Annotated in this window: 45 protein-coding genes (2 of these 45 only partly in view); 34 read left to right on the plus strand and 11 right to left on the minus strand. The window is 72.1% G+C overall.

Translation table 11 applies throughout. The features are described 5' to 3' along the window. A protein-coding gene (locus tag QMG39_RS09875) for a hypothetical protein (protein WP_281884513.1) crosses the window boundary here: on the plus strand, nt 1-535 show its 3' end. 3,401 nt of this gene lie to the left of the window's left edge; only the last 535 of its 3,936 coding nucleotides appear in the window; its start codon lies off the left edge, out of view; its stop codon occupies nt 533-535. A 9-nt stretch (nt 536-544) separates the two neighbouring features. Then, nucleotides 545-4,909, plus strand: coding sequence for a hypothetical protein (locus QMG39_RS09880; protein ID WP_281884515.1), 4,365 nt, complete (start codon nt 545-547; stop codon nt 4,907-4,909). A gap of 314 nt (nt 4,910-5,223) precedes the next feature. Here QMG39_RS09880 and QMG39_RS09885 read toward each other — a convergent pair whose 3' ends face one another. Beyond that, the gene (locus QMG39_RS09885) at nt 5,224-8,361 is read right to left on the minus strand and encodes a M14 family metallopeptidase (RefSeq protein WP_281884516.1); all 3,138 of its coding nucleotides are present in this window, start codon (nt 8,359-8,361) and stop codon (nt 5,224-5,226) included. Between the two features lie 307 nt (nt 8,362-8,668). On the opposite strand from QMG39_RS09885, the gene QMG39_RS09890 reads away from it, so the two are divergent. From QMG39_RS09890 to QMG39_RS09920, 7 genes are all read left to right on the plus strand, one after another. After that, entirely contained in the window at nt 8,669-9,901 is a 1,233-nt protein-coding gene (locus tag QMG39_RS09890; protein WP_281884519.1) for an ROK family transcriptional regulator, read from the plus strand. Between the two features lie 52 nt (nt 9,902-9,953). Continuing rightward, nucleotides 9,954-10,859: an ABC transporter permease gene (locus QMG39_RS09895; protein WP_281884521.1), complete on the plus strand. Its 906-nt coding sequence runs from the start codon at nt 9,954-9,956 to the stop codon at nt 10,857-10,859. Further along, the gene (locus tag QMG39_RS09900) at nt 10,856-11,683 is read left to right on the plus strand and encodes an ABC transporter ATP-binding protein (protein ID WP_281884523.1); all 828 of its coding nucleotides are present in this window, start codon (nt 10,856-10,858) and stop codon (nt 11,681-11,683) included. The genes QMG39_RS09895 and QMG39_RS09900 overlap by 4 nt, the downstream gene beginning before the upstream one ends. A 25-nt stretch (nt 11,684-11,708) precedes the next feature. Next, the gene (locus QMG39_RS09905) at nt 11,709-12,719 is read left to right on the plus strand and encodes an aliphatic sulfonate ABC transporter substrate-binding protein (protein ID WP_281884524.1); all 1,011 of its coding nucleotides are present in this window, start codon (nt 11,709-11,711) and stop codon (nt 12,717-12,719) included. A 6-nt stretch (nt 12,720-12,725) separates the two neighbouring features. Continuing rightward, nucleotides 12,726-14,285, plus strand: a complete 1,560-nt coding sequence (locus tag QMG39_RS09910; RefSeq protein WP_281884526.1) for a sulfatase family protein — start codon at nt 12,726-12,728, stop codon at nt 14,283-14,285. Next, complete coding sequence (locus QMG39_RS09915; RefSeq protein WP_281884528.1) at nt 14,282-15,736, plus strand: sulfatase family protein; 1,455 nt, start codon at nt 14,282-14,284, stop codon at nt 15,734-15,736. Before QMG39_RS09910 ends, QMG39_RS09915 begins: the two co-directional genes overlap by 4 nt. A gap of 163 nt (nt 15,737-15,899) precedes the next feature. Further along, nucleotides 15,900-17,186, plus strand: a complete 1,287-nt coding sequence (locus tag QMG39_RS09920; protein WP_281884530.1) for a hypothetical protein — start codon at nt 15,900-15,902, stop codon at nt 17,184-17,186. A 15-nt stretch (nt 17,187-17,201) separates the two neighbouring features. Here QMG39_RS09920 and QMG39_RS09925 read toward each other — a convergent pair whose 3' ends face one another. Beyond that, entirely contained in the window at nt 17,202-17,516 is a 315-nt protein-coding gene (locus QMG39_RS09925) for a hypothetical protein (protein ID WP_281884532.1), read from the minus strand. 144 nt (nt 17,517-17,660) lie between these two features. Here QMG39_RS09925 and QMG39_RS09930 point away from each other — a divergent pair, with 144 nt between their 5' ends. Beyond that, nucleotides 17,661-18,008 carry a DUF2834 domain-containing protein gene (locus tag QMG39_RS09930; RefSeq protein WP_281884534.1) on the plus strand — a complete coding sequence of 116 codons (348 nt, stop codon included), beginning with the start codon at nt 17,661-17,663 and terminating at the stop codon, nt 18,006-18,008. Beyond that, a complete protein-coding gene (locus QMG39_RS09935; protein ID WP_281884536.1) occupies nt 18,005-19,414 on the plus strand; it encodes an amidase in 1,410 nt (469 codons plus the stop codon). The genes QMG39_RS09930 and QMG39_RS09935 overlap by 4 nt, the downstream gene beginning before the upstream one ends. A gap of 161 nt (nt 19,415-19,575) precedes the next feature. Here QMG39_RS09935 and QMG39_RS09940 read toward each other — a convergent pair whose 3' ends face one another. From QMG39_RS09940 to QMG39_RS09955, 4 genes are read right to left on the minus strand one after another with little or no spacing between them, the layout of a single operon-like run. Further along, on the minus strand, nt 19,576-20,601 hold the full coding sequence (locus QMG39_RS09940) for a sugar kinase (RefSeq protein WP_281884538.1): 1,026 nt from the start codon (nt 20,599-20,601) through the stop codon (nt 19,576-19,578). Then, nucleotides 20,601-21,221, minus strand: coding sequence for a bifunctional 4-hydroxy-2-oxoglutarate aldolase/2-dehydro-3-deoxy-phosphogluconate aldolase (locus tag QMG39_RS09945; protein ID WP_309298778.1), 621 nt, complete (start codon nt 21,219-21,221; stop codon nt 20,601-20,603). The genes QMG39_RS09940 and QMG39_RS09945 overlap by 1 nt, the downstream gene beginning before the upstream one ends. Continuing rightward, nucleotides 21,218-21,973 (minus strand): SDR family oxidoreductase, encoded by a 756-nt coding sequence (locus QMG39_RS09950; protein WP_281884539.1) that lies wholly within the window; start codon nt 21,971-21,973, stop codon nt 21,218-21,220. The genes QMG39_RS09945 and QMG39_RS09950 overlap by 4 nt, the downstream gene beginning before the upstream one ends. Beyond that, nucleotides 21,970-23,034: a zinc-dependent alcohol dehydrogenase gene (locus tag QMG39_RS09955; protein ID WP_281884541.1), complete on the minus strand. Its 1,065-nt coding sequence runs from the start codon at nt 23,032-23,034 to the stop codon at nt 21,970-21,972. Before QMG39_RS09955 ends, QMG39_RS09950 begins: the two co-directional genes overlap by 4 nt. A gap of 182 nt (nt 23,035-23,216) precedes the next feature. On the opposite strand from QMG39_RS09955, the gene QMG39_RS09960 reads away from it, so the two are divergent. Then, a complete protein-coding gene (locus tag QMG39_RS09960; RefSeq protein ID WP_281884543.1) occupies nt 23,217-24,251 on the plus strand; it encodes an aldo/keto reductase in 1,035 nt (344 codons plus the stop codon). Further along, nucleotides 24,248-25,558: an L-fuconate dehydratase gene (locus tag QMG39_RS09965; RefSeq protein ID WP_281884545.1), complete on the plus strand. Its 1,311-nt coding sequence runs from the start codon at nt 24,248-24,250 to the stop codon at nt 25,556-25,558. Before QMG39_RS09960 ends, QMG39_RS09965 begins: the two co-directional genes overlap by 4 nt. 13 nt (nt 25,559-25,571) lie before the next feature. Here the strand turns inward: QMG39_RS09965 and QMG39_RS09970 are convergent, their stop codons facing one another. After that, complete coding sequence (locus QMG39_RS09970; RefSeq protein ID WP_281884547.1) at nt 25,572-26,348, minus strand: FadR/GntR family transcriptional regulator; 777 nt, start codon at nt 26,346-26,348, stop codon at nt 25,572-25,574. Nucleotides 26,349-26,395: 47 nt separating this feature from the next. Here QMG39_RS09970 and QMG39_RS09975 point away from each other — a divergent pair, with 47 nt between their 5' ends. From QMG39_RS09975 to QMG39_RS10000, 6 genes are all read left to right on the plus strand, one after another. After that, a complete protein-coding gene (locus QMG39_RS09975; protein ID WP_281887239.1) occupies nt 26,396-27,247 on the plus strand; it encodes a fumarylacetoacetate hydrolase family protein in 852 nt (283 codons plus the stop codon). After that, nucleotides 27,244-28,002 carry an SDR family NAD(P)-dependent oxidoreductase gene (locus QMG39_RS09980; RefSeq protein WP_281884549.1) on the plus strand — a complete coding sequence of 253 codons (759 nt, stop codon included), beginning with the start codon at nt 27,244-27,246 and terminating at the stop codon, nt 28,000-28,002. The genes QMG39_RS09975 and QMG39_RS09980 overlap by 4 nt, the downstream gene beginning before the upstream one ends. A 191-nt stretch (nt 28,003-28,193) precedes the next feature. Continuing rightward, nucleotides 28,194-29,453, plus strand: a complete 1,260-nt coding sequence (locus QMG39_RS09985) for an ABC transporter substrate-binding protein (protein WP_281884551.1) — start codon at nt 28,194-28,196, stop codon at nt 29,451-29,453. 2 nt (nt 29,454-29,455) lie between these two features. After that, a complete protein-coding gene (locus QMG39_RS09990; protein ID WP_281884553.1) occupies nt 29,456-30,409 on the plus strand; it encodes a carbohydrate ABC transporter permease in 954 nt (317 codons plus the stop codon). Next, nucleotides 30,409-31,236, plus strand: coding sequence for a carbohydrate ABC transporter permease (locus QMG39_RS09995; protein ID WP_281884555.1), 828 nt, complete (start codon nt 30,409-30,411; stop codon nt 31,234-31,236). The genes QMG39_RS09990 and QMG39_RS09995 overlap by 1 nt, the downstream gene beginning before the upstream one ends. Before the next feature lie 3 nt (nt 31,237-31,239). Further along, complete coding sequence (locus QMG39_RS10000; RefSeq protein ID WP_281884557.1) at nt 31,240-33,411, plus strand: right-handed parallel beta-helix repeat-containing protein; 2,172 nt, start codon at nt 31,240-31,242, stop codon at nt 33,409-33,411. 220 nt (nt 33,412-33,631) lie between these two features. Here the strand turns inward: QMG39_RS10000 and QMG39_RS10005 are convergent, their stop codons facing one another. Then, nucleotides 33,632-34,396, minus strand: coding sequence for a FadR/GntR family transcriptional regulator (locus QMG39_RS10005; protein ID WP_281884559.1), 765 nt, complete (start codon nt 34,394-34,396; stop codon nt 33,632-33,634). Nucleotides 34,397-34,569: 173 nt separating this feature from the next. On the opposite strand from QMG39_RS10005, the gene QMG39_RS10010 reads away from it, so the two are divergent. Genes QMG39_RS10010 through QMG39_RS10045 form a run of 8 tightly spaced genes read left to right on the plus strand, consistent with a single transcriptional unit; the run spans nt 34,570 to nt 43,863 of the window. After that, nucleotides 34,570-35,721, plus strand: a complete 1,152-nt coding sequence (locus QMG39_RS10010; RefSeq protein ID WP_281884561.1) for a mandelate racemase/muconate lactonizing enzyme family protein — start codon at nt 34,570-34,572, stop codon at nt 35,719-35,721. A gap of 50 nt (nt 35,722-35,771) precedes the next feature. Continuing rightward, the gene (locus QMG39_RS10015; RefSeq protein ID WP_281884563.1) at nt 35,772-36,743 is read left to right on the plus strand and encodes an MBL fold metallo-hydrolase; all 972 of its coding nucleotides are present in this window, start codon (nt 35,772-35,774) and stop codon (nt 36,741-36,743) included. Continuing rightward, nucleotides 36,740-37,831, plus strand: coding sequence for a Gfo/Idh/MocA family protein (locus QMG39_RS10020; protein WP_281884565.1), 1,092 nt, complete (start codon nt 36,740-36,742; stop codon nt 37,829-37,831). The genes QMG39_RS10015 and QMG39_RS10020 overlap by 4 nt, the downstream gene beginning before the upstream one ends. After that, entirely contained in the window at nt 37,828-39,126 is a 1,299-nt protein-coding gene (locus tag QMG39_RS10025; RefSeq protein ID WP_281884567.1) for a CaiB/BaiF CoA transferase family protein, read from the plus strand. Before QMG39_RS10020 ends, QMG39_RS10025 begins: the two co-directional genes overlap by 4 nt. Further along, entirely contained in the window at nt 39,126-40,265 is a 1,140-nt protein-coding gene (locus tag QMG39_RS10030) for a type 2 periplasmic-binding domain-containing protein (protein ID WP_281884569.1), read from the plus strand. Before QMG39_RS10025 ends, QMG39_RS10030 begins: the two co-directional genes overlap by 1 nt. Next, nucleotides 40,262-41,044, plus strand: coding sequence for an enoyl-CoA hydratase/isomerase family protein (locus tag QMG39_RS10035; RefSeq protein ID WP_281884572.1), 783 nt, complete (start codon nt 40,262-40,264; stop codon nt 41,042-41,044). Before QMG39_RS10030 ends, QMG39_RS10035 begins: the two co-directional genes overlap by 4 nt. 34 nt (nt 41,045-41,078) lie before the next feature. Continuing rightward, complete coding sequence (locus tag QMG39_RS10040) at nt 41,079-42,290, plus strand: fumarylacetoacetate hydrolase family protein (RefSeq protein WP_281884574.1); 1,212 nt, start codon at nt 41,079-41,081, stop codon at nt 42,288-42,290. 22 nt (nt 42,291-42,312) lie between these two features. Next, a complete protein-coding gene (locus QMG39_RS10045; RefSeq protein WP_281884576.1) occupies nt 42,313-43,863 on the plus strand; it encodes an aldehyde dehydrogenase (NADP(+)) in 1,551 nt (516 codons plus the stop codon). Nucleotides 43,864-43,925: 62 nt separating this feature from the next. Here the strand turns inward: QMG39_RS10045 and QMG39_RS10050 are convergent, their stop codons facing one another. From QMG39_RS10050 to QMG39_RS10060, 3 genes are all read right to left on the minus strand, one after another. After that, nucleotides 43,926-44,789 (minus strand): amidohydrolase family protein, encoded by an 864-nt coding sequence (locus QMG39_RS10050; RefSeq protein ID WP_281884578.1) that lies wholly within the window; start codon nt 44,787-44,789, stop codon nt 43,926-43,928. Then, nucleotides 44,786-45,121 (minus strand): L-rhamnose mutarotase, encoded by a 336-nt coding sequence (locus tag QMG39_RS10055; RefSeq protein WP_281884580.1) that lies wholly within the window; start codon nt 45,119-45,121, stop codon nt 44,786-44,788. Before QMG39_RS10055 ends, QMG39_RS10050 begins: the two co-directional genes overlap by 4 nt. 93 nt (nt 45,122-45,214) lie before the next feature. Beyond that, nucleotides 45,215-46,219, minus strand: coding sequence for a LacI family DNA-binding transcriptional regulator (locus tag QMG39_RS10060; protein ID WP_281884582.1), 1,005 nt, complete (start codon nt 46,217-46,219; stop codon nt 45,215-45,217). A 270-nt stretch (nt 46,220-46,489) separates the two neighbouring features. Between QMG39_RS10060 and QMG39_RS10065 the strand changes: the two genes are divergently transcribed. The 7 genes from QMG39_RS10065 to QMG39_RS10095 all read left to right on the plus strand — a co-directional run. Then, a complete protein-coding gene (locus QMG39_RS10065) occupies nt 46,490-47,743 on the plus strand; it encodes an ABC transporter substrate-binding protein (RefSeq protein WP_281884584.1) in 1,254 nt (417 codons plus the stop codon). Further along, a complete protein-coding gene (locus tag QMG39_RS10070; RefSeq protein ID WP_281884586.1) occupies nt 47,740-48,672 on the plus strand; it encodes a carbohydrate ABC transporter permease in 933 nt (310 codons plus the stop codon). The genes QMG39_RS10065 and QMG39_RS10070 overlap by 4 nt, the downstream gene beginning before the upstream one ends. Next, complete coding sequence (locus tag QMG39_RS10075; RefSeq protein WP_281884588.1) at nt 48,665-49,591, plus strand: carbohydrate ABC transporter permease; 927 nt, start codon at nt 48,665-48,667, stop codon at nt 49,589-49,591. Before QMG39_RS10070 ends, QMG39_RS10075 begins: the two co-directional genes overlap by 8 nt. A gap of 26 nt (nt 49,592-49,617) precedes the next feature. Next, the gene (locus QMG39_RS10080; protein WP_281884590.1) at nt 49,618-50,928 is read left to right on the plus strand and encodes an alpha-L-fucosidase; all 1,311 of its coding nucleotides are present in this window, start codon (nt 49,618-49,620) and stop codon (nt 50,926-50,928) included. Nucleotides 50,929-51,129: 201 nt separating this feature from the next. After that, on the plus strand, nt 51,130-53,358 hold the full coding sequence (locus QMG39_RS10085) for a PAS domain S-box protein (RefSeq protein ID WP_281884592.1): 2,229 nt from the start codon (nt 51,130-51,132) through the stop codon (nt 53,356-53,358). 2 nt (nt 53,359-53,360) lie between these two features. After that, complete coding sequence (locus QMG39_RS10090; RefSeq protein WP_281884594.1) at nt 53,361-55,022, plus strand: FAD-dependent oxidoreductase; 1,662 nt, start codon at nt 53,361-53,363, stop codon at nt 55,020-55,022. A gap of 35 nt (nt 55,023-55,057) precedes the next feature. Continuing rightward, on the plus strand, nt 55,058-57,671 hold the 5' portion of the coding sequence (locus tag QMG39_RS10095) for a DEAD/DEAH box helicase (protein ID WP_281884596.1). It continues 428 nt past the right edge of the window; only the first 2,614 of its 3,042 coding nucleotides appear in the window; it begins with the start codon at nt 55,058-55,060; the stop codon falls past the right edge of the window.

The raw sequence follows: 57,671 nt of genomic DNA on the forward strand, positions 1-57,671 counted from the left end.
CTTCGCCACCCGCGACGACCCGTTCCGGCTGCAGGTGTCGCTGTTCGCGGGCGGCGGGTTCTTCGCGCTCACGGTCGCGCCCGACGGCATGCGCGTGGTCGAGGCGGCGCTCGAGTTCGGCGCCGCGGTGTCGATGAACTTCGGCGTCGCGTCGGGGAGCATCTCGGTGATGGCGGGCATCTACTTCCGCCTCGAGCAGCAGGGCGACGACCAGCTCGTGCAGCTCTCCGGGTACTTCCGGGCCCGCGGCGAGGTCGACGTGCTCGGCCTCATCTCGGCGTGCATCGAGCTCTACCTCGAACTCAGCTACCGCAACCAGAACGGCAACGAGAAGGCCGTCGGCAAGGCGTCGATCAGCATCGAGGTGTCGGTCTGCTTCGTGTCGTTCTCGGTGTCGGTGAGCTGCGAGAAGCAGTTCGCCGGGTCGAAGGGCGACCCGACGTTCGTCGACATGATGGGCCCGTTCCAGGCGCTCGGCGTGCCGAAGGATCCATGGGCCGACTACTGCGCGGCGTTCGCGCCCGAGGCCCCGTAGGAGGACGTGATGAACGAGAACGCGATCTTCACCGCGATCCCCGCGGGGCGCATCGACGGGGAGCGGCTCCTCGTGACGATCTTCGTCACGCCCAAGCTCTCGACCGGCGCGGGCCCGGGCGTGCTGCTGCCGCTCACCGACTTCCCGGCGTTCGCCGACTGGCCGAGCACGGTACGCGAGGCCGTCTGGCAGCTCGAGGTCTCCGGGGTCGGCACGGTCGAGGGGTTCCCGCTCGACACCCCCGTCGAGCCCGACTCGAACGCGTGGGCGGAGGTGCTCGGCGGGACCAGCGTGGGCGAGGCGGAGTTCCAGCACTTCGAGCAGGCGACGGTGCACTCGTACCCGGTCGGGCAGGTGGCATCCGGCATCACGACGCTCTTCACGGACGTCGTCACGATGCACTCCGCCGAGCACCCGACCATCGCCGGCCTGCGCGGCATCCTGCACGAGTTCGACCCGCAGGAGCGCCTCGGCGGGCTCGAACGCGAGCTCGGCCGTCGCGGCGCGATCAAGCAGATGCTCTCCGATCTGCGCGGCCAGCAGGGCGGACCGGGCGCACCGGCGCGTGCCGTCGACTTCGAGGCGCTGAAGGGCGCAGCGGATGCCCCTGCCGTGGCGCTCGCCGCAGCCACCGCGTTCTACGACCGCACCGACGACCCGTGGAGCGAGCAGGCCATCACCGCCGACATGCCGAAGCCCGTGCCGCCCGAGTTCCACTCGTTCGTGTCGCGCTGCGCCGACTATCCGGAACTCCTGCGGCACCTCGGGCTGGCGCTCGACGTGTGGATCAAGGACGACCAGGCGATCACCGCGCACGGCGACATCCAGGTGGTCGACGCGGGCGGCGTCTCGCCGCTCGACCAGCTCGTGCACCCGCCGGCAGCACGGCCGAAGACCTTCTTCCACCGCACCGACGACGTCTGGGCGCCCGCGTCGCGCACCGAGAACCAGGACATCATCGACGGCAGCCTCGCGATCGACCTCGACGACCGCTTCGACCTCGAGCAGGTCGACCCCGACGGCGCCGCGATGAAGGTGTCCGAACTGCTGCGCACCCTGCAGCGGCAGGACGAGGCGCGGAAGGCGCCCGCCGAGCGCTCGATGACGCCCGACGACGCGACCCTGCCGGCGCTGCGGTCGACCGGCGTGGTGTTCGCGCGTCGCAACCGCGCTGCCGAGCTGGTCGGGCAGTTCGATCGGTCGGCCGCGCACGAGCAGGCGCGCACCTCGGGCGACCCGGCGGACCTCGACGTCGCCGACGTCACCCGCGGCTGGCGCATCGACGTGCAGGACCTCGACGGCGGTGCGAAGGAGTGGTTCTCGCTGCACGAGCGGCGCGGCGAGTACCGGCTCGTGCAGCCGGCCCCGGGGGAGAACCAGCCCGTGCCGCCGCCCGTCGCGCTGTCGGTGCAGCCCGAGCCCGACGAGGGCTACCTGAAGGGCGCGACGACCTCGAGCGACGACCCCGACCCGGCCGCCGACCAGTACCTGCACGAGACGCTCGCCGGGTGGGACGGCTGGTCGCTCGCGGTGAAGCGGCCCGGGCGGCCGCAGCGTGAGGTCGACTCCGTCCCCGAGGACGCGGACCGCGAGGTGAAGGACTCGGGCTTCCCGCTCGCCGCCGAGTTCGGGGTCGTCCAGGGCTCGCTGCCGCGCCTCCGGTTCGGCCGGCACTACCGCTTCCGCATCCGCGCGGTCGACCTCGCGGGCGGGTCGATCCCCGACGAGCAGCTCGACCAGGCGCACGAGCGCGAGCTGCCCGGCACGTACCAGCGCTGGGAGCCCGTGCCCTCGCCCGCGGTGGTGCCGCTCACGCAGTTCACCGAAGGCGAGTCGCTCATGCGGATGGTGATCCGCTCGACGCGTGACGTGCCCGTCGCGACGTACGTCGGGCTGCCGCGCGTGGAGGGCCTGGCCGGGCACGAGCCGAGTGGCCGCGAGGGCATTGTCTACCGCATCGAGAACGAACGGCACCTCGCGCCGCCGCTCGGCAGCATGCAGCTCGCCGAGACGCACGGCGAGTTCGACGCCGCGCTCGACGGCGGGGCGGCCGACGTCGCGGCGCAGTTCGCCATCGCAGCCAAGGAGTCGGGCAACTACCTGACGCTCGCGGGTGCCGCGGTCGTGAACCACCTCGGTGCGCCGCCCACGGTGCTCACCGGCGAGCGAGGCCAGGTGCTCGCCGAGGGCGAGTACGTCGTGCACGACACGCCCGCGCTCGACCTGCCGTACCTGCCCGACCCGCTCTCGCGCGGGCTCTCGCTCACCACGCTGCCGGGCGAGCCGGGCGGCAGCACGAGGACCGAGCCCTGGCCGACCGGCGGCCCCGGCTGGCACGAGCGCCTGCCCATCCGCATCCGCATCGAGGAGGGCACCGGCGCCGCGCAGTTCGACGCCGCGAAGCGCCTGCTCACGGTGCGCCTGCCGAAGGCCACCCTCGCGGTCGTGCGCCTCGCCTCGGTGCTCGAGAAGGAGGACCTGCGACTGCTGCGCGTCTGGAACCTGCTCGACGAGTCGCTGGCGCCGGCGCCCGACTCGCGCGTGATCGAGGCGGTCGAGGGTCGCAACTGGATGCTCACGCCCTGGTCGGAGCTCACCGTCGTGCACGCGGTCGAGAAGCCGCTCGAGGACCCGTCGATCGTGCTCGACGGCCGGCCGCTGCGGGCGCTCGCCGAGACCTTCTCGCGGCTGCCGGGCGCCGTGCACAACCACGCGGCCAGCACCGGGCGCATCGACATCGACGCGACCTGGGTCGACCCCGTCGACGACGTGATGCAGGACAAGTGGGTCGAGCACGACAAGGGCGCGCACGTGGGCGACTTCGAGCTCGAGGCATCCGAGCAGCAGGCCCGCATCGATCGGGATGCCGCCCCGGCGACCACGACCGTCGGTCCGACCCACCTCGTGCGGCACGAGTTCGGCGACACGAAGCACCGCTGGGTCGACTACCGCGCGACCGCGACCACGCGGTTCCGCGAGTACTTCCCGCCCGAGATCACGGGCGACCCGGCACTGGTGACCGCGACCGGGCCGGTGCTCGCGCAGGTCGACGTGCCGTCGAGCGCGCGGCCCGACGCGCCGCTCGTGAAGTACATCGTGCCGACGTGGGAGTGGCACGAGGAGCACCTCGGCGTGCGCGGGGCGTCCATGGCGGTGCGGCGTGTGCGCACGGGCGGCGGGCTGCGCGTCTACCTCGGGCGGCCGTGGTTCTCGAGCGGGCCCGACGAGCTGCTCGGCGTCGTGCTGCGCACGCAGCCGTGGGTCACCTGGCGCGACGACCTGGTGCGAGAGATCGTCGGCAGTGAGCTGCTGCACACCGTCGCCGACGAGTGGGCGGGTCGTGCGCTGCGCGCCGAGGGGGAGCGACCGGTGGGGCCGCAGTCGGCGTCGGCGTCGCTCGTCGCGCACGCCGCCGCGCGGGGCCGCCGGGAGTTCGTCGACCCGGTGGCCGGGCTTCGGATCCGCACGCGCGAGGAGCGGTTCCTCGCCGACGCGGCGCGCGAGGTGGCGTCGCGACGGGCGGCCGACCCGCGGTTCGTCGCCACCGGCGTCGCCGACGCGACCGCTGCGCTGATCGAGGACCACTTCGGGCTCTTCGCCGGCACCGGCCCCGAGGGGCGGCGCTTCACCACCGCCTGGGGCGCCGACCCGGTCTTCACGGGCGGCCCGATGGGCTCGGGTCCGTTCATCCACCAGTTCGCGCTGCGCACCGCGGTCGGCAGCGTGCGGCTCGCCGAGGTGAACGACCACGTCACGGTCGTCGGCCACCAGCCCGAGTACGACGAGGGCCGCGGCCTCTGGTACTGCGACCTGCAGGTCGATGCGGGCGACGCCTACACGCCGTTCGTCCAGCTCGCGCTCGCGCGGTACCAGCAGCATTCGGTGCCGAGCGTCGAGCTCTCGACCGTCGTGAAGGCCGACTTCGTGCAGCTCGTGCCGCGCCGCGAGTCGACCTACGTCGTCACCGCGAAGCGCGACGCGGTCGCGGTGACCCTCGCGGGGCCGCTCGGCATCCCGCAGCACGCGGCGACGCTGCCGAACCCGGAGACGCGTGTCGCGGCCTCCCGCCGCGTCGAGGCGTGGATCGAGCGCCTCCCAGCGGGCGCGACCGGAGACCTCGACTGGGAGCTCGTCGGCGACACCTTCGGACTCGACGTGGTGCTCACGCTCGCACAGGCGCGCGGCGCGTCGCTCGGCAACGTGCAGTGGGCGGGCGTGGTGCCGCTGCCCGACACGCAGCCCGGCGATCGACTGCGCGTGCGCCTGGCCGAGTACGAGGTGCACCGTGGCGACCCGCTCGGCCTCCCGCTGTTCGCGTCGGGCAAGGTGCGCGACCTCCGCCTCGTCTACGCCGACGAGCTTCCGCTGACGTAGGGCGGATGCCCGGGGGCATCCGCTCGCCCTGCCCGCGGCCGCCCGCCCTCGCGCCGCCCGCCTTCGCGCCGCGCGCCTCGCCCGCCCTCACGCTGGCCTGCGCGTCCGCCCGCCCGTCCTCCCTCCCGAGAACATGCAGCTCTGACCGATCCGCCGCGAAAGCATGCAGACACGCCGCGTTCTCGGCGCGATTGCATGTTCTCGCGCGCGGGAGCGGGAGCGGGAGCGGGAGCGGGAGGCGGGAGGGACCCGACCCGACGGAGGGCGGCGGATGCCGCGAGGCATCCGCCGCCCTCAGCCGCAGGTGCGACGGGTCAGAGGCCGAAGTACGACAGGATGTCGCCGACCACCTCGTTGCGGGCCTCGTCGGTCGCGAGCTGCTCGAGGCCGAAGCCGAAGAGCAGCGAGTGGTCGGTCGCGACCACCGCGCCGATCGGCGCGAAGCCCATGCTGCGCTCCCAGTCGCCGAAGTTGCCCGGGCTGCCGGCCGGTGCGCCGGGCACCGACCACGCGCCGAGGCCGGTCTCGAAGCCCTCGGCCTCGGTGACCGTGTCGACGCCCGTGACGAGCTTCGTGTCGTCGAGCACGACACCGAGCCCGCCGAACGCCGGGTCGGTCACGTAGCTCACGACCAGCTCGATCTCGGAGCCGGCGTAGGCCGACAGGTCGAACGACACGTCCACGAACCCGTCGGTCACGCCGGTCATCGCGTTCCAGTCGCCCGTGTCGCCGTTCGGCAGGCACGGGATCCCGAGCGTCACGTAGTGCTCGAGGAACGGATGCTCGTCGAGCAGGAACCCGGCGAAGCACTCGGCCGGCGTCGCGGTCGACGTGTTGCCGTTCGCGTCGGGCAGCGTCGTCCAGTCGTCGGCGCCGACGGTGTGCACCTCGACGATGACGTTGTCGTAGCTGTTCTCGACGTTGAACCCGATCTGCGCCTCGAACCGCGGCGCGTCGCCCGGCGCGAGCGCGGTCAGGTCGAACGTGCGGGCCAGTCGCTGGTAGCCGTCGTCGACGTGCGCCGCGAGCGCCAGGTAGTCGCCCTCGACCGGTGCGTACGGGTCGGCGTAGGTCGCGACCGCCTCGCTGGCGAAGTCGGGGAAGTCGCTCACCGGCAGCACGTCGCTCGTCGCGACGAACTGGCCGGCCTCGTCGATCGGGTTGTCGGCCACGGCCGGTCCGCCGAACGCCACGTCGAGTCCCTCGAACGGCGGGGCGATGCCCGTCGCGCCCTCCTGCGCCCCGGCGTCGAACCGGGCGTACCCGCCCAGCCAGTACTGCGCGAAGTCGTCGGCGAGGATGAGGCAGTCGCCGAAGAAGTCGCTCTCGACGACGCAGTCCGCGGAGGGATCCCCGTTCAGGCCGTAGTAGATGCCGCCGAGGCCGATGTCGTTGATGAAGCCGTACCACTGCGCGGTCTCACCGGCCGTGGCGAGCTTCCCGCCCTCGTTCAGCCAGTCGCGCACGGCGAGCGTCAGGTACTGCTGGCGCTCGGCGACCGAGGAGTCGGGCAGCGGCCCGAACGGCGTGGAGGTGATGAAGTCCTCCAGGTCCTGCGTGAGCCGGTTGTCGCCGGTGTACCAGATCGCCGCGTCGAAGTGCGAGAGCACGCCGAGCGGGTGCGGCACGCCCTGCGCGTCGACATCCCAGGTGGCGGATGCCACGCCGTTGGCGGCGAGCGCGTCCGCGTGCGCATCGGCGTACTTCGGTGCGGTGACGCCGGTGTACGTCGGGTTCACGCCGGTGTAGTCCTCGTTGGCGAGCACGAGCACCGGGGCATCCGAGTCCTCCTCGAGCACATAGGTGAAGTGCTCGGATTCGACCGGTCCGGCGTTGCCGGCACCGACGTCCGCGGCGGTCGCGGTGCCGGTGAACCACACCTCGACCTCGTCGCCCGGGCTCGCGCCCGACACGACGCCGCGGTACTCGGCGTAGTAGTCGGCGTTCTCGAAGCCGTAGCGCTCGCCGCCGGTCCACTCGGCGACCTTCTGGTCGACCGGCTCACCGCCGTTGATCGAGAACCACATCTTCTTCGCCTTCAGCGCCCGCTTCGCGGTCACCGCGACGGTCTGCGGGTCGCCGTACGAGACGTCGAAGGAGTCGACCACGAAGTCGGCCGCGTCGAGGCCGACGACCGACACCGGGTCGTCCGGGTCGAGGGCCGACTCGGCCACCGCGAGCGCGAACGGGAGGTTCTTCTCGAACTCCTCCTGGATGAGCTCCTCGTCGTCGGGGAAGTTGAACCCGCTCTGGCAGGCGCTCGCCTCCCACTCGTCGTCGGGGTAGGCGTCGGACACCGTCTGGCAGGTCGACAGCTCGGGCGTGAAGCCGAGCGTGCCGAACGCCGCCTGCAGGTGGGTGTCGGTGTCGCCGTTGGTCGTGTACAGCTCCGCGGAGATGTCGGGGTCGTAGCCCTCGACCGCGGGGTTCGCGTCGTCCCCGACCATCGCCTCGTAGATCACGTCGTCGGGCGACGGCGTCGAGACCTGCCAGCCGATGCCGTAGAGCAGCAGTTCGGCGGCCGAGTGGTAGTTGATGAAGAACTCGGGCGTGAGCTCCTCGAAGAGCCCGATGAGCGCCTGGGTCTCGGGTTCGGAGGCCGGCTCGGGCCCACGGTACGTCTCGCTCGACGGGTTGGGCGAGGAGCCCTCGTTGTCGTAGCCCCAGCGCGTCGGGTAGTTGCGGTTGAGGTCCACACCGTCGCCGCCCTGAATGCCGTCCACGCCGTTGATCTCGCGCAGGTTCTTGCGCCAGAGCCGGTTCGCCGGGTCCTCGTGGGTGAAGTCGTAGCCGTCGGGGTTCGCGACCGGGATGAACCACATCTCGGTCGTGTCGACCAGCTCGGTGATGCGGGCATCCGTGCCGTACCCGCTCACGACCTCGTCGAGCAGGCGCCGCACCATCTCGGGCGTGATCCACTCGCGTGCGTGCTGGGCGGCGGCGAACACGGTGGTCGGCCGGTCGCCGGGCTTCGCCTTGGCCGGGTTCTTCGTGACCCGCACGGCGGCGATGTCGGTGCCGTTCACCGTCTGCCCGAACACGACGTACTCGGCGATGCCGGGGTGGTCGGATGCCTGCTGCTGCAGCTCCTCCTGGATGCCGCCCGCGCCGCCGTAGGTGCGGAAGACGCCGGTCGGCTCCGAGAAGAGGCGGAGCCGCTGCTGCGGCGCCGCCACCTCCTTGGCCTCGAGCTCGATGCCCTTCGCCGCGAGCTCCTCGGCCTGGCTCGTGCCGAGGATCACCTCGACGTCGACGCCGTCCTCGGTGGGCGTCGCGGCCACGTCGTGCCGGTCGACGCCGAGCGCGATGATCGCGGCGAGCCCCTTCTCGTCGACCGTGCCCTCGTAGACGGCGGGCAGGTCGTCGCCCGGCGGGGCCGCGACGCTCGGTGCCGCGCTCACCCCCGTGATGACCAGTGCGGTTGCGATCACGACGGCGATGCGGCGGAACATGGAACCCCCCTCGGTTCTGGCATGAACGATCGCCATGTTTCCGGCTGTGATGAGGAAACGTCAAGGGTTCGCCGACTCGCGCACGATTGTGTGCGCGCCGCCCACGCGCGCGGGCGGATCCGTGCGCGGCATGGCAAGAATGTGCGCGGCCGACCATGCTGAGCGCCATGCCGGGCGAGCCGCCGCCCCGCCGCATCCGTCGCCGCTCCGGAGGCTCGGATCCGGTTCTGCACGCGTTCCAGCGAATCTCCGAAGTTTTTCTGTCGGTGTGTTGACGGAAAAATTCGGCCCTGAGAATCTTGCACGCATGTCGACGACGACCGGAGTCCACGCCCTGGTGAGGCGGACCCACGAGGAGCGGGTGCTCGCCGCCCTCCGCACCCACGGAGCCCTGAGCCGGGGCGAGCTCGCCCGGCGCGTCGGGCTCAGCCGCACGACCCTCTCCGAGATCACCGCCCAGCTCCTGCAGCGCGGCGCCATCATCGTGGCGGACACCGACGCCGCCACCCGCGCCGGCAGCGGCCGCCCCGCCGAGCGCCTCGCGCTCGACCCGGGCTCCGGCCAGTTCCTCGGCGTCGACTTCGGGCACCGGCGCGTGCACGTGGCCGTCGCGGACGCCTCCCACGAGGTCGTCGCGCAGGGCGTCGAGCGCTACCCCGACGACACCCCGTGGGCCGACCGGCTGGCGATCGCCTTCGCGCTGATCGACCGCATCAGCCGCGAGACCGGGGTGCACTACGGGGCGCTCCAGTCGGTCGGCATCGGCGTGCCCGGTCCGTACACGGGCGCCGGCGCCGGCGGCCCGGCGGTGAACTGGAAGGCACGGCTCGCCCCCGAGGGCGTCGACACCGCATTCACCGAGCGCTTCGACGCGCCCGTGATCGTCGACAACAACACCCGGCTCGCGGCGCTCGCCGAGGCGATCAACCGTCCCGACGCCGTCGACAACCTCATCTACCTGCGCCTCTCCGACGGCGTCGGCGGCGGCCTCGTCGTCTCGGGCCGCCTCGTCACCGGGTCCCGCGGGTTCGCAGGCGAGCTCGGCCACGTCACCGCGAACCCGTCGGGCGCCCCGTGCCGATGCGGCAAGCGCGGATGCCTCGAGACCATCGCCTCGGTGCCCGCCATCCTCCGCGCCTGCGCCGCGACCGGCGCCGACATCGAGACCCTCGACGACCTGGCCGAGGCCGTCGCCAAGGGCGACCCCGCCGTCGACGCGGTGCTCCGCGAGATCGGCTCCGCCGTCGGGCGCGTGCTCGGGGCGGCGGCGATGACCCTGAACCCGCGGGAGGTCGTGCTCGGCGGCGAGATCGTGCGCATCGCGCCCGTGCTCCTCGAGCAGGCCGCCGCCACGCTGCGCTACGAGCTCTACTCGATCCCCTCCGACCAGCCGCACATCGTGCGCGCCGCGCAGCTGACCGACAGCGACGGCGCGCTCGGCGCGATCGCGGCCATCTTCCACCAGTCCCCACTGCTCGCGGGATACCCCGACCCCGCGGCATCCGCTGAGACCGCACCGCAGCGAAGGAGTGCACAGTGAACCAGACACCGACCAGAGCGAGCGAGGTCGCGCCATGGCGCGGGTGAGCAGCGTGGACGAGACGCCGAAGACCGAGACGGATGCCGCGGGGCAGCGGCCCTCCACCGGCACCGAGGACACCGCGGTCGTCGTCGAGGGCCTGCGCACGAGCGCGATCACCTCGGCGGGCGACGAGGGCGCCCCCGCGCGCGCCCCGCGACGCGGCGGCCTCTCCAAGCGGGCCCGGCTGCTGCTCCTGAACGCCGTCTCCATCGTCGGCGGCATCGGCATCTGGTGGGTGCTCGCGCTCAACGGGTTCCAGCTGCCGACCCCGCCGGAGGTCGTGGAGAAGGCGATCCAGCTCTGGAACGCCGGCATCCTCCAGGAGGACATCGTCGCGAGCCTCAGCCGCGTGCTCGCGGGCTTCCTGCTCGGCTCTGCGGCGGCGATCCCGGTCGGCTTCCTCATGGGCTGGTACACCACCGCGCGGGGCCTGTTCGAGCCGTGGATCCAGTTCTTCCGCACCATCCCGCCGCTCGCGCTGCTGCCGCTCGTGCTCGTGCTGCTCGGCATCGGCGAGATCCCGAAGATCGTGGTCATCTTCCTGGCCGCGTTCCTCGCCTGCGTGATCTCGACGTACCAGGGCGTCGTGAGCGTGGACAAGACGCTCATCAACGCGGCGCGCGTGCTCGGCGCGAAGGACGGCACGATCTTCGTCCGCGTCGTCGTGCCGGCCTCGACCCCGTTCATCCTGGTCGGCATGCGCGTGGGCCTCGGGTCCGCGTGGGCCACCCTCGTCGCTGCCGAGCTGCTCGCCGCGCAGGCGGGCCTCGGGCGACGGATGCAGGAGGCGCAGATCTACTACGACCTGGCGACCATCTTCGTGGGCATCGCCCTGATCGGGATCCTCGGACTCGTGATGGACCGCCTGCTGCTGTTCGCCGAGACCAAGCTGACCGGATGGCAGGAACGCCGATGACCACCACGACCCCGACCACCACCGCGAAGATCTCGGTCCGCGAGGTCTCGAAGACCTTCCCGCTGAAGGGCGAGGAGTTCGTCGCCCTCGACCGCGTCTCGATCGACATCGCCGACAACGAGTTCGTCACCGTCGTCGGGCCCTCCGGCTGCGGCAAGTCCACGCTCATGAACGTGCTCGCCGGGCTCGAGACGCCGACCGGCGGCGAGGCGCTCGTCGACGGGAAGTCGGTCTCGGGCCCCGGCCCCGAGCGCGGCGTCATCTTCCAGCAGTACGCGCTGTTCCCGTGGCTGACGGTGCGCAAGAACGTCGAGTTCGGCCTGAAGGTCGCGGGCGTCCCGAAGGCGCAGCGGCGCGAACGCGCCGAGCACTTCATCGAGATGGTCGGTCTGCAGCAGTTCGCCGATGCCCTGCCGAAGATGCTCTCCGGCGGCATGAAGCAGCGCTGCGCGATCGCCCGCGCCTACGCGGTGAACCCCTCGATCCTGCTCATGGACGAGCCGTTCGGCGCGCTCGACGCGCTCACCCGCGTGCGGCTGCAGGAGCAGCTGCTCGAGACGTGGAGCCAGGAGAAGCGCACCGTGATGTTCATCACCCACGACGTCGACGAGGCCGTGTTCCTCGCCAACCGCGTGATCGTGATGGCCGCCCGCCCGGGCCGGATCTTCGACGTGATCGACGTCGACCTGCCGTACCCGCGCACCGAGGACATGCGCCTCAGCCCCGAGTTCGCCGACCTGCGCAACCGCGTCTGGCACTCCGTCTACCACCAGAACCCCGGCAGCGATGCCGGAACCGCGTCGTCCGCACCGCGGACGGCCTGACCCCCAAGAGGAGCACACCACCACCATGAAGAACCGCAGCACGCTCGCCGGCATCGTCGCCGCAGGCGCCGCCGTCGCACTCGCCCTGACCGGGTGCGCGTCGAACGCCTCCGGCGGCTCGGACGCCGCCGGCGACGACACCATCCAGGTCAACTTCGGCTACATCCCCGACTTCAACGGCACGAGCCTCCTGGCCATCGCCGAGGACCAGGGCTACTGGGAGAAGTACGGCCTCGAGGTCGAGACCCCGTCGTTCACCAACGGCCCGCTCCAGATCCAGGCGCTCGGCACGGGCGACCTCGACTTCGGCTACATCGGGCCGGGCGCGTTCTGGCTGCCCGCCTCGGGTGAGGCGAAGATCATCGCGATGAACACGCTCGGCCAGTCCGACCGTGTCGTCGCCCAGCCCGGCATCGACTCGATCGAGGACCTGCGCGGCAAGACCGTCGCCGTGCCCGAGGGCACGTCGGGCGACATGATCCTCACGCTCGCGCTCGACGAGGCGGGCATGACCAAGGACGACGTGGAGCTCGTGCCGATGGAGCCGTCGGCGATCGTCGCGGCGCTGGCCTCGGGCCAGGTCGACGGCGCCGGCCTCTGGTACCCCGCGCTCGCCACCGTGAAGCAGCAGGTGCCCGACCTCGTGGAGCTCGCCCAGAACTCGGACTTCGAGGACACCGTGGCGTTCCCGACCGCGTTCGTGGCCGGCAACGACGTCGTCGAGAACGAGCCCGAGAAGGTCGAGCGCGTGCTCAAGGCGCTGCGCGACGCGATCACCTACCGCTACGACAACCTCGACGACGCGATCGCCCTGACCGCCGCGTACAACGCGCTCGACGAGGAGGACGTGGCGGCCGACGCCTCGAACAACAAGGTGCTCTCGCTCGACGAGCTCGACACCCTGACCGAGGACGGCACCGTCGACTCGTGGCTGAACGGCATGGTCGACTACTTCCTCGGCTCCGGCAAGCTCGAGGACCCGGTGGACCCGGCGGACTTCTACACCGGCGACCTCTTCCTGCAGGCGGGCGAGTAGTCCACTATGCCGAGCAACATCCTCTTCCTCATGACCGACCAGCACCGGGCGGACACGCTCGGGGCGTACGGGAACGCGCTGGCCGCGACCCCGGTGCTCGACGAGCTGGCCCGCACGGGCACGCGCTTCGACCGCTGGTACACGCCCACCGCGATCTGCACGCCGGCTCGCGCGAGCCTGCTGACCGGCCAGGCCCCCTTCCGGCACCGCGTGCTCGCCAACCACGAGCGCAACGTCGGCTACCTGGAGGATCTCGACGAGGGCACCTTCACCTTCGTCGAGGCCCTCCGGGCCGAGGGGTACAACACGGGACTCGTCGGCAAGTGGCACGCCGGCACCGAGAAGCAGGCCGCCGACTTCGGCTTCGACGGCCCCGACCTTCCCGGATGGCACAATCCCGTGGAGAACGAGGACTATCTCGGCTACCTGCGCGAGCGCGACCTCCCGCCGTATGCGATCAGCGACCGCATCCGCGGCACCCTGCCGAACGGTGGGCCGGGCAACCTGCTGGCTGCCCGGCTCCACCAGCCGGTGGAGGCCACGTTCGAGCACTACCTCGCCACGCGCACCATCGAACTGCTCGAGCGCTACGCCGCCGACGGCGAGCGCGACGGCACGCCCTTCTTCCTCGAGCTGAACTTCTTCGGGCCGCACCTGCCGTACATCGTGCCCGACGAGTACTTCGACATGTTCGATCCGGCCGACATCGAGCTGCCGAAGTCGATCTCGGAGACGTTCGAGGGCAAGCCGCCGGTGCAGCGCAACTACAGCGCGCACTGGACCTTCGACACCATGCCGATCGAGGTGACGCGCAAGCTCATCGCGGTGTACTGGGGCTACGTGGCCCTCATCGACATGGAGATCGGCCGGGTCATGGAGGCGCTCGAGCGCCTCGGGCTGGTCGATGACACCGCCGTGTTCTTCACCTGCGACCACGGCGAGTTCACCGGCGCCCACCGGCTGCACGACAAGGGGCCGGCGATGTACGAGGACATCTACCGCACCCCGGGCATCCTCCGGATCCCGGGTGGGCCGGCCGGGCAGGTCAGGACCGAGTTCGTGAGCCTGCTCGACTGCACCGCCACCATCCTCGACCTCGCCGGCCTCGACCCCTCGCCCGCGGTCGACTCGCGCAGCCTCGTGCCGCTCGCGGCGGGGGAGCAGGTCGAGTGGGACGCCGACATCGTGTGCGAGTTCCACGGGCACCACTTCCCGTACCCGCAGCGGATGCTCCGCGAGGACCGCTACAAGCTGGTCGTGAACCCCGACTCGGTCAACGAGCTCTACGACCTCGAGCGCGACCCCGACGAGCTGCAGAACGTGTACGAGCACCCCGAGCTGGCGGGCGTGCGCGGGCGGATGATGCAGCGGCTCTACACCGTGCTGCGCGACCGCGGCGACAAGTTCTACCACTGGATGACCACGATGTACGACGTGGGCGAGGTCGACTACGACCCGACGCAGAGCGGGCTGGACGAGACCACGTACCAGGCGGACGAACGCGCCGCCGCGGCATCCGTCGAGCTCGTGGCATCCGACCCCGAGCCGGAACGGCGCACCGCATGAGCGCCGCCCGTCGCCCGAACATCGTCATGATCCTCACCGACGACCACGGCTCGCAGGCGATCGGCGCCTACGGGTCGCAGGTGAACGCGACCCCGCGCATCGACGAGATCGCGCGCGAGGGCTGGCGGTTCGACAGCTGCTTCGCCACCAACGCGCTGTGCTCGCCGAGCCGTGCGTCGATCCTCACCGGCACCTACAGCCACGTGAACGGCGTCTCGACGCTCGTGACCCCGATCGACGCGAGCCAGCCGACGTTCGTGTCGCAGCTGAAGGCCGCGGGCTACCGCACCGCGATGGTCGGCAAGTGGCACATGGGCGAGGGCGAGGGGAACACCCCCGAGGCGTTCGACTACTGGGACATCCTCATCGGCCACGACGGGCAGGGCGAGTACTGGGACCCGCTGTTCCTGTCGGCCGAGGGCGAGCGCATCGCCGAGGGGTATGCGACGGATGTCATCACCGACCTCGCCCTCGACTGGGTCGAGCGACTGCCCGGCGACGACCCCTGGTGCGTGCTGATCTACCACAAGGCACCGCACCGGCCGTGGGAGCCGAAGCCCGAGGACGCCGAGCGGTTCCGCGACACGCTGCCCGTGCCCGAGACGTTCTGGGACGACTTCGACACCCGGTCGTCGTCGGCCAGGCGGGCGCTCATGCGCCTCGCCGAGAACCTGAACGAGGAGGACCTCAAGGTCGCGCCGCCCGAGGGGCTGTCGTACGAGGAGACCGCGCTGTGGAAGTACCAGCGCTTCATGGAGGACTACCTGGCCTGCGTGGCATCCGTCGACGACAACGTGGGCCGCGTGATCGACTGGCTGCGCGAGCGTGGCGAGTTCGACGACACGCTGCTCATGTACGCGAGCGATCAGGGGTTCTTCCTCGGCGAGCACGGCTGGTTCGACAAGCGCTTCATGTACGAGGAGTCGCTGCGCATGCCGCTCGTCGTGAGCTACCCGCGGCGCCTGCCGGCCGGTCGCGTCCACGAGGGCATCGTCACCAACGTCGACTTCGCGCAGACCGTGCTCGATGCGGCGGATGCCCCGCATCACGAGCGCATGCAGGGCCGCAGCTTCTGGGGCGACCTCGTGGGCGAGCCGACCTCGCCGCCCGCCTCCGGCATGTACTACCGGTACTGGGAGCACGACGACGCGTTCCACCACGCGCCCGCGCACTACGGCTACCGCACCGACCGGTACAAGCTCATCTACTACTACAACGACGGGCTCGGCATTCCGGGCACCGGTCCGTTCACCTACCCGCCGGAGTGGGAGCTGTACGACCTCGAGGCCGACCCGACCGAGGTGCGGAACGTGGCGCACGACCCCGCGTACCGCGCGGTGCGCGAGGAGCTCGCGGCGGCCATGTGGCGCGAGCAGGAGCGGCTCGGGGACGCACCGCACCCGAGCCAGCCCCGGCCCGCGGGCGTCGAGGCGGGCGCGATCGCGGGCTGAGGCGGGCGCGCCGGGGACAAGTTCTGCATCGGTGCGGATGACGCCCTACCATCGGACGTACGCGGGTTCCCGCCCGCGGCAGCATCCGCACCGTTACCCGAGATCACGCACCCAGCCCGAACCTCGTACGACGCACGCAGCGCACCCTGGAGCCCGGTTGACCATGCCCGCCGAAGAGGAGCCCATCGCGCTCTTCCGCACGCCCAACGGGAGGGGCGGCCAGGTCGCGCGCAACGGCAGCGGCGACCGCAACGGGCAGGGCGACGCGCGGGTCGTGGGCCTGCACGGCCGACGCGTCGAGGCCGTCGAGCGGGCCGACGACGGCCCCACCTACTACCTCTGCTCGGCCGAGCCCGGCGGCGACTTCGCGTCGATCGTCGTGGTGACGGGCAGCGGTGACCGGCGCCGCTACTTCACGACCCGCGACGGGTCGCGGATGACCGAGATCGACGGCGCCGCGTTCGCGTTCCTGCGTGACGGCGAGACGACCTCGATGCTCGAGATCGACGAGCGGGAGCTCGGCCTGATCGAGGCGGAGCTGCGGTTCGGACGGCCCGTGCACGGGCGCGACCTGATCGCCGAGGCATCCGAGCGGGCCGCCGGCGCATCCGAGCAGCGAGCGGATGCCTCCGCGCCGTCGCCCGCCGACGTGCCGACCGTTCCCATCGCGACGGTGTCGCGCTCGCGCCCGGGGTCGGACATCGCGCCGCCGGTGTCGGTTCCGCCTCCGCCGCCCGCTCCGGTCGCGCCGGTCGCCGCCCCGGTCGCGCCGCAACCCGAGCCCGAGCCCGAGCCCGCCGCATCCGAGCCGCCCGTATCCGAGCCGCCGCAGCGCGAGCGCGCGCACGCGGCACCGGAGCACGTGGCGGCACCCGCGCCGGCACGCACGGCGGAGCCCCCGGTCGCGGCCGAGCCCGTGGCATCCGCCCCGCCCTCGCCCGAGACCGAGACCCCCGCGCCGACGGAGCACCATCACCACGCCGCGCCGACCACGTCGCTGACGCCCGTGGAGGCGATCGCGCAGGTGCAGCTCGCCAAGGGCATCGCGTTCGTCGCGCACCGCGAGCGGCTCGATCGCAGCGGCACGCCGTTCATCGACCACCCGGGTCGCGTCGCCGAGCGCTTCGACCCGATCCTCGAGCCGATCGAGTCGGCGGCGGCCTGGATGCACGACGTGCTCGAGGACACCCCGATCACCGCGCGCGAGCTGTTCGAGGCCGGCGTGCTGCCCGAGATCATCGAGGTCGTGCAGCTGCTCACCCGCTCGCCCGACGTGCCGCCCGACGACTACTACGCGAAGATCCGCAGGCACCCGGTCGCGCGCCGCGTGAAGCTCGCCGACATCGACGACAACACCGCCGCGTGGCGCACCCGGCGCCTCGACTTCGACATGCAGACGCGCATGGCGCGCAAGTACCACCACGCGCGCGAGGCGCTCGGCGCCGAGTAGGGCGCGGCCGGGCCGCTAGACCGCGAAGCCGGGCGTGCGGCGGATGCCCGGGATGCCGAGCCAGCGCTCGACGGTGCGGCGCGCGGTCGTGCCAGCGGGCAGCACCGGGGTGCGCGCGGGGCGCTCGGGCGCTGCGCGGTGGCGGCCGCGCTCGGTGTAGGTGCGCCCGCCGCGGGAGGCGGCGACGTGGTCGCGCGCGGAGACCGGCACGGTCTCGGGGTGGTGCCCGGTCGGGAGGTCCGTAGCGAGTCCGCGCTCGGGGCCCGCGTCGATGCTGCGGCTGGGGCGGCGGTCGCCGGTGATCGGGTGAACGGATGCTGCTGCGGACATCGTGGTGCTCCCTCGTGGTGTGCCTCGGCACCAGTCTTCGCGCATCGCGCGGACGGCGCGTCGGGAGCAGCCCGGGACGGCGGTGGGCGCCAGCACTGAGTCGGCCGGGTGGCATCCGCTCGGCTGCTCGCGCAAGACTGTCCCATGGCCAGGAACTGGACCCCGCTCGCCCTCGTCTACCTCGCGCTCTCGGTCGTCGGCCTCGTCGGCACGTGGACGTTCAACGCGCTCGCGATCGTGCAGCTGCGCGACTTCTTCGGAGACTGGTTCGGCTCGGGCCCGGCGGTCTCCTCGCTGACGGTCGACCTGCTCGTGGTGGCCGTCGCGGGCAGCGTGCTGATCTTCGTCGAGGCGCGCCGCCTCGGCATGCGGTTCGCCTGGCTCTACGTCGTGGGGTCGGCGCTCACGGCGTTCGCGTTCACGTTCCCGCTGTTCCTCGCGATGCGCGAGCGGCGGCTCGCGGAGCGGCGCATCGCGGAGGCGGACGCGTGAGCGACGACCTCGCGCTGCGCACCGCCACCGAGCTCGTCGCGGCCTACCGCGCGCACGAGTTCGACCCGGTCGACGTGCTCGACGCCGTGCTCGCCCGCGTCGAGCGGCTGGAGCCGCGCCTCAACGCGTTCTACCGGCTCGAGCCAGAGCACGCCCGCGCGGCGGCGATCGCGAGCGCGGGGCGCTGGGCGGCGGATGCCCCGTTCGGTCCGCTCGACGGCGTGCCGGTGACGATCAAGGAGAACGTCGCGACGGTCGGCACGGGGCTGCCGTCGGGCACCGCCGCCGGCGCCGACGCGCCGCCCGCGGTCGTCGACGGCCCGATCGCGCGCCTGCTCGGCGACGGCGGCGCGGTGCGCGTCGGCAAGACGGTCATGCCCGACTTCGGCATGCTGTCGTCGGGCGTCTCGAGCCTGCACGGCATCACGCGGAGCCCGTGGAACCCGGCCTGGACGGTCGGCGGCTCGAGCGGGGGTGCGGGCGCCGCGGCGGCGGCATCCCTCGGCCCCATCCACTCGGGCAGCGACATCGGCGGCTCGGTTCGGCTGCCCGCCGGGTGGCTCGGGCTCGTCGGGCACAAGCCGACGCACGGGCTCGTGCCGGTCGACCCGCCCTACCTGTGGCGCTGCATCGGGCCGCTCGCGCGCACGGTCGACGACGCGTCGCTGTTCCTCGAGGTCGCCACGGGCCGGGACGCGCGCGACCACACGCAGGTGCCCGTGCGGCTCGACTGGGCGCGCGTGCGTGCCGAGCCGCGCGACGACGTGCGCGGGCTGCGCGTCGCGTGGCACCTCGACGCCGGGTGGGGCGCCGAGGTCGACCCGGAGGTCGCCGACGTCGTGCGCGGGGTCGCCGGGCACTTCGCCGCCGCGGGCGCCGAGGTGACCGAGATCGCACCGTTCGCGACCCCGGAGATGCTCGACGGACTCGACCTGTTCCTGCGCGCACGCTCGCTGCTCGACCTCGAGCGGATGCCCCCCGAGCGGCGCGCGACCGTGCTGCCGTTCATCACCGAGTGGACCGAGGGTGCACGTGGGGCGGACGGCCTCGCGGTGCTCGACGCGTTCGGGCAGGTGCAGGCGCTGCGGGCCGCGACGGTCGCCGCGACGCTGCCGTTCGACGTGGTCGTCTCGCCGGTCTCACCGGGTGCGGCGTTCCCGGCCGAGTGGCCCATGCCCTCGAACGACCCTGCGACGTCGCTGCACCACATCGGCTTCACGGCGCCGTACAACGTCTCCGACCAGCCCGCGGTCTCGATCAATGCGGGCTTCACCGCCGACGGGCGTCCGGTCGGCGTGCAACTCGCCGGCCGCCGCTTCGACGACGTCGAGCTGCTGCGCGTCGCGCGCTGGTTCGAGGCCGCCCGCGGGGCCGCGGCGACCCCCGACTGGGCATCGATCGCCTGAGCCCCACGGCGGCCCCGCGGCATCCCGTCCGCTCCGCTTCGGCCCGTCGAACTCGCATCGGCACGTCGTCTACGGCGTGCCGGCGGGATTTCGACGTGCCGGTGTGGTCGGCACGTGCCGGTGCGCTCCGAGGTGGTGTCGGCAGGAGCGGATGCAGCGGGTCAGCGGCGAACGGGGTCCGCACCCGCGTCGCGGACCAGGTCGGCCCGCGTCGCCGCGCCCTCCCAGTCGCCCGGGTGCGTGCACGCCGCGGCACCCGTGCGCACCGCGGTCTGGAGCCGCCGCGCGAGGGGAAGTCCCGCGACCCGCTCGGCCAGGTACCCGGCGACGAACGCGTCCCCGGCGCCCACGGTGTCGACCACCTCGACCTGCACCGCCGCGCGCTGCACCACTTCGGGAGCGCGCTCCGGCGCGGTGGCGCGCGCGAGTGCCCCCTCGGCACCGAGCTTGATCACGACCTCGGCAGGGCCGAGCGCCGATACCCGCTCGGCGAGCTCCTCGGGCGAGCCCGGCCCGACCAGCAGTGCCGCCTCGTCGTCGCCCGCGAACACCACGGAGGCCTGCGCGGCGAGTGCGCGGTACCGCTCGGCGGCGGCATCCGCGTCGGTCCACAGGCTCGACCGGTGGTTCACGTCGAACGAGACCGGCACGCCCGCGGCGACGGCCCGGGCGACCAGCGCGTCCACGGCGTCAGACGCGCTCGCGGAGAGCGCGGGCGTGATGCCCGTGACGTGCACCAGCGCGTACTCCGAGACGTCGACGGCGTCGAGGTCGGATGCCTCGAGGCGGCTGCCCGCACTGCCCGCGCGGTAGTACGCGACATCGGTGCGCCCGGCGGCGGGCGTCGACTTGACCAGCAGTCCTGTCGGCGCACCGGCGTCGACCGGTGCGACCACGTCGACGCCCTCGGCGCGCAGCTCGCGCACGACGCGGCGGCCCAGGTCGTCGGCGCCGACCCGGCCGAGCCAGGTCACGGGCGTGCCGAGCCGGGCGAGCCCGATCGCGACGTTGCCCTCGGCGCCGCCGGTGCCGACGACGAGCTCGCCGACGGTCGCGAGCGACCCGATGTCGCGCGCCCGCAGCACGGCGAGGCCCTCGCCGATGGTCAGGACGCGGCCGGGGCTCGCGGGAGTCGCCGGCTCAGCGGCATCCGTTCGCCCCGCGCCTGCGAGACCCTCGGCGGCCATCACGCCCCCACCAGGTCCATGGCCGCACGCGACCGGGCCGTGATCTCCGCCCAGTCGCCCGCGGCGATCAGGTCGCGCGGGGCCATCCAGCTGCCGCTCACGGCGAAGACGTGCGGTGACGCCGCGTATTCGGCCGCGTTGGCGGGGCTCACGCCGCCGCTCGGGAGGAATCGCACCTGCGGGAACGGCCCCGCGAGCGCCGAGATCATGGGCAGCCCGCCGAGCACGCCGGCGGGGAAGAGCTTCAGGTGGTCCAGGCCCGCGCGGAGCGCCCGCTGCACCTCGGTCGCGGTCGCGACGCCCGGCACGATCGGCACGTCGTGCGACGCGCTGCGCGCGAGCACCTCGTCGTCGAGCCCGGGCGACACGATGAACCGCGCCCCCGCGTCGACGGCGCGGTCGACGTCGGCGCCCGTGAGCACGGTGCCCGCACCCACTACGAAGTCGGCGTCGCCGAGCGAGTCGGTGGCGGCGCGGATCGCGTCGATGCCCGCATCCGTGCGCATCGTGATCTCGGCGCAGCGGATGCCCCCGGCGGCCAGCGCGGCCACGAGCCCCGGCGCCTGTGCGGCGTCGTCGATCACGACGACCGGCACGATGCCGCGCCCGACGAGCATCATCGGCCGAGCCATCCGCCGTCCACGGGCAGCACGATACCCGAGACGTAGTCCGACGCCGGCGAGGCGAGGAACACGGTCGCGCCGCCGAGGTCGGAGGCGCTGCCCCAGCGCCCGGCGGGGATGCGCTCGAGGATCGAGCGCGACCGGTCGGGGTCGTCCTGCAGCGCCTGGGTGTTGTCGGTCGCGATGTAGCCCGGCGCGATCGCGTTGACGTTGACGCCCTTCGAGGCCCACTCGTTGGCGAGGGCCTTGGTGAGCCCCGCGATGCCGGACTTCGCCGAGGTGTAGCCGGGCACGTTGATGCCGCCCTGGAAGCTCAGCAGGCTCGCGGTGAAGATCACCTTGCCCGACCCGCGCGCGAGCATCGGCGCGGCGACCTTCTGGGTGAGCGCGAACTGGCTCGACAGGTCGACCTCGATCACGCGGTCCCAGAGCTCGAGCGGATGCTCCGCCGCGGGCGCGCGCTCGATGGTGCCGGCGTTGTTCACGAGGATGTCGGGTGCACGCTCGGCCATCTCGTCGCCGAACGCGAGCACCGCGCCGCGGTCGGCGAAGTCGACTGCGCGCGCCTCGAAGCTGCGGCCGAGGCCCGTGACGGCGTCGCCGATGGCGCTGCCGGATGCCTCGATGCTGGCGCTCACGCCGATGATGTCGGCGCCCGCCTCGGCGAGGGCCACGGCCATGCCGTAGCCGATGCCGCGCTTCGCGCCGGTGACGACGGCGAGCTTCCCGGTGAGGTCGAACGCGCTCATGCCGGCACCTCCGATCGCTCGGCGCCGGCGGCTTCGGTGGCGGAGGAGCCCTCGACGCCGACGAGGATCTTCATGGCCCGGCCGGCCTCGAGGTCGGCGAACGCCGCCTGCGTCTCCTCCATGGGGACGACCCGCGTGATCATGAGGTCGGTCGGGATCACGCCGTCGGCGATGAGCTCGACCGCGGTCTCGAAGTCGGGGCGCTGGTAGACGCGCGCGCCGAGGATGCGCAGCTCGCGCCAGAACACGCGCTGCAGGTCGATCTCGCGCGGGGTGGGGTGGATGGCGACCACGACGAGGGTGCCGCGCACCTTGGCGAGCGAGGTCGCGCCGAGCACGGCCGCGGCGGCGCCCGAGACCTCGAAGACGACGTCGGCCCCCGCGCCGCCCGTCCACTCCTCGACCCAGGCGACCTGGTCGGTCTCGCGGGGGTCGATCGTGGCGAAGCCGAGGTCCTCGATCTGGGCGCGGCGCGCGGGGTCGAGCTCGATCACCGCGACCTCCGCGCCGAAGTGGCGTGCGACGGTGGCGATGAGCACGCCGATCGGGCCGCCGCCGATGACGACCGCGCGGTCGCCGGGTGCGAGCTCCGAGCGTCGCACGTCGTGCACGGCGACGGCGACGGGCTCGACGAGCGCGGCGGCGTCGAGCGCGATGCCCTCGGGCATGCGCACGAGGGTGTGCGCGGGCACGTTCCACAGCTCCTGCAGCGCGCCGGGAGAGTCGATGCCGATGAAGTCGAGATTCTGGCAGATGTGGGTGTTGCCGGCGAGGCAGGCCGGGCAGGTGCCGTCCCAGTCGAGCGGCATGACCGTGACGAGGTCGCCCACGGCCCAGCCGTCGACGCCTTCGCCGACCGACTCGATGGTGCCGCTCATCTCGTGGCCGAACACCAGCGGCAGGTCGACGCGCGCGTCCATGTTGCCGTGCACGATGTGCAGGTCGGTGCCGCAGAGCCCCACGTACGCCACGCGGATGCGGACCTGGCCCGCACCGGGGGGAGTCGGCTCCGCTTCCGGGGTCTCGAGGGTGTGTTGGCCGACGTACGCGACTGTGCGCATCAGGTACTCCAGAATGTCCGATGAATGGGCGTCAGAATTGTATGATCTTTGGGCTGCACCCGCAAATATCACGATAGCGGATGCGCGCCATCCAAAATTGATCTAATCTTTAGTCGCGCCCGATGGGCGTGCGCCGTGCAGGATCCACGTGCGGCGCAGGAAGACGACGAAGGAGCACCTCGATGGAGAGCCGTGCGCTCCGAACGGGCCTGCAGCTGACCGAGATCGGCATGGGCGTCGCCCAGTTCGGCAACCTGAACCGCGAGACGACGGACGAGGCATCCGTCGCCGCGGTCGATGCGGCGTGGGACGCCGGGATCCGGTACTTCGACACCGCGCCGCACTACGGGCTCGGGCTCTCCGAGCACCGCCTCGGCCGGGCGCTGGCCGATCGCCCGCGCGACGAGTACGTGCTCTCGACCAAGGTCGGACGGCTGCTCGTGCCGAGCCCCGAGACCGCCGACCGCATGGACGACGGGTTCATGGTGCCGGCGGACGTGAAGCGCGTCTGGGACTTCTCGCGCGACGGCGTGCTGCGCTCCATCGAGCAGAGCCTCGAGCGGCTCGGCGCGGACCGCATCGACATCGTCTACGTGCACGACCCCGACGACCACGGCGACGAGGCGCTCGACGGCGCGTTCCCGGCGCTCATCGAGCTGCGCGACCAGGGCGTGATCGGCGCCGTCGGCACCGGCATGAACCAGTCGGCGATGCCCGCCCGGTTCGTGCGCGAGAGCGACCTCGACGTCGTGATGCTGGCCGGCCGCTACACGCTCTTCGAGCAGGACTCGCTCGACGACCTGCTGCCGCTCGCGCTCGAGCGCGGCGTCGGCATCGTCGCGGCCGCGATCTACAACTCCGGACTGATGAGCGCGCCGACGGTGCCCGACGACGCCTACTACGACTACGGCCCCGCCCCCGCGCACGTGATCGAGCGGGCGCGCGCGATCGCCGCGACCTGCGAGGAGTTCGGCGTGACCCTGCCCGAGGCCGCCATCGGCTTCCCGCTGCAGCACCCGGCCGTCGTCTCGGTCGTGGTCGGCACGCGCACCGACGCCCACGTGGCGAGCACGCTCGAGCGCTTCGGCGCCCGGCTCCCCGACGGCCTCTGGCGCGCGCTCGTCGAACGCGGCCTGCTGCGCGCCGACGCCCCGATCCGGGGAGCGGATGCCCCCGCGGCAACCGCCGCCGGCGCGAAGGAGGTGCGTTCCGCATGACCACGATCACCGGTGTCTCCGTGCACGACGTGCGCTTCCCGACCTCGCTCAGCATGGACGGCTCGGACGCCATGAACAAGGACGGCGACTACTCGGCCGCCTACGTCGTGCTCGAGACCGACGGCGAGCTCGCCGGCTACGGTTTCACGTTCACTATCGGCCGCGGCAACGACCTCTGCGCCGAGGCCGCGCGCCAGTACGCCGCCCCCCTCGTGGGCCGCGACGCCGACGCGCTGCTCGACGATCTCGGCGGCGTCTACCGCGAGCTCGCCTCCGACTCGCAGCTGCGCTGGCTCGGGCCCGAGAAGGGCGTCGTGCACCTCGGCATGGCCGCGGTGATGAACGCCCTCTGGGACATGGCCGCGCGCCGCGCGGGCGTGCCGCTCTGGCGCCTGCTCGCCGAGATGACCCCGGAGCAGCTCGTCGACGTCGCCGACCTGCGCTACCTCTCCGACGCGCTCACGCGCGACGAGGCGATCGCCCTGCTCGAGGAGATGGCCCCGACCCGCGCCGACCGCATCGCCGAACTCGAGGCGCGCGGAGGCTACCCCTGCTACACGACCAGCGCCGGCTGGCTCGGCTACAGCGACGAGAAGCTCCGCCGCCTGCTGCAGGAAGCCGTCGACGAGGGCTACGGGCACGTCAAGCTCAAGGTCGGCGCGAACGTCGACGACGACATCCGCCGCCTCCGCATCGCGCGCGAGGTGATCGGCTGGGACGCCAAGCTCATGATCGACGCGAACCAGGTGTGGGACGTGCCGGAGGCCATCGAGTGGGTCGGCCGCCTCGCCGAGTTCAAGCCGCACTGGATCGAGGAGCCGACGAGCCCCGACGACGTGCTCGGCCACGCCGCGGTGCGCGAGGCCGTCTCGCCGATCGGCGTCGCGACCGGGGAGCACGGCATGAACCGCGTGCTCTTCAAGCAGCTGTTCCAGGCCGGCGCGATCGACTACTGCCAGCTCGACTCGGCGCGGCTCGCGAGCATCAACGAGATCCTCGCGGTCTACCTCATGGCGAAGAAGTTCGGCGTGCCGGTCTGCCCGCACGCCGGCGGCGTCGGGCTCTGCGAGCTCGTGCAGCACCTCTCGATCTTCGACTTCGTCGCGGTCTCCGGATCACTCGAGGACCGCGTCACCGAGTTCGTCGACCACCTGCACGAGCACTTCGTCGACCCGTGCGTCGTCGAGCACGGCAACTACGTGCTGCCGGCGCAGCCCGGGTACAGCGCCGAGATGCTCGCGTCGTCGGTCGCCGAGTACTCCTACCCCGACGGCGACTACTGGAGGGGTGCGCGGGCCGTTGCCTGAGCGCGCTGTGCCGTCAGGCGGGGGCGAGGTCGCCCTCGCCGGGCACCTGCGTCTCGTCGGCGTGCGCGGTGGCGAACTCCTCGACGCCCAGGATGTGCACCGCCATGCGGATGCGCGCCCGCTCGGGGTCGTGCGCACGCAGCTCGGCGAGGATCGCCCGGTGCTCGGCCTGCGTCTCGCGCACCGTGCCGCGCTCGGTGATGGCGCGCCAGAGCCTGGCCCGGTGGGTGCGGCCGACCAGGCTGTCGACCATGCCGGCGAGCGCCGGGTTGCCGCTCGCCTGCGCGATGCGCCGGTGGAACGCGGTGTCGGTGTCGATGAACCGCTCGAGGTCCATGTCGGGATCGCTGGTGAGGATCTCGTCGACCTCGTCGAGGATGCCGTCGAGCACCCCCAGGTCGTCGTCGGTGATGCCGGATGCCGCGAGGGCGGCGCTCTCCGCCTCGAGCACGCGTCGCACCGCGAGCAGGTGCCCGGCGTGCGCCGGGGTGTGCAGCTCCGCGAGGATGCCGAGCGGGCTGAGCAGCTGCGCCGGGTCGAGCGACGTGACGTACGTGCCGTCGCCCTGCCGGGTCTCGAGCACGCCGAGGATGGCGAGCGCGCGCACACCCTCGCGCAGCGACCCGCGCGAGACGCTGAGCTCGGCGGCGAGGTCGCGCTCGATCGGCAGGCGGGAGCCGGGGCCCAGCCGCCCGTCGGTGATCATCCCTTTGATTCCGGCGATCACCACGTCGGTCTGCGACCTGGCCGGAATCCCGGGCTGCTCGTCCACCGTCGACGTCTCAGTCATCTGACCATTCTTGCACCACGACCCACTGCATGACCGAAAGGAACACCGTGAACATCGCCCGACTCGGAAACCCCGGCGAGGAGATCCCCGTCCTCCAGCACGACGGCGTCAGCTACGACCTGCGTGGGCTGACCGCCGACATCGACGGCGCCTTCCTCGCCGGAGGCGGCATCGCCCGTGCCGGGGCCGCCCTCGACGCCGGCGAGCTCCCCGTGCTCGCCGGCGCCGGCGACCTCCGCGTCGGCGCCCCGATCGCCCGCCCCGGCAAGATCGTCTGCATCGGCCTCAACTACCGCGACCACGCGGAGGAGTCGGGCCTGGCGGTGCCGGCCGAGCCCGTCGTCTTCATGAAGGACCCGTCGACCATGGTCGGCCCCTACGACGACGTGCTCATCCCCCGGAACTCGACCAAGACCGACTGGGAGGTCGAGCTCGGCGTCGTGATCGGCACCACCGCCCGCTACCTGGAGTCGCCGGCCGACGCGCTCGCGCACGTCGCCGGGTACGCGACCTCGCACGACGTCTCCGAGCGCGAGTTCCAGCTCGAGCGCGGCGGCCAGTGGGACAAGGGCAAGAGCTGCGAGACGTTCAACCCCTTCGGGCCGGCGCTGGTGCCTGCATCCGAGGTGCCCGACCCCCAGGCGCTCGGGCTGCGCCTCTCGGTCAACGGCACCACGCACCAGGACGGCACGACCGCGACCATGATCTTCGACGTCGCGCACGTCATCTGGTACCTCAGCCAGTTCATGGTGCTGCACCCGGGCGACGTGCTGAACACGGGCACCCCGGCGGGCGTCGCGCTCGGCATCGAGGGCAACCCCTACCTGCGCGAGGGCGACGTCGTGTCCCTCGAGATCGACGGGCTCGGCCGCCAGGAGCAGAAGATGGTGCAGGCATGAGCGCCGGCGACTTCACCGGCCTCGTCGCGGTCGTCACCGGCGGGGCATCCGGCATCGGGCTCGCGACCGCCACTGCGCTCGCCGGCGAGGGCGCGACGGTGGCGGTCCTCGACCTCAACGCGGGCGACCTGCCCGACGGGATCTCCGGCTACACGGCCGACGTGACCGACCGCGCGTCGGTCGAGGCGGCGATCGCGCAGGTCGCGGCCGACCACGGCGGCATCGACGTCGTGGTGAACAACACCGGCGTGAGCGCGGTGGGGACCGTCGAGGAGGCATCCGACGACGAGTGGGCCCGGGTGCTCGACGTGAACGTCGTGGGCATGGCCCGGGTGAGCGCCGCCGCGCTGCCCTGGCTGCGGGAGTCGGAGCATGCGGCGATCATCAACATGTGCTCGATCGCGGCGCTGAACGGCCTGCCGCAGCGCGCGGTGTACGGCGCGTCGAAGGGCGCCGTGCTCGCGCTGACCTACGCCATGGCGACCGACCACATCGCCGAGGGCATCCGCGTGAACTGCGTGAGCCCCGCGACCGTGCACACCCCGTTCGTCGAGCGGATGCTGCAGGGCTTCGACGACCCCATCGCCGAGCGCGCCGCGCTCGACGCCCGCCAGGCGACCGGTCGCATGGTCACGCCCGACGAGGTCGCGGCGGCCGTGCTGTACCTCGCGAACCCGCGCTCCGTCTCGCTCGCGGGCATGGCGCTGGACGTCGACGCGGGCGTCACGCACCTGCGGGTTCGTCCGAAGGGCTGATCGCGGGAGACAATCGACGTAGGGCCGGGGGAGATTCCCCGGCCCTTTCGTCGTGTCCGCGGCGGATCATCGGATGAGTGTTTGACGAGAGTGATGATACGTAGTACGTTTGCTGCCAGCAGAGAATCCTGCTGCCTGTCACCGTCGACCTGCGGTGCCGGCACGCATTCCCAGAGATGAGAGGCATCGCAATGAAGCGGTTCGTAGCACCGTTCGCCATCGGGATGGGGGCGGTCCTCGCCCTTTCCGCATGTGGCGGCGCAGCAACCACCACCACCGGAGACTCCGCGGACGACGGCAAGCTCGTCGTCTGGAACTGGGGCTCGTCGGACGACGCGGCAGCGGCCTACCAGGACGCGGTCCTGGCGGCGTTCAACGAGAAGCACCCCGACGTCGAGGTCGAGATCGTCTCGCAGCCGTTCGACCAGTACTACACGCTGCTCGGCTCGGCCATCGAGGCCGGCACCGGCCCCGACCTCGCGCTGTTCAACGGCGGCACGCAGCTCAAGTCGCGCGCCGACCAGATCGTCCCGGTGACCGACGAGCTCGCCGACATCAAGGACCAGCTCGCCGGCTGGCCCGCCTTCGAGGACGGCGGCGAGACCTACTCGGCGCCCATGTTCCTGCAGGGCTTCCCGGTCTACTACAACAAGGCGATCTTCGCCGAGGCCGGCCTCGACCCCGAGAACCCGCCGACCACGTGGGACGAGCTGTCCGACGCCTGCGACACCATCGCGAGCGAGACCGACGTCTCCTGCTTCGCGCTGGGCAACAAGGAGGGCCTCGGCATCGAGTTCTTCATGTCGGGCTTCGGCTCGGGCATCTTCACGCCCGAGGAGTACGACGCGTGGATCGACGGCGAGCGCGACTGGGAGTCGGAGCACGCCAAGCAGGTGCTGCAGCTCTGGGCCGACACGTCGGCCGACGGCTGGTACAACGACGGCGCGAACTCGACCGCGATGTTCAACGACTCGTTCGACCTGTTCTCGGGCGGCAGCGCGGCGATGGTCATCGGCCTCTCGTCGGGCATCGCCCACTGGAAGCAGTTCGACGACTTCCTCGGCGAGGACCTCGGCTTCATGATGCCGGTCACGGTCAACGACGGCACGACGCTCGCACTGCCCATCGAGGGCGGCATCGGCTACGGCGTGCTGAACCAGGACAAGGTCGAGCTCGGCGTCGACTGGATCAAGGCGACCGTCGACCGCGACGCGCTGGCCGACTACTCCATCGCCGGCGGCCAGATCGTCTCCGACACCACCATCGAGCTGGAGACCGACATCCAGTCGGCGCAGGACATCGTGGCCGAGCTGCCCGGCAGCAAGCCGCTCTTGCACACCGCGCTCGGCGGCGACACGCTCGACCTGCTCCACCGCCTCGGCCAGCAGCTGCTGGTCGGCGAGGTGACCGTCGACGACGCTGCGAGCCAGCTGGCGGCTTCGGAAGGCTGATCATGACCGCCCCCACGTCCACCCGGGCTGTGGTCCTCTCGGACCCCAGCCCGGGCTGGCCGCGGCGCACCCCCAAGGTGCCGCGGCGCAAGCGCAAGATCACCTCGGAGACGGTCACGCCGTACCTCCTGGTGCTGCCCGTCCTGCTGATCCTGCTGGTGTTCCGGATCTACCCGCTGCTGCTCGGCATCAACTTCTCCTTCACCGGCGACCAGGAGCTGAACGGCGTCTTCGTCGGCTTCGACAACTACCTGTTCCTCCTGCAGGACGAGCGCTTCCAGGCCTCGGCCCGCAACGTGCTCGTGGTCATGCTGTTCGTGCCGATCGAGGTCCTCGTGGCCGGGCTGCTTGCGACGTTCATCTTCATCAAGGTGCCGGGGCACCGGTTCTACCGCAGCGTCTACTTCCTGCCCGTCGTGCTCTCGCCGATCATCATCGGCGCGATCTTCAACATCGTGCTCGGCGCGAACGGGCCGCTGAACGCCATGGCCGACAGCGTGGGGCTGCCCACGGTCGACTACCTCGGCCAGACCATGACCGCGCTGCCGAGCGTGCTCACGGTCCACATCTGGGCGACCTTCGGCATGGCGCTCGTCATCTTCCTGGCGGGCTTCTCGACCCTCGACCAGCAGCTGCTCGACGCGGCGAAGATCGACGGGGCGAACTTCCCGCAGACCATCTGGCACGTCATCATCCCGGGGCTCAGCCAGACCATCCAGTTCGTGTTCGTCACGACCACCATCGGCATGCTCACCGGCCTCTTCGGCCTGCTGTACACGATGACGGCCGGCGGCCCCGGCGCGGCGTCGTACCTGCCCGAGTTCCTCATCTGGAAGCTCAACGGCGAGGCGCGACCGGCGCTGGCCTCCGCGGCATCCGTGTTCCTGCTGCTGATCGTGCTCGTGATCGGGCTCATCCAGATCCGCGTGCTCCGCCGCGCCACGAAGGAGTCGTGATGCGCGCCGAACGCATCTCGCGATGGCTCATCGCGATCCCGATGGCGCTACTGGCCATCGCGACCATCTACCCGATGGTGTACGCCGTCAACATCGCCCTGAAGGACCGGCGCGAGTACGTGCTCGACCGCCTGGGCGTGACGACGACGTTCAACATCCAGAACTTCGTCGACGCCTGGAACCAGGCGAACATGGGGCGCTACTACCTGAACTCGATCATCGTCACCGTGATCTCGGTCGCGATCATCCTGATCCTGGCGTCGATGGCCGGGTACGCGATCAGCCACCTGACCTTCCGCGGCAGCCGGGTGATGTTCCTCATCATCCTCGGCACGATGATGATCCCGTTCCAGGTGATCATGGTGCCGTTCATCAAGCTGATGGCGGACCTCGGCACGATCAACACCTACCAGGGGTTGATCATCGCCTACGTCTCGCAATTCCTGCCGTTCACGGTGTTCTTCATGGCCTCGTTCTACTCGGGCATCCCCAAGGAGATCACCGAGGCCGCGCGCGTCGACGGCAACAACCTGTGGGGCGTCTGGGGCCGCATCATGCTGCCGCTCGGCAAGCCCGCGCTGCTGTCGATGGGCATCCTGAACGCGCTGTTCTGCTGGAACGACATTCTCATCGCGCTGCTCGTGATGCAGTCGCCCGACCAGCGTACGGTGATGGTGGGGGTGAGCGCGCTGCGCGGGCAGTACCCCGACAACGTGCCGACCTACCTCGCCGGCGTGCTGCTCGTGGTGCTCCCGCTCGTGGTGGTCTACCTGATCTTCCAGCGGCAGATCACGGCGGGTGTCACCGCGGGTGCGACGAAGGGCTAGTCCATGACGACCGACCGGATCGAGGTGTACGCGGGTCCGGAGGGCTCGGTGTACGGCGACGGCTCGCGCGGGTATCCCGTGCGCGACCTGCACTCGGCGATGCGCCTGGTGCGGCAGCGCCGGGCGCCCGGCCAGCGGGCCGTGGCCTGGCTGATGGGCGGCACGTACCGCCAGTCGGAGACGCTCGAGCTCGGGCCGGACGACTCGTTCACGACGTTCGCCGCGCTCGACGAGCAGGCGCCGCCCGTGTTCGAGGGCGCGGTGCCTGTGACCGGGTGGCGGTCGGTCGTCGTGAACGGGGTGTCGGCGCTGGCCGCCCCGGCGCCGGCCGCGCGCGGTCGGGCGCTGTACGTCGGCGGGGAGCGCGCGCCGCGCCCGTCGTTCCCCGCGGGCGGCGGCTTCCTGCGCATGGAGTCGGTCGAGGGGCTCGACCCGACCGCCGGCTTCGTCGAGACGCTGTTCGACGGCGCCGACCGGTTCACCTACGCGGCCGGCGACGTGCCCGAGCTCGCCGAGCCCGAGCGGGTCGAGGTCGTCGTACCCCATTACTGGGTGCAGGAGCGCATGCCGATCACGTCGATCGACCGCGAGCGGCGCAAGATCGCCAGCTCGCTGCGGAGCATCTTCGCGCTGCGCGACGACGCGGCGCAGGCCTTCGCGCGCTACCGCCTCGAGAACGTGGCCGAGTCGTTCGGGCAGGTGCCCGGTGAGTGGTACCTCGACGCGACCGGGCTGCTGGCCGGCGCCGACGGGCCGCACGTGCTCTACCTGCCGCGCGACGGCGAGACCGCCGACGAGCTCGACGTGCGGATGCCGGTGCTCGACGTGTTCGTGCGGCTCGGCGGCACCGGTGCCGAGCCCGTGCGCGAGGTGCGGTTCGAGGGCGTCTCGTTCGCCTACGCGGACTTCGCCGAGGTGCCGCCCGCGGTGCCGCCGTTCGGTGTGCGCGAGGACCCGGTGCTGCCGACGGACGTGCCGTTCGCGGCCGACGTGCAGGCGGCGAGCACCGTGCCGGCGGCCGTGCAGTTCGTGGGCGCGCGCTCGTGCGCGTTCGTCGACGGGTCGATCACGCACGTCGGCGGCTACGGCCTGAGCCTCGGGCCGGGCAGCCGCGGCAACCTCGTGAGCGGCTCGCGGTTCTTCGACCTGGGTGCGGGCGCGGTGCGCTCGGGCGGCTCGGTCGACGCGGCATCCGATGAGTTCAACCGCTCCAACGAGGTCAGCGACAACGACATCGAGCGCGGCGGGCGCGTCTACCCGAGCTGCGTCGCGGTGCTCTTCCAGCACGGCGCGCACAACGTGATCGCCCACAACCACATCCGCGACTTCTTCTACACCGGCGTCTCGGTCGGCTGGATGTGGGACTACGAGGACAGTCCCTCGCAGGGCAACCTCGTGGTCGGCAACCACATCCACGACCTCGGCCAGGGGCTGCTCAACGACATGGGCGGCGTGTACCTGCTCGGCATCGCGCCGGGCACGGCCGTGCGCGGCAACCACATCCACGACGTGGAGTGCGCGAACTACGGCGGCTGGGGCATCTACCTCGACGAGGGGTCGAGCCACGTGGTGATCGAGGACAACGTGGTGCACCACGTGTCGAGCCAGTGCTACCACCATCACTACGGGCGCGAGTCGATCATCCGCCACAACGTGTTCGCCTACGGGGCGAACGGGCAGGTGTCGATCACGCGGCCCGAGCGGCTCGTGTCGTTCACGATCGAGCGCAACCTGCTGCTCGGCGCCGGCTCGCCCGGGTTCACCGGCACGCCGGGCCCGCGCGACCTGCGCGAGTACACGATCGTGAGCGACCTCAACCTGTTCTGGGACGAGTCGCCGGTCGACGGCGCCGTGCTGGCGGCGAACGGCGACAAGGCTGCGGGTGCCGATGGGCGTCTCGAGTGGTCGATCGTCGAGCCCATGGACGACGAGTGGCGCGCGCTCGGCCACGACCGGCACTCGATGATCGCCGACCCCGGGTTCACGGGCGGGGCGGATGCCTCCGGCGAGCCCGGCACCCGCCGCGAGTTCCAGGTGGCCGACGACTCCCCGGCGCACGACCTCGGCATCCGCGTGCCCGACGTATCGCGCGCCGGCCCGCGCCCCGTGGCCGACCGCCTGCACCCGCTCGCCGCGCGCACGCGCCGCGACCAGTTCGCCCGCGCCCAGGGCTGACGCGCCCGCCCTGCTCGCCCCACGTCTTTCGGGCACGTGCCCGTCGTTCCGGCACGTCGAACCCGGCGTGCCGAATCGAGTGCAGCGTGCCGGGCGTTCCGGCACGTGCCAGTCACGCGGGCCCGTCGGAGTCGCACGGGCACGTGTTGCAGCGCGGGCCGGTGTGATCAACACGGGCCCGTGTGATCGGCACGTGCCGGCGAGCGGCGAGCGGGCGGGGTCAGGCCTCGCGGGGGAGGCGACGGCGCTCCCACGCGGTCGTGATGTGGTCGGACATGAGCCGGGCGGCGGTCTCGCCGTCGCCGGCGGCGATCGCGTCGAGGATCGCCTCGTGCTCGGCGAGCGTCTCGGCAGGCGCCTCGGGGCCGGGCGCGCCGAAGAAGCGCGAGTTGTCGCGGGCGCGCGCGACCAGCGTGCGGGCGATGCCCTCGGCGAGGCGGTTGCCCGAGATGTCCATCACGAGCACGTGGAAGTCGATGTCGCTCTGCGCGAAGCCCTCGGTGTCGTCGACCGAGCGGTGCATCGCGTCCATCGCCCGCCGCAGCGCGTCGAGGTCGGCGCCGGTGCGCTTCTCGGCGCAGCCGGCCGCCATGACCGACTCGAGCTGCGCGCGGATCACCGCGATCTCGTCGAGGATGCCGAGCGTCGCGTCGTGCTCGACGAACGCGCCCAGCACGACCCGGTCGAGGATGTTCCACTCCGACGGATCGGTGATCTCGGTGCCGCGTCCCTGCGTGACGCGCACCAGGCCCTTCTCCTCGAGGCGCTTGACCGACTCGCGGATCACGGTGCGGCTCACGCCGAAGTGCTCGGTCAGCACCGACTCGGTCGGGAGCAGGTCGCCGGGCTTCACCTCGCCGGTGACGATCGCGCCGACCAGGTCGTGCACGACCACCACGCCGAGACGGGCGTTGGGGGTGCGACGACTGCCCTCGCCGAGGATCGACGGCGCGGCCGGAATGGATCGACCGGCGGGGTTGGACATGGAGTGCATCCTAACGCTCGGGTCCGGCGCGGCCGGGGACGACGCCCCGGGTGCACGGCGGCGGGCGCGTCCCCGGGTCCGTTCCCGGGGGCGGGCGACGCTGCCGTGACATCCGCTCCGTAAAGTTGTATGATGTATGTTGAATCTTACCGCGTGACGACATCAAGGACGATATGAAGATCACCGGGTATCGCACCCTCACCGCGCAGCACGAATGGCGGCGGGCCATCGGCGACGCCAACGGCCACATCCCCGATGCCGTCACCGACGTGCCCATCGTCATCCTCGAGACCGACGCCGGCATCGAGGGCGTCGGCATCGGCTCCCACGCCGACCTCGCGCGCCTGTTCCCCGCCATCGAGGGCGAGGACCCGCGCAGCGTCTCCGCGCTGTTCGACCGCATGCTCGCCCAGGTCTTCAAGTCGAGCCACGCCGGCGCGACCTACGGCGGCATCGCCACCCTCGACTCCGCGATCTGGGACCTCAAGGCCAAGGCCGCGGGCGAGCCCCTCTGGCGCATGCTCGGCGGTCGCGACCGCTTCGTGCCCGGCTACGCCTCGGGCCTCGACATCGCCCTGCCCGACGACGACCTGCACGCCTTCTACGGCCAGTACGCCGACCGCGGCTACGTCGCGGGCAAGCTCAAGGGCGGGCTCGACCTCACCACCGACCTGCGCCGCCTCGGCATCATGCGCGATGCCCTCGCGGCCCACACGGATGCCCCGGGGCTCATGATCGACTCGAACGAGTCGTGGCAGGTGAAGCAGGCCGTGCGCTACGTCTCGGCGATCGAGCAGCACTTCGACCTGGTCTGGGTCGAGGAGCCGCTGCGCCGTTGGGACGCGGCCGGCCACGCGCGCCTCAGCGACGCGATCCGCGCCGCGGTCGCGACCGGCGAGAACCTCACCGGCGTCGAGCAGTTCCGACCGCTGTTCGAGGCGGGCGCGCCCGACATCGTGCAGGCCGGCTCGATCTGGGGCGTCACGCACTTCCAGCGCCTCTCGTTCGCCGCGGCCGTGCGCGACCTGCCCGTGAGCATCGTCGGCCACAACGCCAACCCCGCGGTCGTGCACGTGGCCACGGCCGTGCCGAACCACCTCACCACCGAGGTGCAGGCGCTCGACTACGCGCCCGGCGTGCACGTCGACCAGGAGGTCGTCGACGGCGGCATCGTGCTGGGCGATGAGCCCGGCGCGGGCATCCGCATCGACGAGGCCGCGATCGCCGCAGCCCGCGAGGGAGCCGGCTGGACCAACCCCGCCGGACCGCACATGCGTCCGGCGCGCGCGGGCCTGCGCATGCTGCTCGACGGCATCGAGCGCTGAGCCGCCCGCACCGGGCCGCAGAGACACCGAGACGAAGGAAGCCAGGACCGATGGAGATCCGACCCGGCCTGCACCGCGTGCAGGCCCCGCTCGAGGAGCGTTTCGTCGCCCTCTACCTGCTGGTGGGCGACGACGCCGCGCTGCTCGTCGACACCGGCGTGCCGGCGTCGATCACCGAGACGCTGCTGCCCTACCTCGACGAGTCGGGCATCGGGCGCGAGAAGCTGAAGTGGGCCGTGAACACCCACTGCGACTGGGACCACACGGGCGGCAACCGCGCGCTGAAGGAGGCGCTGCCGCACGTGCAGATCATGGCGGGCGAGGCCGACGTGCCGCTCGTCGAGAACGTCTCGGCGCTCATCGACAGCCGCTACGGCGAGTTCATCGAGACCGACGGGTTCGTCGACCCGCCCGAGCTCACCTCCTGGATCCTCGAGGTCGCGCAGCTCGTGCCCGTCGACCGGCCGCTCGCCGGCGGCGAGGAGTTCGACCTCGGCGGGCGCAGCGTCACCGTGCTGCACGTGCCGGGGCACAGTCCGGGACACGTGGCCGTGCACGACCCCGAGAACCGCGCGCTCATGATCGGCGACGCGACCCTCGGCGCGACCGTCCCCTTCGCCGACGGCAGCCCGGCCTTCCCGCCGACCTATCGCGACACCGCCGACTACGTCGCGTCGATCCAGGCATTCCGCGCGCTCGACGCCGAGCTGCTGCTCACCGCGCACTACCCCGTCTACGAGGGCGAGGGCGTGGCCGCGTTCCTCGACGAGAGCGAGGCGTACACGGCCCGCGTCGACGACGTGATGGAGCGGATGCTCCGCGCCCAGGCCGCCCCGAGCACCACGCTCGAGCTCATCCGCGCCGCGGGCGACGCGCTCGGGCCGTGGCCGCCGGAGGCCCTCGACTACTCGATCTTCCCGGTCACCGGGAACCTCGAGCGCATGGAGGAGCGCGGGCTCGCGGCATCCGCCACCGACGCAGACGGACGACGTCGCTGGACCTGGACGGGGGACGCGGCATGACCCGGAAGGTGCGCCTCGGCGCGGTCGGCGCCGGCTGGTGGGCGACCAGCAACCACTTCCCGATCTTCGCCGGGCGCGACGACGTCGAGCTCGTGGGCGTCTGCGGCATCGGCCCCGAGCTCGAGGCCGTGCGCGACCAGTTCGGCTTCGGCATGGCCACGCGCGACTACGACGAGCTGCTCGACCAGGGGCTCGACGCGGTCGTCGTCACGACCCCGCACGACCTGCACTTCGCGCAGGCCGTGCAGGCGGTCGACCGCGGCCTGCACGTGCTCGTCGAGAAGCCCGTCACCCTGCACGCCGAGGAGGGCTGGGAGCTCGCGCGCCGGGTCGAGGCGGCCGGCGTGCACTTCCTCGCCCCGTACGGCTGGAACTACAAGCCGTTCACGGTCGAGGCGCGGAAGCTCGTCGAGGCGGGCCACCTGGGCGAGATCCAGCACGTCGTCTGCAACATGGCGTCGCCGACCACGGGCCTGTTCGCGGGCGACACGAACCACATCCGCGCGCTCTGGGACTCGCAGACCAGCGGACCCGACCCGTCGACCTGGCAGTCGCCCGCGCGCGGCGGCGGGTACGCGCATGGCCAGGTCACCCACTCGAGCGCGCTGCTGTTCTGGCTGACCGAGCTGCGCGCGGCATCGGTCATGGCCAAGGTGTCGACCGCGGGCGCCGCCGTCGACCTCTACGACGCCGCCGTGATCACGTTCGACAACCACGCGCTCGGCTCGCTCTCGGGCGCCGCGACGGTGCCCGACGGCGACCCGTACCAGGTCGACCTCCGCATCTTCGGCACCGAGGGCATGCTGCTCGTCGACACCGAGCGCGAGCGGGTCAGCCTGCACCGCCACGACGGCCGGAAGTGGGATCTCGACATCGAGCCGGGCGCCGGCGCCTACGAGTGCATCGTGCCGCCGAACCGGTTCATCGACCTCATCACGGGGGCGAGCACGGAGAACAACTCGGATGCCACGGTGGCGGCGCGCTCGATCGAGCTGATCGACGCCATGCTGCGGTCGTCCCAGGCGGGCGGCGCCGAGGTGCGCGTCCAGGAGCACGAGACGGCGGATGCCGCGAAGGGAACACGATGACCGAGTCCACCGGAGTGCTCGCGGGCTACCGCGTGCTCGACTGCTCCATCGCCATGGCCGGGCCGTTCGCGGCGCAGCGCCTGGGCGACCTGGGCGCCGACGTCGTGAAGGTCGAGCCGACCACGGGCGAGTGGCAGCGCCACGCGGCCGCGGGCGGCGCGCAGGGCAACGAGATCAACGTCTCGTTCCTCTCGCTCAACCGCAACAAGCGCTCGGTCGCCCTCGACCTGAAGTCGGATGCCGGCAAGGAGGCGCTGCGCGCGCTGGTCGCCGACGCCGACGTCTTCCTGCAGAACTACCGGCCGGGCGTCGCGGCCCGTCTCGGAGTCGACTACGAGACGCTGCGCGAGATCAACCCGTCGATCGTCTACGTGTCGATCTCGGGCTACGGCGAGGACGGCCCGTACCGCGACCGCCCGGGGCAGGACCTGCTGCTGCAGGCCATGTCGGGCGCGATGCTCTCGGCCGGCCGCCACGGCGACGAGCCGACGCCCGCGGGCCAGTACCTCGCCGACGCCGTGACCGCCTCGACCGCGTTCGAGGGCGTGCTCGCCGCGCTGCTGCACCGCGAGCGCACGGGCGAGGGCCAGCTCGTCACGGTCAACATGCTCGACGCGCTCACGACCCTGCAGATGCAGGAGCTCTCGGTGTTCACGGTCGGGAAGAAGACCCAGGAGCGCTCGGCCGAGCCGCACGCGCACGTCTACATCCGCGCGCCGTACGGCGTGTTCGCGACCAGCGACGGGTTCGTCGCGCTCGCGTTCGCCGACCTGCACGAGCTCGGCCGCCTGATCGGCGAGCCCGCGTTCGAGGGCTGGAACTCCGAGGTCGAGGGCTGGACCCGCCGCGACGAGATCCACGCGAAGACCGCCGCGAAGCTCGCCGAGAAGCCGTCGGGCTACTGGATCGAGACGCTCGGCGCGGCCGGCATGTGGATCGGACCCGTGCACGGCTACCAGGAGCTCGTCGACGACCCGCAGATCGTGCACAACGGCACGTTCATCGAGTACGACCACCCGACCGAGGGGCACGTGAAGACCCCCGGGTTCCCGTACCGGTTCTCGAAGACCCCGCCCAGGCTCGTGCGCGGCGCCCCGCGCGTCGGCGAGCACACGCGCGAGGTGCTCGCGCAGGCCGGGTTCGACGACGCCGCCATCGACGCGCTGCTCGCGTCGGGCGCCGCGAAGGAGACGACGGATGCCCCCGCCTCGGCCTCCGCGCCCGACCCGGCCGCGCCCGCGCACGCCGTGCCCCGCACCGAGCCCGAGCCCGAGCCCGCCACGGTCGAGGCCTGATGTACCGCGGACTCACCTGGGATCACCCCCGCGGCCGGCACGCCCTCGAGCGCGCCGCCGAGGACGCGTTCGGCGGCGACGACTGCCCGCTCATCACGTGGGACGTGCACCCGCTCGAGGGCTTCGAGTCCACGCCGATCGAGGAGCTCGCCGAGCGCTACGACGTGATCGTGCTCGACCACCCGCACCTGGGCGACGCGCTCGCGCACGGGTCGCTCCAGCCGCTCGACGACCTGTTCGGCGCCGAGCTCACGGGTGCCCTGGCCGACGGCTGCGTGGGACCGAGCTTCACCTCGTACCGGCTCGACGGCCACCTCTGGGCGCTGCCGCTCGACGCGGCGACGCAGGTCGCGGTGCGCGTGCCCGAGCTGCTCGAGACCGCGCCCGAGACGTGGGACGAGGTCGAGGCGCTCGACGTGCCCGTCGCCCTCAGCCTCGCCGGCCCGCACGCCTTCCTGAGCTTCGCGTCGCTGTGCGTCGCCCTCGGCGAGGAGCCGCGGGTCGTGCCCGGCGAGGGGCTCGTCTCCGAGTCCGTGGGCGCGGAGGCGTTCGGCATCCTCGCCCGCCTCGCCGCCCACCAGCCCGAGGGCGCCGACGCGCTCAACCCGATCGGCCTGCTCGACCGCATGCAGCACGCGCGCGACATCGCCTACATCCCGCTGGTCTACGGGTACGTGACCAACGCGACCGGCCCGGGCGCGCTGGCGTTCGAGAACGCCCCCGCGGCCGTGCCCGGCGGCCGCCGCGGATCGACCATCGGCGGCACCGGCATCGCGCTCTCCGCCCGCTGCCACCCCGACGAGGCGCTCATCGAGCACCTCGGCGGCCTGCTCGCGCCCGACCTGCAGGCCGGGTTCATCCCCGCCAACGACGGCCAGCCGAGCCTGCGCTCCGCGTGGGCCGACGCCGCCGTCAACGCCGCGTCCGGCGACTTCTACCTGGGCACGCTCGCGACGATCGACGACTCGTGGGTGCGCCCGCGCGTGCCCGGGTACATCCCGTTCCAGTCGGCGGCGTCGGCCGTGCTCCGCGACGCGCTGCTGGGCGGGGCCGACCCCGTGGCATCCGTCGCCCGCATCAACACCATGTACGACGCGCTGGCCGCCGCGCCCGCGCTGGCAGGAGGAACCCACCGATGATCGAGGTCACGAGCGAGCACGTGCTGCTCGAGGTCGACGGCCACGTCGCCACCATCACGCTCGCGCGGCCCGAGAAGCTCAACTCGGTCACGCAGGAGATGTCGGACGCCCTCGTCGAGGTCGTCGAGTGGGCGGATGCCGCCGACGAGATCCGCGCCATCGTGCTGACCGGGGCGGGGGAGCGCGCGTTCTGCGCGGGCAGCGACATCCGGTCGCTCGACAAGTACGCCACCCCGTGGGAGTTCCGCAACCGCACCGACTACTGCGACGCGATCCGCGCGGCGCGGAAGCCCGTCATCGCGGCGGTCAACGGCTACGCGTTCGGCGGCGGCCTCGAGACGGCGCTGTCCTGCGACATCCGCCTCGCCTCGACCACCGCGAGCTTCGCCGCGCCCGAGATCAAGCTCGGCTGGATCGGCGGCGGCGGCATGGCGACCTTCCTCACCACCTCCATCGGCCCGTCGAACGCGGCCGTCATGCTCATGACGGGCGACCCGATCGACGCCGAGACGGCCCAGCGCTGGGGCCTCGTGACCGAGCTGGTCGAGCCCGCCGGACTCGTCGCCCGGGCGCAGGAGCTCGCCGCGACCATCTCGAGCCGCCCGCCGATCGCCGCCGAGACCGCGAAGGCGAACCTGCGCGCCGCGGTCAACATGACGCAGGAGGAGGCGCTGCGGTACGAGCGCGACCTCCAGACCATCACGTTCGCCACGGCCGACGCCGACGAGGGGCGTGCCGCGTTCGCGGAGAAGCGCGCCGGCGTCTTCCACCGCCGCTGAGACCCGGCCGAGTCACGGACCGACGAGGAGCACCATGAGCACCACGACCACCCCGGCCGCGGCGACCGCCGCCTGGCCGCCCGCAGCGGCCGACCTGCTGCCCGACGACGGCACCGCCGGCACGCTCGCCGCGCGCGTCTGGGATCCCGCTGCCGGCGGCCCGAGCGTCGTCGCGATCCGCGCCGAGGGCGTCGTCGACGTGAGCGCCGCGTTCCCGACCATGCGCGCGCTGTGCGAGACGCCCGATCCGGCCGCAGCGCTGGCCGCCGCATCCGGCCCCCTGCTCGGCACGCTCGACGAGCTCGTCGCGAACACCCCGCCCGAGACCCGCGACGCGACGCGGCCGTGGCTGCTCTCGCCGATCGACCTGCAGGTCGTGAAGGCGGCGGGGGTGACCTTCCCGGTGTCGATGCTCGAGCGCGTGATCGAGGAGCGGGCGCGCGGCGACCAGGACGCCGCGGCGACCATCCGCGCCGAGATCCTCGGCACGATCGGCGGGTCGCTCGACGAGCTGAAGCCCGGCTCCGACGAGGCCGCCGCGCTCAAGGCGCTGCTGCTCGAGCGCGGCTGGTGGAGCCAGTACCTCGAGGTCGGCATCGGCCCCGACGCCGAGGTGTTCACGAAGGCGCCCGTGCTCGCGACGGTCGGCCCCGCCGTGGACGTCGGTGTGCACCCGGCCTCGCAGTGGAACAACCCCGAGCCGGAGGTCGTGCTCGTCGTGGCATCCGACGGCCGCATCGTGGGCGCCAGCCTCGGCAACGACGTGAACCTGCGCGACATCGAGGGCCGCAGTGCGCTGCTGCTCGGCAAGGCGAAGGACAACAACGCGTCGGCGTCGGTCGGCCCGTTCATCCGGTTCTTCGACGCCGGGTACGGGCTCGACGACCTCCGCGCCTCCGTGGTGTCGCTCGGCATCGACGGCGAGGAGGGCTACCGCCTCGACGGCACGAGCCCGCTCGCGCAGATCAGCCGCGACCCGGCCGACCTGGTCGCGCAGACGATCGGCGCGCACCACCGCTATCCCGACGGGTTCGTGCTGTTCCTCGGCACGATGTTCGCGCCGGTCGACGACCGCGACGATCCCGGCCGCGGGTTCACCCACCGCGACGGCGACATCGTGCGCATCGCCGAGCCGCGCCTCGGCGCGCTCGTGAACCGCGTGCGGCCGACGGATGCGGCGGAGCCGTGGACCTTCGGCATCGACGACCTCTACCGCGGCCTCGCCCGCCGCGGCCTGCTGACCTGAATACGACCCCCGAGGAGCACCGATGACCAGCACCCAGATCGCACCCGCGACCGCGACGCGCACCCTGCAGTCGACCAACCCGCGCACCGGTGAGACGACCGACACCGGCATCGCCCCCTGCACCGCCGACGAGACCGCGGCGGCCGTCGGCCGCGCCGCCGACGCGTTCGAGGTGCTCGGCCGGTCGAGCCGCGCGTGGCGCGCGGGCCTGCTCGACGCGATCGCCGACGCGCTCGAGGCCGACCGCGACACGCTCGTCGAGGCCGCCGACGGCGAGACCGGCCTCGGCAGCCCGCGCCTGCCCGGCGAGGTCGGCCGCGCCGCCTTCCAGTTCCGCCTGTTCGCCGAGGCGCTCCGCGAGGGCTCGTACCTCGAGGCGACGATCGACCACGCGGGCGACACCCCGCTCGGGCCGCAGCCCGAGATCCGTCGCATGCTCGTGCCGATCGGCCCGGTCGGCGTGTTCGGCTCGAGCAACTTCCCGTTCGCGTTCTCGGTCGCGGGCGGCGACACCGCCTCGGCGCTCGCCGGCGGCAACCCGGTCGTCGTGAAGGCGCACTCGTCGCACCTCGAGACCGCGAAGCGCTCGCACGCCGCGATCGCCCGCGCCGTCGCCGCCTACGGCGCGCCCGAGGGCACGGTCGGCATCGTCTACGGCACCGAGGCGGGCCGCACGCTCGTCGCCGACCCGCGCATCCGCGCCGTCGGCTTCACCGGGTCGCTCTCCGGCGGAAAGGCGCTGCTCGACATCATCAACGCGCGCCCGGAGCCGATCCCGTTCTACGGCGAGCTGTCGAGCCTCAACCCGCTGGTGATCACGCCCGCGGCCGCCGCGGCGCGCGCGGACGCCATCGCCGAGGGCCTCTTCGGCTCGTTCACGCTCGGTGCCGGCCAGTTCTGCACGAAGCCCGGCATCGCATTCGTGCCGACGGGCGCCGACGGCGACGCGCTCGTGGCCGGACTCGCGTCGCGCGCCGGCGGGGCATCCGCCCAGACCCTGCTCAACGGCCGCATCTCGGGCTCGTTCGGCGAGATCCGCGACCGCATCCTCGCAGCCGGTGCGACCACCGTCGCCGAGGGGGCGGATGCCACGGGCGACGGGTTCGCCGCGACCCCGGTCGTGCTCCAGGTCGACGCATCCGACCTCACCGCCGAGCACGCCGAGGAGGCGTTCGGCCCGCTCATCGTGGTCGCGCGCTACGACGAGGCGGCCGAGGTCGGCCGCGCCCTCGACGCGGTGCCCGACTCGCTCACCGCGACCATCCACAGCGAGGACGCCGACGGCGAGCTCGTCGAGGAACTGCTCGCCGACCTCGCCCCGCGCGCCGGGCGCATCGTGTTCAACGGGTACCCGACCGGCGTGCGCGTCTCGTGGGGCCAGCACCACGGCGGCACCTGGCCGTCGACCAACTCGCAGCACACGTCGGTGGGCGTGAGCGCGATCCGCCGGTTCCTCCGGCCGATCGCCTACCAGGGCGCGCCGGCCTCGGCGCTGCCCGAGGAACTCCGCGAGGAGTACTCGGCTATCCCCCGACGCGTCGACGGCGCACTCGTGGTGCCCGCGGGGGAGTAACCTCCCGATCAGGCGCCCGTTCGGTCGACCCGACTCCCGGGCGGGCGCCGCCTCGGGCGGTGTCAGGCGTGGCCGAGATAGGCCCGCCGGGCGCTGCCCGAGGCGACCTCGGGCCAGTCGGCCTCGCCGACGAGCGCGCGCACGCGCGCGACCCAGTCGGCGAACGGGCCGCCGACGCCGAAGGTGGCGCTCACGGGCCAGTCGCTGCCGAGCATCGTGCGCTCGGGGCCGAACGCCTCGAGCACCCGGGCGATGAACGCGTCGGCATTGCGCGCGAACGCGTCGGCGTCCGCCGACTCGGCGGTGAGGCCGGAGAGCTTCGCGAACGTGCCGGGGCGCGACGCGAGCTCGCCGATGCCCGCCGACCAGGCGCGCCCCTCGGGCGAGTCGATCCCGGCATCGATCGGCGGCTTGCCGAGGTGGTCGAGCACGACGGTCACGTCGGGCGCCTGGGCGACGAGGTCGATGAGGGCCGGGAGCTGGGTGTGGCGGATGCAGGCGTCGAACGTCAGCCCGCGGTCGCCGAGGGCGACCAGTCCGGCCGCCCGGGCCGGGAACGTCTCGACGGGCTCGTTCTGCAGGTTGTCGCGCACGCCGACCACCTTGGGCAGCGCGGCGAGCGCGTCGAGGTGCTCGGCCAGCTCACCGGCATCCGTCAGCAGGTCCGCATCGGCGACGATCGCGACCAGCTCGGGCCAGTCCGCGGCGGCGACCCAGCGCGCCTCGGCGAGTGCGTCGGCGCGGTCGGCCCCGGCCTGCACGAACACCATGCCGGTCGTCGCGCCGTCGGCGCGGTCGACGGCGGCCGGCAGCATCGGCCGGTGGATCTCGAGGCCGTCGAGCCACTCGTAGCGGTGGAGCGCCGGGTCCCAGACGTGGACGTGCGCGTCGATCAGCTCGGTGCCGGGGGCGGATGCCGCGCTCACGCCGACTCCGCGCCGCGCGCCGCGCGCTGGCGACCCAGGTCCCACACCTCGTCGAGCGGCACGAAGCCCTCCTCGCCGGCGCCGTCGCGGTAGACCTCCACGAACGGGCCGATCGTGGCCTGCCACGCCAGGTTCGCGGGGTCGTCGTCGATCGCCGCCATCGCGGCGTCCCAGTCGTCGCACTCGACGAGATGGAACATGCGGTCGCCCGAGCCCCAGATGGTCCACTCGTGGATGCCCACGCGGGCGAACGTGTCGACCAGGTCCTCGGGGATGGTCGCGTGCTCCGCGCGGTACCCCTCCCGCACGATCGAGTGGAGGGCAATTCGCATCGTCGTTGACGTCATAGATCCGATCTTCTCACGATTCGGCGGCACTCCGATGCCAGATCAGGCGCCGAGCGTCCTGATTGAGCCGATGACCGCTCAGCTCCGGATGTCGGCGACCGATCCGCCGAACAGGAACTCCGCGTGCAGGACGACCTTCCGCTGCGGGCTCTGCGCCACCTCCGGCTCGAGGCGGCGGAGCATGAGGTCCGCGGCCTCGCGGGCGATCAGGTCCACCCGCTGCGCGACCATCGCGAGCGACGGCGAGGTCATGCGCGCGAGCAGCGGCATGTCGAACCCGACGAAGGACATCTCGTCGGGCACCTTGAGGCCGGACTCGGCGAGCGCGGTGAGGGCTCCGACGCCGAGCATGTTGTTGGTGCAGAAGACGGCGGTGGGGCGCTCCTCGAGCAGGAGCATCCGCTGCATCGCCGCGCGGCCGGCGGCCACCGTCATCGGGGTGCGGCTGATGTACTCCTCCCGCACGGGTATCCCGCGCGCCGCGAGCTGCCGGCGGACGCCGCGCTCGCGGCTGCGGAGGGTGGCGGCGAGGTCGCTCCCGAGCAGGGCGATGCGCCGATGGCCGTGGTCGGCGAGGTGCTGGATGGCCATCGCGGCCGCCTCCTCGTTGTCGATCACGACCTCGTCGGCGACGACGCCGTCGGCGGGCCAGTCCATGGTCACGATCGGCATGCCCTGAGCGGCGACGTTGCGCAGCCCGGGGGTCGCACGCTCCGTCGGCACGGCGATGATGCCGTCGACCATGCGCGCGGCGAGGAACTCCACCGCCTCGTCGAGGCCCTCCTCGTGGGGGTGGTCGGCGCAGATGAGCATGCTCACGCGGTGATCGCGGAGCCGGCGCTCGATGCCCGCCAGGATCGAGAGGTGGAAGTCGCTCGTGAGGTCGGGCAGGAGCACGCCGACGCTCCTGGTCCGGCGCGAGCGCAGGTTCCTGGCGAACGCGTTCGGCCGGAACGACAGGCGCTCCGCGGCCGCCTCGATGGCCCGGGCGTTGGCGGGGAGGACGTTGCCGCCGTTGTAGAACTTCGAGATCGTCGCGAGCGAGAGCCCGGTCTCGTCCCGGATGTCCTTGTATGTGGCCACATCGCCTCCTCTCGCCGCCGTAGGTCGGATGACCGCGCCGGGTCCACAGCATAGCGCAGAGCACGAAACGTTCCGCTCAAATCCGCGAAAATCGGACGAAACGAATCTGAATCACTGCCAAGATCGCCGTGAATACGGGGCGCAATCGGAGAAGATGCAGATTGACGCTTGACTGAAACGCTTTGCGCAGGGACACTGACTTCCGGAATAGATCTGATCTCTGGTGGTCCTGCCGGAGCACAGCACCTTCTTCAACGGAGAGGAAATGTCATGAATCGTCTCGTCGGAGCACCACTGGCGGCGGTAGGAGCACTCGCACTGCTCGCGGGCTGTTCGGCCGGGGGCGGCGGAAGCACCCAGGAGGACGGCGTCACGACGCTGACCTTCTCGATGTGGGCCGGGTCCGCGCCGGAGACCGAGGCGCTCGAGACCCTGGTCGGCCTGGTCGAGGAGGAGTACCCCGAGATCGAGCTCCAGCTCGAGACCGCACCGTTCAACGACTACTGGACGAGGCTCGCCGCGCAGGCGAGCGGCGGCACCGAGGCGTGCATCCTCGGCGTGCAGTCGCCGCGGGCCGCGAGCATCGAGCAGCTGCTGCTGCCGCTCGACGACGGCCTGCTCGCCGATGCGGGCATCGACCTCGCCGAGTTCGAGGACGCGATCGTCGAGGGCACCCAGGTCGACGGCACGCAGCTCGCGGTGCCCTACGACCTCGGCCCCTGGATCATGTACTACAACGCCGAGATGTTCGCCGACGCGGGCGTCGACGAGCCGACCGCGGACTGGACGGTCGCGGACTTCGAGGAGGCCGCCGCGGCGCTGACCGGCGACGGCAAGTACGGCTACGCCACCAACCCGTCGCTCGACACCGCGACCGTGTGGGCGCTCACCCTCGGCGGCAGCCAGGGCGTGGCCGCCGACGGCACGCTCCAGATGGACGACCCGGCGATGGTCGAGTCGGTCGAGTTCCAGCAGGGCCTCGTGGCCGACGGCAGCTCGCCGCAACTGCCCGCGACCAGCGACACCTACAACGCGCTCAACACCTTCATCGCGGGCGACGCGGCGATGGTCGTCGACGGCCCGTGGCAGATCGCGTACGTCGCCGAGCAAGTGCCCTTCGAGTACGGCGTGGCCGTGATCCCGGCCGGACCGAACGGCACCTCGACCGCGGTGGCCGGCTCCGGCTACGGCGTGAGCGCCTCGTGCGAGTACCCGGAGGAGGCGCTCAAGGCCATCTCGGTGCTCACCGGCCCCGAGGCGCAGACGGCGCTCGCCGAGCAGGGACGGGCCTTCCCGTCGCGCACCGCGGAGCAGCCGGCCTACTTCCAGGGCGCGTTCGAGATCGCCGAGGAGACGCTCACGGCGGCATCCGCCTCCGGTGAGCCGCTCCGTTCGACGGTGAACTGGACGCAGGTGAACACGCTGTTCGCGCAGTACTCGGTGAGCGCGATGAACGGCGACATGACGGCGGATGAGTTCCTCGGCACCATCCAGTCGCAGACCGAGGCGGGCGCAGGGCAGTGACCTCGTCCACCACCGCCGGGGCGCCGACGACATCGTCGGCGCCCCGGCGGGCACCCTCGCTCAAGCGGCGCGAGGCGCGCACGGCGTACGCGTTCCTCGCACCGAGCGGCGTCGGCTTCTTCGCCTTCACGCTCGGGCCGATCATCGCCTCGGTCGTCATCGCCTTCTTCGCGTGGCCCGTGTTCGGCGAGCGGTCGTTCGTCGGGTTCCAGAACTTCGTCACGATCTTCACGAGCGACCCGATCTTCTGGCGCACGGTCGGCAACACCCTGCTGTTCGTGGTGCTCTACGTGCCGCTGAACTTCGTGCTCGCCCTGGGACTGGCCCTGTGGATCTCGCCGCGCATCCGCGGCCGGGGGCTCTACCGGCTCCTGTTCTTCCTCCCCGCGGTCACGCCGATCGTCGCGAACGCGCTGGTCTGGAGGCTGCTCGTGCAGCCGAACGGCGTCTTCGCCGACATCGCGTCGTGGTTCGGGGTCGAGCAGTTCAACCCGCTCGGCAACGAGGCCGGCGCCATGGCCGCGGTCGTCGCAATGTCGCTCTGGCAGGGCTTCGGCTACAACATGCTCGTCTTCTCGGCGGGGCTCGACTCGATCCCCGACCACCTCTACGAGGCGGCGTCCCTCGACGGGGCGAACGCGCCGCGGCGCTTCTGGCACGTGACGCTCCCGATGCTCTCCCCGTCGCTCTTCTTCGCCGCGGTGATGACCCTCATCACGTCGTTCCAGGTGTTCGCGCAGCCCTACGTGCTGACCGGCGGCGGGCCCGGCGTCGGCACCACGACGATGGTCATGTACCTCTACCAGCGCGGGTTCCAGCTCTTCGACCTCGGCACCGCGTCCGCGGTGGCCACGGTCCTCTTCGCCATCATCGCCATGATCACTGCGGTCCAGTTCCTGGGCCAGCGGAAGTGGGTGCACTATGAGTAGCGCGACCGCGCACCGCCCGGACACGACCCGGGCGATCGTCCAGCCGGCGGACCTGCACGACGAGTACGTGTCGCGACCGGCATCCGCCCGCAAGCGTGCCCGCCTCGCTCGCGAGGTCACCTCGCAGGTGCTGCTCACGCTCGTGCTGCTGCTGTTCCTGATGCCGTTCATCTGGATGGTCGCGACGGCGCTGAAGCCCGGCAACGAGGTCTTCGCCTCGCCGCCGTCGCTGTTCGGCAGCGAGATCCTGTGGTCGAACTTCGCCGACGCGTGGACCTTCGTGCCGTTCGGCCGGTTCATGTGGAACGGCCTGGTCGTCTCGGTGCTGGGCACCGTGCTCGTCTGCGTCACGAGCGTGTTCGCCGCGTACTCGTTCGCGCGCATGCGCTTCCGCGGCCGGAGCGCGCTCTTCGCGCTCTACCTCGTCACGCTGCTCGTGCCGCAGGAGGTCGTCGTCATCCCGATGTTCATCTTCATGCAGGAGCTCGGCTGGCAGAACAGCTACCAGGCGCTCATCCTGCCGTGGGCGTTCACAGCGTTCGGCACGTTCCTGCTGCGGCAGTTCTTCCTCACCGTGCCGCGCGAGCTCGAGGAGGCGGCGACCGTCGACGGCGCGAGCCGCCTGCGCATCCTGCTGACCATCATCGTGCCCATCGCGAAGCCCGCGATCGGCGTGCTGGCGGTCTTCACCTTCATCAATTACTGGAACAGCTTCCTCTGGCCGCTGATCATCATCTCCACCCAGGACATGGCGACCGTGCCGATCGGGCTCAACAGCTTCCTCGGACAGCAGGGCAACCAGTGGCAGCTCCTCATGGCCGCGTCGACCATCTCGATGCTGCCGACGGCGCTGATCGTCATCTTCCTCCAACGGCACCTGGTCAAGGGCATCGCCCTCTCCGGCCTCGGCGGCCGCTGAACCTCCGCATCACTCGAAAGGAACCCATGACCGACACGACCTGGACCGACCTCGAGCGTCCGCTGCCCGAGTGGTTCGCGCGCGCGAAGTTCGGCATCTTCATCCACTGGGGCGCGTACTCCGTACCCGCCTGGGGCGAGCCCATCGGTGCGCTCGGCGAGATCCCCGACGACACCTGGTTCGCGCACAACCCGTACGCGGAGTGGTACTTCAACACCATCCGCATCCCGGGCAGCCCGGCGGCTGAGCACCATCGCGAGACCTACGGGGACGCCCCGTACGACGACTTCCTCGACCAGTGGGGCGCGGAGGACTTCGATCCCGCCGACTGGGCCAAGCTGTTCGCGCGTGCCGGCGCCGAATACGTCGTGCCCACCACGAAGCACCATGACGGCATCGCGCTGTGGGACGCTCCGGGCACGGGCGACCGCAACACGGTGCGCCGCGGTCCGTACCGCGACCTCATCGGCGCCATCGCCGACGCGGTGCGCGCCGAGGGGCTCCGGTTCGGCGTGTACTACTCGGGCGGACTCGACTGGTCGGTCACCGACTTCCCGCCGCACACGACCGGCGAGGAGGTGCGCAGCCTCCGGCCCAACGACGCCGCGTACCACTTCTACGCCGCGGCCCACGTGCGCGACCTCGTCGAGCGCTACCGGCCCGACGTGCTCTGGAACGACATCGAGTGGCCCGACGCCGGGAAGCACCTCGCGCCCGGCGGGCTGCACGAGCTCTTCGCCGACTACTTCGCGGCGAACCCCGATGGCGTCGTCAACGACCGCTGGGGCGACACCTACTCCGACTACGCCACCACCGAGTACTCGGCGATGAGCGAGAACGAGACGAAGGACGTCTGGGAGAACAACCGCGGCCTCGGGTACTCGTTCGGCTACAACCGCATCGAGTCGACCGACGAGATCCTCGACACCATGCAGCTCGCGAAGCACTGGGTCGGCGTCGTCGCCAAGGGCGGCCGCCTGCTGGTGAACGTCGGTCCGACCGCCGAGGGGCTCATCCCCGACCTGCAGCGCGCCACGCTCGAGGGCTTCGGCGACTGGAAGCGCCCGCTGGTCGAGGCGGCCGCGTCGGTGAGCGAGCGCTCGCCGCAGCCCGAGTCGGATGCCGCGGGCTGGCGTCGCGAGTGGCGCACGCCGACCGAGCTGATCACGTTCGTCGACGCGCCGGGGGAGTACCGCGTCGCGGGCGAGGGCCTCGACCTCGGCCGGGTGCGCGTGCTCTCCGGCGACGTCGGGACCGAGGTCGACGGGGACGACCTCGTGCTGCGTGTCGCGGCGGTCCCCGGGGGACCCGCGGCGGTGGCCATCGCGCGGGGCTGATCCCGCGACGCGCAGCGAACGGCCGGGCGAACCGTGGTGGGGTCGCCCGGCCGTTCGCGTGCGCGGCCGCGCGCCGCCCCGCGGCATCCGCTCGCCCCGCCCTGCCGCGTCCCCCACTCGGGTGCTGGCCGCCCCGGCCCGGGCGTGGCTACGCTGGCGGTGCAACGCCCTTCGTGCACCGCAGCAGGGAAAGGGGTCCGCGTGCCCGACCGCGGCCTGATCACCATCGTGTCCGACGACGCCGGCGTCATCGGACAGCTCTCCGTCGTGCTCACCGAGGACCAGTACCAGGTCGTCGCGACCGACGGCGAGTCCGAGCACCTGCGCCGGGTGCTCGAGCGCGAGCCCGACCTCATCATCGTCGACGCGGCGCTCGAGGAGACCGACCCGTTCGTGCTCGTGACCGAGCACCGCGCCACCGAGGCGGTCCGCGACATCCCCGTGATCTTCGTGGCCGGCGACGCCGACGTCGAGTCGCGCGTGCGCGGCCTCGAGGTCGGCGACGACCTCATCACGACCCCGTTCGACGCGCTCGAGGTGCTCGCCCGCATCGAACGGCAGGTCACGGTGTCGAAGGTGCGCATGGCGCTGCGCGAGTCGGAGGCGAAGTTCCGCTCGGTCATGGAGTCGGCGATCGACGCGATCATCTCGGCCGACGCGAAGGGCATCATCCGCAGCTGGAACAGCGCGGCCCGCGCGCTCTTCGGGCACACCGAGGACGAGGCAATCGGCCAGCGGCTCGAGATGATCATCCCCGATCGCTTCCACGACGGGCACCGCACCGGCATCGCGCGCGTGTCGGGCGGCGGCGAGACGCACGTCATCGGCCAGACCGTCGAGCTCGCGGCGATCCGCGCCGACGGCAGCGAGTTCCCGGTCGAGCTCTCGCTGGCGACCTGGTTCCTCGACGAGGACCGCTACTACACCGGCATCATCCGCGACATCAGCGAGCGCAAGCAGGCCGAGCAGAAGTTCCGGTCGGTCACCGAGTCGGCGATCGACGCGATCATCTCGGCCGACCACGTCGGCAACATCGTGTCGTGGAACTCGGCGGCCGGCCGCATCCTCGGCTACACCGAGGAGGAGGCGGTCGGGCAGCGGCTGGAGCTCATCATCCCGCCCGAGTACCACGAGCTGCACCGGGCCGGGATGGCCCGGTTCACCGAGACCGGCGAGCCCCACGTCATCGGCACCACGGTCGAGCTGGCCGCGCGCAGGAAGTCGGGCGAGGTGATCCCGATCGAGCTGTCGCTCTCGACCTGGACGGTGCGCGAGGACCGCTACTACACGGGCATCATCCGCGACATCGCCGAGCGCAAGGCGGCCGAGGAGGCGCTGAAGCAGAGCGAGCAGGAGCTGCGCGAGCGCGGCGAGGAGCTGCGCGACAAGAACGACGCGCTGCAGGAGACGCTCGACCAGATCAGCCAGATGCAGAACCAGCTCATCCTCCAGGAGAAGATGGCGTCGCTCGGCAAGCTGAGCGCCGGCATGGCGCACGAGCTGAACAACCCCGCATCGTCCGCCCAGCGCGGGGCGTCGCAGGCGATGGCGGTGTTCGCGAAGCTGCAGGGCGCGCAGCTGCAGCTCGGCAGGCTCGGCCTCTACGACAGCCAGATCGACAAGCTCGGCGAGCTCGACCACATCGCGGAGGCCGGCGCGCGCGACCCGGCGCAGCTCAGCGCCATCGAGCGCGGCGATCGCGAGGCCGACTTCGAGGACTGGCTCGAGGACCTCGGTGCCCGCTCGGTCGGCGACCTCGCCCCGGCCCTGGTCTCCCTCGGCCTCACGAGCGAGCAGCTCGACGAGCTCTGCGCGTCGTTCTCGCGCGAGGAGCTCGCGGTGGTCGTCGAGTGGCTCGGGCTCAAGTACCTCATCTACAACCTGCTGTCGGAGATCGCGATCGGCACGCACCGCATCGTCGAGCTCGTCAAGGCGATGAAGACCTACACCTACATGGACCAGGCGCCCGTGCAGGACGTCGACGTGCGCCGCGGGCTCGACAACACGCTGATCATCCTGCAGTCGAAGCTCAAGGGCGGCGTGCGGGTGGTCAAGGAGTACGACGACCACCTGCCGACCATCCAGGCGTTCGCGAGCGAGCTCAACCAGGTCTGGACGAACCTCATCGACAACGCGATCGACGCCATGGGCGGGCAGGGCACGATCACCGTGCGCGCCCGGCGCTCGGACGACTCCATCGAGGTGCAGTTCGAGGACGACGGGCCCGGCATCCCCGAGGAGGTGGTGTCGAAGGTCTTCGACCCGTTCTTCACCACGAAGGCCCCGGGCGAGGGCACGGGGCTCGGCCTCAACATCTCGCGCAACATCATCGTCAAGAAGCACGGCGGGCAGTTCACGGTGGTGTCGCGCCCGGGGCGCACGTGCTTCACGGTGCGGCTGCCGCTCGGCTTCGACCCGACGGAGGCGTGAGCGTGGCCAAGCCCGTCATCCTCGCCGTCGACGACGAGCCCCAGGTGCTGAACGCGATCACGCGCGACCTGCAGGCCCGGTACCGCACCGACTACCGGGTGGCCCGGGCGACCTCCGGCCAGGAGGCGCTCGAGGCGGTGCAGGAGTACCAGCGCAGGGGCACGCCGATAGCGCTGTTCCTGGTCGACCAGCGGATGCCGGGCATGACCGGCACCGAGTTCCTGACCAAGGCGCTCGTGTACGCCCCACAGGCCCGGCGGGTGCTGCTGACCGCCTACGCCGACACGGATGCCGCGATCACGAGCATCAACGCGGTCAACCTCGACTACTACCTGCTGAAGCCGTGGGACCCGCCCGAGGAGCGCCTGTACCCGGTGCTCGACGACATCCTGGGCGACTGGAAGGCGAGCGCGGCGCTGCCGTACGACGGCATCCGCGTGGCCGGCACCCGCTGGTCGCCGGGCTCGCACGCCGTGAAGGACCTGCTGGCGCGCAGCCAGACGCCCTACGAGTGGCTCGATATCGAGAAGAACGAGGGCGCCAGGGCGATGGTGGAGGCGCTCGGCGACGGGCACGCCAAGCTGCCGGTCGTGCTGATGCCCGACGGGCTGGTACTCGTCGATCCCGACCTGCACGTGCTCGCCGAGAAGCTCGGCATCCGCGCCCCCGCGCTGCAGCCGTTCTACGACCTGATCGTCATCGGAGCCGGGCCGGCGGGGCTCGCGGCCGCCGTCTACGGTGCGTCCGAGGGGCTGCGCACCGCGGTCGTCGAGCGCGAGGTGCCGGGAGGCCAGGCCGGCACGAGCTCGCGCATCGAGAACTACCTGGGGTTCCCGAACGGCATCTCGGGCGCCGACCTCGCGCGGCGCGCCGCGACCCAGGCGAAGCGGCTCGGTGCCGAGATCCTCAGCGCGCAGGAGGTCACCGCGGTGCGGGTCGAGGGCTCGTACAAGATCGTCACGCTCGACGACGGCAGCGAGCTGCGCTGCCACGCGCTCATCGTGGCGACCGGCGTCGAGGTCCGCCGGCTCGGCGTGCCCGGCGAGGAGCGGCTGCTCGGCGGGTCGGTGTTCTACGGCGCCGCCGCATCCGAGGCCGTCAGCTACACCGGCAGTCGCGTGGTCGTCGTCGGCGGCGCGAACTCGGCCGGGCAGGGCGCGATGTACCTGTCGCGGTTCGCCTCGGAGGTGGTCATGATCGTGCGGGGCGCATCGCTCACGAGCACCATGTCGCAGTACCTCATCGACCAGATCGAGTCGACCGACAACATCACGGTGCGCCCGAACAGCGAGGTGCAGGCGATCACCGGCGAAGAGCGGCTGGAGTCGCTCACGGTGCACGACCTCGAGACGGATGCCTCGGAGGAGCTCGCGGCCGACGCGATCTTCGCGTTCATCGGGGCGGTGCCCGGGTCGGAGCTCGTGCGCGACATCGTCGAGGTCAACGAGCAGGGGTTCGTGCTCACCGGGCAGGACCTGGTCGCGGACGACAAGCCGCCCCGCGGCTGGACCCTGCACCGCGACCCGATGATCCTCGAGACGAGCGTGCCCGGCATCTTCGCTGCGGGCGACGTGCGGCACGACGTGGTGCGACGCGTCGCGTCGGCGGTGGGGCAGGGCGCGGTCGCGGTGAGCCTCGTGCACAAGTACCTCGACACGGTCTAGCCGACGGCGTCGGGCGCCCGTGCGAGCATGGTCGCATGCCCACGCCGCCCGATCCCGCCCGGCGGGGCGGCGACTGGCGGGCGTCGCTCGACGCGCTGCGCGACCCCGGAGCCGAGCGGTCGGCGGCCGAGCCCGGCACGGGCGACGGCTACCGCGAACTCGGCCTGCAGTTCGCGCCGCGCCACCTGCTGCGACGGTCGAGCGAGCAGTGGCAGGGTCCGCGCGACGAGCCCGCGCTCGACGCGGCATCCGTCGACCGCATCGCCGTGCGGCCCGTCGCCCGCGGGGCGCGCGGCGGGTGGGCGAAGGCCGACCTCACCTGGCAGAACATCGCCTACAAGGGGGAGGGCGCCGGGGTCGAACCGGCGCAGGCGCGCTGGTTCGCGCAGTTCGCGCTGCTGAAGGGCGGCAGCCCGGGCACGTACAACCCGTACGGTTCGGCGTGGATCACCCTCGACGCCTACGAGAGCCCGCTGCTGTGGGCGCTGCTCGCCGAGGCGGCGCGCCTCGGCATCGCGCTGGCGGGCACGGATGCCGCGCCGCGGGTGCGCCTCCACGGCTCGGCGCGCATCGTGCTCGACGCCCGGCTCGATGCGGCGGCGCTGACGCTCGCCCCGGCGCTCGAGCTCGACGGGGCGCCGACGCCGCTCGCGGGCACGCGCGCGGTCGGCGAGCACGGCGTCGTCCGCTGCGACCTCGACGCGGGCGCCCTCGACCTCGCGCCGCTCGCCGCGCCGCTCGGGGCGGCCGAGCGCGACCTGCTGGAGCGGCCGCCGGCGATCTCGGTGCCCGCCGACGACCTGCCCGAGTTCCTGCGCGGCCACTACCCGGCGCTCGCGCGGCGCGTCGCGATCACGAGCGGGGACGACAGCTTCGCGGCGCTCGAGATCCCGCCCGCGACGCTCGTGCTCGACGTGCGGTACGCCGACGACGGCGGGCTGAAGCTCGCCTGGCGCTGGGAGCACGCCGACGGGCGGGCGAGCGGGCTCGACGCGCCCGACGCCGACTTCGCCGACCCCGCCCGCGAGCGCGAGGGCGAGGTGCTCGGCGCCGTCGACGTGGTGCTGAGCGGGTCGGCGGCCGGGCGCATGGCGCTCGCGACCGGCTCCTCGGGCATCGCCGATGCGCGCGACCGCGGCGGGCTGGAGCCCGCGATCATCCTGCGCGGCGACGACGCCGCGTCATTCGACCTCGAGGTGCTGCCCGGGCTCGCCTCCATCGCCGGCCTACGCGTCGAGCGCCGCGGCGACCCGGCCGCCGTGCGCGAGGTGACCGAGCCGCCGCACCTCGCGGTGTCGCTCGTCGAGTCGCACAAGGCCGACTGGTTCGACCTCGGCGTGATCGTCACGGTCGGCGGGCGCCAGGTGCCGCTCATGCCGCTGTTCCGCGCGCTCTCGCTCGGGCGGAAGCGGCTGAGGCTGCCGGATCGCACCTACCTCCGGCTCGACCAGCCCGTGCTCGACGAGCTGCGCGAACTGATCGACGAGGCCGGCACGCTCGCCGAGTGGGAGACCGGGCTGCGCGTGCCGGCGAGCCGCGCCGGCCTCGTCGCCGACTTCGAGGACCTCGCGCACGAGGCGGCGCCGGCCGTCGCCTGGCGCGACCTCGTGCGCGGCCTCGAGGGCGGCGAGGTCGAGGCACTCGCGCAGCCCGAGGGCGTGGTGCTGCCGCTCCGGCCCTACCAGCTCGAGGGCTTCCGGCGCCTCGCGTTCCTGTGGCGGCACGGCATCGGCGGCGTGCTCGCCGACGACATGGGGCTCGGCAAGACCGCGCAGTCGCTCGCGCTCGTCGTGCACGCGACCTCGGCCGGCGCGGGCCGGCCCTGGCTCGTCGTCACGCCCACCTCGGTCGCGTCGAACTGGGTCGCCGAGGCCGCGCGCTTCACGCCGGGCCTGCGGGTCGCGCGCGTCACCGAGACCGAACGGCGGAGGGGCGCCGCGCTCGCCGACGCGGTCGCGGGCGCCGACCTCGTCGTGACGACCTACGCCGTGCTCCGCCGCGACGCCGACGCGTTCGCCGCGCTCGACTGGGCCGGGGTCGTGCTCGACGAGGCGCAGTTCGTGAAGAACGCCGCGACGCAGGCGCACCGTGCGGCCCTGGGCCTCGGGGCGCCGTTCGTGCTCGCGGTCACGGGCACGCCGATCGAGAACGACCTCGGCGAGCTCTGGGCGATCCTCCGGCTCGTGGCGCCCGGCCTGTTCCCGTCGCGCCGCGCGTTCGACGAGCGCTACCGGCGCCCGATCGAGCAGGACGGCAACGCCGAGCGCCGTGCCACGCTGCGCCGCCGCATCCGCCCGCTCGTCCTCCGGCGCACGAAGGAGCAGGTCGCGCCCGAACTGCCGCCGAAGCAGGATCAGGTGCTGCGGGTCGCGCTCGAGCCCGCGCACCGACGGCTCTACGACCAGACGCTGCAGCGCGAGCGGCAGAAGCTGCTGGGGCTGCTCGACGACCTCGACCGCCAGCGCTTCATCGTCTACCGCTCGCTCACGCTGCTGCGCATGCTCGCGCTCGACGCCACCCTGATCGACGCGGAACGGCACGCCGGGATGCGCTCGGCGAAGCTCGACGCGCTGTTCGAGCAGCTCGCGGACGTGCTCGCCGAGGGCCACCGCGCACTCGTGTTCAGCCAGTTCACGTCGTTCCTCGACC

The sequence above is a fragment of the Agromyces rhizosphaerae genome (assembly GCF_027925245.1).
Taxonomy (GTDB): Bacteria; Actinomycetota; Actinomycetes; order Actinomycetales; family Microbacteriaceae; genus Agromyces; species Agromyces rhizosphaerae.

Coding starts and splice junctions, on each gene's coding strand:
- QMG39_RS09880 (WP_281884515.1), top strand. CDS start 545: ATGAACGAGAACGCGATCTTCACCGCGATCCCCGCGGGGCGCATCGAC.
- QMG39_RS09885 (WP_281884516.1), bottom strand. CDS start 8,361: ATGTTCCGCCGCATCGCCGTCGTGATCGCAACCGCACTGGTCATCACG.
- QMG39_RS09890 (WP_281884519.1), top strand. CDS start 8,669: ATGTCGACGACGACCGGAGTCCACGCCCTGGTGAGGCGGACCCACGAG.
- QMG39_RS09900 (WP_281884523.1), top strand. CDS start 10,856: ATGACCACCACGACCCCGACCACCACCGCGAAGATCTCGGTCCGCGAG.
- QMG39_RS09905 (WP_281884524.1), top strand. CDS start 11,709: ATGAAGAACCGCAGCACGCTCGCCGGCATCGTCGCCGCAGGCGCCGCC.
- QMG39_RS09910 (WP_281884526.1), top strand. CDS start 12,726: ATGCCGAGCAACATCCTCTTCCTCATGACCGACCAGCACCGGGCGGAC.
- QMG39_RS09915 (WP_281884528.1), top strand. CDS start 14,282: ATGAGCGCCGCCCGTCGCCCGAACATCGTCATGATCCTCACCGACGAC.
- QMG39_RS09920 (WP_281884530.1), top strand. CDS start 15,900: ATGCCCGCCGAAGAGGAGCCCATCGCGCTCTTCCGCACGCCCAACGGG.
- QMG39_RS09925 (WP_281884532.1), bottom strand. CDS start 17,516: ATGTCCGCAGCAGCATCCGTTCACCCGATCACCGGCGACCGCCGCCCC.
- QMG39_RS09930 (WP_281884534.1), top strand. CDS start 17,661: ATGGCCAGGAACTGGACCCCGCTCGCCCTCGTCTACCTCGCGCTCTCG.
- QMG39_RS09940 (WP_281884538.1), bottom strand. CDS start 20,601: ATGGCCGCCGAGGGTCTCGCAGGCGCGGGGCGAACGGATGCCGCTGAG.
- QMG39_RS09945 (WP_309298778.1), bottom strand. CDS start 21,221: ATGATGCTCGTCGGGCGCGGCATCGTGCCGGTCGTCGTGATCGACGAC.
- QMG39_RS09950 (WP_281884539.1), bottom strand. CDS start 21,973: ATGAGCGCGTTCGACCTCACCGGGAAGCTCGCCGTCGTCACCGGCGCG.
- QMG39_RS09955 (WP_281884541.1), bottom strand. CDS start 23,034: ATGCGCACAGTCGCGTACGTCGGCCAACACACCCTCGAGACCCCGGAA.
- QMG39_RS09960 (WP_281884543.1), top strand. CDS start 23,217: ATGGAGAGCCGTGCGCTCCGAACGGGCCTGCAGCTGACCGAGATCGGC.
- QMG39_RS09965 (WP_281884545.1), top strand. CDS start 24,248: ATGACCACGATCACCGGTGTCTCCGTGCACGACGTGCGCTTCCCGACC.
- QMG39_RS09970 (WP_281884547.1), bottom strand. CDS start 26,348: ATGACTGAGACGTCGACGGTGGACGAGCAGCCCGGGATTCCGGCCAGG.
- QMG39_RS09980 (WP_281884549.1), top strand. CDS start 27,244: ATGAGCGCCGGCGACTTCACCGGCCTCGTCGCGGTCGTCACCGGCGGG.
- QMG39_RS09985 (WP_281884551.1), top strand. CDS start 28,194: ATGAAGCGGTTCGTAGCACCGTTCGCCATCGGGATGGGGGCGGTCCTC.
- QMG39_RS09990 (WP_281884553.1), top strand. CDS start 29,456: ATGACCGCCCCCACGTCCACCCGGGCTGTGGTCCTCTCGGACCCCAGC.
- QMG39_RS09995 (WP_281884555.1), top strand. CDS start 30,409: ATGCGCGCCGAACGCATCTCGCGATGGCTCATCGCGATCCCGATGGCG.
- QMG39_RS10000 (WP_281884557.1), top strand. CDS start 31,240: ATGACGACCGACCGGATCGAGGTGTACGCGGGTCCGGAGGGCTCGGTG.
- QMG39_RS10005 (WP_281884559.1), bottom strand. CDS start 34,396: ATGTCCAACCCCGCCGGTCGATCCATTCCGGCCGCGCCGTCGATCCTC.
- QMG39_RS10010 (WP_281884561.1), top strand. CDS start 34,570: ATGAAGATCACCGGGTATCGCACCCTCACCGCGCAGCACGAATGGCGG.
- QMG39_RS10015 (WP_281884563.1), top strand. CDS start 35,772: ATGGAGATCCGACCCGGCCTGCACCGCGTGCAGGCCCCGCTCGAGGAG.
- QMG39_RS10020 (WP_281884565.1), top strand. CDS start 36,740: ATGACCCGGAAGGTGCGCCTCGGCGCGGTCGGCGCCGGCTGGTGGGCG.
- QMG39_RS10025 (WP_281884567.1), top strand. CDS start 37,828: ATGACCGAGTCCACCGGAGTGCTCGCGGGCTACCGCGTGCTCGACTGC.
- QMG39_RS10030 (WP_281884569.1), top strand. CDS start 39,126: ATGTACCGCGGACTCACCTGGGATCACCCCCGCGGCCGGCACGCCCTC.
- QMG39_RS10035 (WP_281884572.1), top strand. CDS start 40,262: ATGATCGAGGTCACGAGCGAGCACGTGCTGCTCGAGGTCGACGGCCAC.
- QMG39_RS10040 (WP_281884574.1), top strand. CDS start 41,079: ATGAGCACCACGACCACCCCGGCCGCGGCGACCGCCGCCTGGCCGCCC.
- QMG39_RS10045 (WP_281884576.1), top strand. CDS start 42,313: ATGACCAGCACCCAGATCGCACCCGCGACCGCGACGCGCACCCTGCAG.
- QMG39_RS10055 (WP_281884580.1), bottom strand. CDS start 45,121: ATGCGAATTGCCCTCCACTCGATCGTGCGGGAGGGGTACCGCGCGGAG.
- QMG39_RS10065 (WP_281884584.1), top strand. CDS start 46,490: ATGAATCGTCTCGTCGGAGCACCACTGGCGGCGGTAGGAGCACTCGCA.
- QMG39_RS10075 (WP_281884588.1), top strand. CDS start 48,665: ATGAGTAGCGCGACCGCGCACCGCCCGGACACGACCCGGGCGATCGTC.
- QMG39_RS10080 (WP_281884590.1), top strand. CDS start 49,618: ATGACCGACACGACCTGGACCGACCTCGAGCGTCCGCTGCCCGAGTGG.